Source organism: Candidatus Hydrogenedens sp. (assembly GCA_035378955.1).
Classification (GTDB): domain Bacteria; phylum Hydrogenedentota; class Hydrogenedentia; order Hydrogenedentales; family Hydrogenedentaceae; genus Hydrogenedens.
Genome location: DAOSUS010000001.1, coordinates 1 through 57,671, shown reverse-complemented (window position 1 = coordinate 57,671; position 57,671 = coordinate 1). Strand labels below are relative to the sequence as shown.

The 57,671-nt window shown below is 38.8% G+C and carries 44 protein-coding genes (1 of these 44 running past the window's edge); 27 read left to right on the top strand and 17 right to left on the bottom strand.

From position 1 onward, the window contains the following. On the top strand, positions 1–206 hold the end of the coding sequence (locus PLA12_00220) for a hypothetical protein (protein HOQ30914.1). Its footprint begins 2,713 nt before the window's first position; the window shows 206 of its 2,919 coding nt (coding positions 2,714–2,919); the start codon falls outside the window, past its left edge; the stop codon is at positions 204–206. Positions 207–430: 224 nt separating this feature from the next. Here PLA12_00220 and PLA12_00215 read toward each other — a convergent pair whose 3' ends face one another. From PLA12_00215 to PLA12_00190, 6 genes are read right to left on the bottom strand one after another with little or no spacing between them, the layout of a single operon-like run. Beyond that, positions 431–1,903, bottom strand: coding sequence for a Ni/Fe hydrogenase subunit alpha (locus PLA12_00215; GenBank protein HOQ30913.1), 1,473 nt, complete (start codon positions 1,901–1,903; stop codon positions 431–433). A 3-nt stretch (positions 1,904–1,906) separates the two neighbouring features. After that, positions 1,907–2,884 carry an oxidoreductase gene (locus PLA12_00210; protein ID HOQ30912.1) on the bottom strand — a complete coding sequence of 326 codons (978 nt, stop codon included), beginning with the start codon at positions 2,882–2,884 and terminating at the stop codon, positions 1,907–1,909. A gap of 12 nt (positions 2,885–2,896) precedes the next feature. Further along, the gene (locus tag PLA12_00205; protein ID HOQ30911.1) at positions 2,897–3,373 is read right to left on the bottom strand and encodes a hydrogenase iron-sulfur subunit; all 477 of its coding nucleotides are present in this window, start codon (positions 3,371–3,373) and stop codon (positions 2,897–2,899) included. Next, complete coding sequence (locus PLA12_00200) at positions 3,366–5,357, bottom strand: CoB--CoM heterodisulfide reductase iron-sulfur subunit A family protein (GenBank protein HOQ30910.1); 1,992 nt, start codon at positions 5,355–5,357, stop codon at positions 3,366–3,368. The genes PLA12_00205 and PLA12_00200 overlap by 8 nt, the downstream gene beginning before the upstream one ends. Then, complete coding sequence (locus PLA12_00195) at positions 5,354–6,223, bottom strand: CoB--CoM heterodisulfide reductase iron-sulfur subunit B family protein (protein ID HOQ30909.1); 870 nt, start codon at positions 6,221–6,223, stop codon at positions 5,354–5,356. Before PLA12_00195 ends, PLA12_00200 begins: the two co-directional genes overlap by 4 nt. Further along, positions 6,220–6,723 carry a 4Fe-4S dicluster domain-containing protein gene (locus PLA12_00190; GenBank protein ID HOQ30908.1) on the bottom strand — a complete coding sequence of 168 codons (504 nt, stop codon included), beginning with the start codon at positions 6,721–6,723 and terminating at the stop codon, positions 6,220–6,222. The genes PLA12_00195 and PLA12_00190 overlap by 4 nt, the downstream gene beginning before the upstream one ends. 1,234 nt (positions 6,724–7,957) lie before the next feature. Between PLA12_00190 and PLA12_00185 the strand changes: the two genes are divergently transcribed. From PLA12_00185 to PLA12_00135, 11 genes are all read left to right on the top strand, one after another. After that, positions 7,958–9,526, top strand: a complete 1,569-nt coding sequence (locus PLA12_00185; protein ID HOQ30907.1) for a sodium/solute symporter — start codon at positions 7,958–7,960, stop codon at positions 9,524–9,526. Further along, complete coding sequence (locus PLA12_00180; protein HOQ30906.1) at positions 9,526–9,969, top strand: hypothetical protein; 444 nt, start codon at positions 9,526–9,528, stop codon at positions 9,967–9,969. The genes PLA12_00185 and PLA12_00180 overlap by 1 nt, the downstream gene beginning before the upstream one ends. A 16-nt stretch (positions 9,970–9,985) precedes the next feature. After that, complete coding sequence (locus PLA12_00175; protein ID HOQ30905.1) at positions 9,986–10,279, top strand: hypothetical protein; 294 nt, start codon at positions 9,986–9,988, stop codon at positions 10,277–10,279. Beyond that, positions 10,276–10,911 (top strand): hypothetical protein, encoded by a 636-nt coding sequence (locus PLA12_00170; protein HOQ30904.1) that lies wholly within the window; start codon positions 10,276–10,278, stop codon positions 10,909–10,911. The genes PLA12_00175 and PLA12_00170 overlap by 4 nt, the downstream gene beginning before the upstream one ends. A 59-nt stretch (positions 10,912–10,970) precedes the next feature. After that, entirely contained in the window at positions 10,971–12,080 is a 1,110-nt protein-coding gene (locus PLA12_00165; protein HOQ30903.1) for a phospholipase D-like domain-containing protein, read from the top strand. 38 nt (positions 12,081–12,118) lie between these two features. Further along, complete coding sequence (lpxA, locus tag PLA12_00160) at positions 12,119–12,961, top strand: acyl-ACP--UDP-N-acetylglucosamine O-acyltransferase (GenBank protein HOQ30902.1); 843 nt, start codon at positions 12,119–12,121, stop codon at positions 12,959–12,961. A gap of 75 nt (positions 12,962–13,036) precedes the next feature. Then, a complete protein-coding gene (locus PLA12_00155; GenBank protein HOQ30901.1) occupies positions 13,037–14,002 on the top strand; it encodes a Gfo/Idh/MocA family oxidoreductase in 966 nt (321 codons plus the stop codon). After that, positions 13,999–15,117 (top strand): lipid-A-disaccharide synthase, encoded by a 1,119-nt coding sequence (gene lpxB / locus PLA12_00150; GenBank protein HOQ30900.1) that lies wholly within the window; start codon positions 13,999–14,001, stop codon positions 15,115–15,117. Before PLA12_00155 ends, lpxB begins: the two co-directional genes overlap by 4 nt. A gap of 85 nt (positions 15,118–15,202) precedes the next feature. Next, complete coding sequence (gene polA, locus PLA12_00145) at positions 15,203–17,914, top strand: DNA polymerase I (GenBank protein HOQ30899.1); 2,712 nt, start codon at positions 15,203–15,205, stop codon at positions 17,912–17,914. A gap of 295 nt (positions 17,915–18,209) precedes the next feature. After that, complete coding sequence (rho, locus tag PLA12_00140; protein ID HOQ30898.1) at positions 18,210–19,460, top strand: transcription termination factor Rho; 1,251 nt, start codon at positions 18,210–18,212, stop codon at positions 19,458–19,460. Between the two features lie 169 nt (positions 19,461–19,629). Beyond that, positions 19,630–20,742, top strand: coding sequence for a DegT/DnrJ/EryC1/StrS family aminotransferase (locus PLA12_00135; GenBank protein ID HOQ30897.1), 1,113 nt, complete (start codon positions 19,630–19,632; stop codon positions 20,740–20,742). On the opposite strand, the gene PLA12_00130 is transcribed toward PLA12_00135, so the two are convergent. Genes PLA12_00130 through PLA12_00110 form a run of 5 tightly spaced genes read right to left on the bottom strand, consistent with a single transcriptional unit; the run spans position 20,725 to position 27,840 of the window. After that, positions 20,725–22,386 carry a galactokinase family protein gene (locus PLA12_00130; protein ID HOQ30896.1) on the bottom strand — a complete coding sequence of 554 codons (1,662 nt, stop codon included), beginning with the start codon at positions 22,384–22,386 and terminating at the stop codon, positions 20,725–20,727. The two genes, PLA12_00135 and PLA12_00130, sit on opposite strands and share 18 nt — an antisense overlap. Beyond that, the gene (locus tag PLA12_00125; protein ID HOQ30895.1) at positions 22,383–24,209 is read right to left on the bottom strand and encodes a VWA domain-containing protein; all 1,827 of its coding nucleotides are present in this window, start codon (positions 24,207–24,209) and stop codon (positions 22,383–22,385) included. The genes PLA12_00130 and PLA12_00125 overlap by 4 nt, the downstream gene beginning before the upstream one ends. Positions 24,210–24,213: 4 nt before the next feature. After that, positions 24,214–26,601 carry a tetratricopeptide repeat protein gene (locus PLA12_00120; GenBank protein ID HOQ30894.1) on the bottom strand — a complete coding sequence of 796 codons (2,388 nt, stop codon included), beginning with the start codon at positions 26,599–26,601 and terminating at the stop codon, positions 24,214–24,216. Positions 26,602–26,614: 13 nt separating this feature from the next. After that, positions 26,615–27,109, bottom strand: coding sequence for a biopolymer transporter ExbD (locus tag PLA12_00115; GenBank protein HOQ30893.1), 495 nt, complete (start codon positions 27,107–27,109; stop codon positions 26,615–26,617). After that, complete coding sequence (locus tag PLA12_00110; GenBank protein HOQ30892.1) at positions 27,106–27,840, bottom strand: MotA/TolQ/ExbB proton channel family protein; 735 nt, start codon at positions 27,838–27,840, stop codon at positions 27,106–27,108. Before PLA12_00110 ends, PLA12_00115 begins: the two co-directional genes overlap by 4 nt. Before the next feature lie 394 nt (positions 27,841–28,234). Here PLA12_00110 and PLA12_00105 point away from each other — a divergent pair, with 394 nt between their 5' ends. The 4 genes from PLA12_00105 to PLA12_00090 are packed head-to-tail and all read left to right on the top strand — an operon-like array spanning position 28,235 to position 32,722. After that, on the top strand, positions 28,235–28,576 hold the full coding sequence (locus tag PLA12_00105; protein ID HOQ30891.1) for a hypothetical protein: 342 nt from the start codon (positions 28,235–28,237) through the stop codon (positions 28,574–28,576). Positions 28,577–28,605: 29 nt separating this feature from the next. After that, positions 28,606–29,757: a peptidyl-prolyl cis-trans isomerase gene (locus PLA12_00100; GenBank protein ID HOQ30890.1), complete on the top strand. Its 1,152-nt coding sequence runs from the start codon at positions 28,606–28,608 to the stop codon at positions 29,755–29,757. Continuing rightward, entirely contained in the window at positions 29,757–31,658 is a 1,902-nt protein-coding gene (locus PLA12_00095) for a M23 family metallopeptidase (protein HOQ30889.1), read from the top strand. Before PLA12_00100 ends, PLA12_00095 begins: the two co-directional genes overlap by 1 nt. Positions 31,659–31,696: 38 nt before the next feature. Continuing rightward, the gene (locus tag PLA12_00090) at positions 31,697–32,722 is read left to right on the top strand and encodes an SDR family oxidoreductase (protein HOQ30888.1); all 1,026 of its coding nucleotides are present in this window, start codon (positions 31,697–31,699) and stop codon (positions 32,720–32,722) included. Positions 32,723–32,769: 47 nt separating this feature from the next. Here the strand turns inward: PLA12_00090 and PLA12_00085 are convergent, their stop codons facing one another. Further along, entirely contained in the window at positions 32,770–33,678 is a 909-nt protein-coding gene (locus PLA12_00085) for a hypothetical protein (GenBank protein ID HOQ30887.1), read from the bottom strand. 116 nt (positions 33,679–33,794) lie between these two features. On the opposite strand from PLA12_00085, the gene PLA12_00080 reads away from it, so the two are divergent. The 5 genes from PLA12_00080 to PLA12_00060 are packed head-to-tail and all read left to right on the top strand — an operon-like array spanning position 33,795 to position 39,531. After that, on the top strand, positions 33,795–35,477 hold the full coding sequence (locus tag PLA12_00080; GenBank protein HOQ30886.1) for a peptide-binding protein: 1,683 nt from the start codon (positions 33,795–33,797) through the stop codon (positions 35,475–35,477). A gap of 6 nt (positions 35,478–35,483) precedes the next feature. Further along, positions 35,484–36,479, top strand: coding sequence for an ABC transporter permease (locus PLA12_00075; protein ID HOQ30885.1), 996 nt, complete (start codon positions 35,484–35,486; stop codon positions 36,477–36,479). A gap of 8 nt (positions 36,480–36,487) precedes the next feature. Further along, positions 36,488–37,498 carry an ABC transporter permease gene (locus PLA12_00070; protein HOQ30884.1) on the top strand — a complete coding sequence of 337 codons (1,011 nt, stop codon included), beginning with the start codon at positions 36,488–36,490 and terminating at the stop codon, positions 37,496–37,498. A gap of 5 nt (positions 37,499–37,503) precedes the next feature. Beyond that, complete coding sequence (locus PLA12_00065) at positions 37,504–38,517, top strand: ABC transporter ATP-binding protein (protein ID HOQ30883.1); 1,014 nt, start codon at positions 37,504–37,506, stop codon at positions 38,515–38,517. A gap of 6 nt (positions 38,518–38,523) precedes the next feature. After that, the gene (locus tag PLA12_00060) at positions 38,524–39,531 is read left to right on the top strand and encodes an ABC transporter ATP-binding protein (protein HOQ30882.1); all 1,008 of its coding nucleotides are present in this window, start codon (positions 38,524–38,526) and stop codon (positions 39,529–39,531) included. 26 nt (positions 39,532–39,557) lie between these two features. Here PLA12_00060 and PLA12_00055 read toward each other — a convergent pair whose 3' ends face one another. Together PLA12_00055 and PLA12_00050 are read right to left on the bottom strand one after the other, a co-directional pair. Continuing rightward, a complete protein-coding gene (locus PLA12_00055) occupies positions 39,558–39,980 on the bottom strand; it encodes a PH domain-containing protein (protein ID HOQ30881.1) in 423 nt (140 codons plus the stop codon). A gap of 77 nt (positions 39,981–40,057) precedes the next feature. Further along, the gene (locus PLA12_00050; GenBank protein ID HOQ30880.1) at positions 40,058–41,749 is read right to left on the bottom strand and encodes a DEAD/DEAH box helicase; all 1,692 of its coding nucleotides are present in this window, start codon (positions 41,747–41,749) and stop codon (positions 40,058–40,060) included. A 398-nt stretch (positions 41,750–42,147) separates the two neighbouring features. On the opposite strand from PLA12_00050, the gene PLA12_00045 reads away from it, so the two are divergent. Beyond that, on the top strand, positions 42,148–42,411 hold the full coding sequence (locus PLA12_00045; protein HOQ30879.1) for a hypothetical protein: 264 nt from the start codon (positions 42,148–42,150) through the stop codon (positions 42,409–42,411). Between the two features lie 81 nt (positions 42,412–42,492). Further along, a complete protein-coding gene (locus tag PLA12_00040; protein HOQ30878.1) occupies positions 42,493–44,574 on the top strand; it encodes a DUF2961 domain-containing protein in 2,082 nt (693 codons plus the stop codon). A gap of 62 nt (positions 44,575–44,636) precedes the next feature. Here the strand turns inward: PLA12_00040 and PLA12_00035 are convergent, their stop codons facing one another. Continuing rightward, the gene (locus tag PLA12_00035) at positions 44,637–45,605 is read right to left on the bottom strand and encodes an RluA family pseudouridine synthase (protein HOQ30877.1); all 969 of its coding nucleotides are present in this window, start codon (positions 45,603–45,605) and stop codon (positions 44,637–44,639) included. Between the two features lie 33 nt (positions 45,606–45,638). Then, on the bottom strand, positions 45,639–49,454 hold the full coding sequence (locus tag PLA12_00030) for a hypothetical protein (GenBank protein HOQ30876.1): 3,816 nt from the start codon (positions 49,452–49,454) through the stop codon (positions 45,639–45,641). 272 nt (positions 49,455–49,726) lie between these two features. Here PLA12_00030 and PLA12_00025 point away from each other — a divergent pair, with 272 nt between their 5' ends. The 4 genes from PLA12_00025 to PLA12_00010 all read left to right on the top strand — a co-directional run bounded on the left by PLA12_00025 (position 49,727) and on the right by PLA12_00010 (position 54,609). Further along, positions 49,727–50,836, top strand: a complete 1,110-nt coding sequence (locus PLA12_00025) for an exo-alpha-sialidase (GenBank protein HOQ30875.1) — start codon at positions 49,727–49,729, stop codon at positions 50,834–50,836. Between the two features lie 3 nt (positions 50,837–50,839). Beyond that, positions 50,840–53,134: a hypothetical protein gene (locus tag PLA12_00020; GenBank protein HOQ30874.1), complete on the top strand. Its 2,295-nt coding sequence runs from the start codon at positions 50,840–50,842 to the stop codon at positions 53,132–53,134. A gap of 17 nt (positions 53,135–53,151) precedes the next feature. Then, positions 53,152–53,979, top strand: coding sequence for a metallophosphoesterase (locus PLA12_00015; protein HOQ30873.1), 828 nt, complete (start codon positions 53,152–53,154; stop codon positions 53,977–53,979). A 492-nt stretch (positions 53,980–54,471) separates the two neighbouring features. Continuing rightward, positions 54,472–54,609, top strand: coding sequence for a hypothetical protein (locus PLA12_00010; protein ID HOQ30872.1), 138 nt, complete (start codon positions 54,472–54,474; stop codon positions 54,607–54,609). Positions 54,610–54,696: 87 nt separating this feature from the next. On the opposite strand, the gene PLA12_00005 is transcribed toward PLA12_00010, so the two are convergent. Further along, positions 54,697–57,441 carry a PASTA domain-containing protein gene (locus tag PLA12_00005; protein HOQ30871.1) on the bottom strand — a complete coding sequence of 915 codons (2,745 nt, stop codon included), beginning with the start codon at positions 57,439–57,441 and terminating at the stop codon, positions 54,697–54,699. Positions 57,442–57,671 lie beyond the last annotated feature (230 nt).

Sequence of the window (57,671 nt, the reverse complement as noted above, 5' to 3'; positions counted from 1 at the left end):
TAGAAAAATTATTAGGAAAAGAAGACCCGAAACCGTTTACCAATGGAGAATTGACCGTAGGATTTAAGGATAATCAAGCAACCGTTTCATTACTTTTAACAACGCCCAACATGAATTTAGCACCTATTTTCTACATCAACGCCGATTGGAAAACGCTCTGGTCTCTCATCACTACACCCTCCGATGTCCAGATAGACATCAAATAACAAGAATCTTTATAGATTATAGGTAATACCTACTTTATTCTTTATTTAAGTTTGAGTGGGAATGTAAACTGGATTCATTATCCGAGAAAATATAAACCTGTTACCTATGTTTTATTTTTTATAGAATTGGAGAGGTAAAAGCAGAGAATTGAAGGTAAAAAGCGCTGTTTTTTCTTACCGCTCCTATTTAGGTTTATAATTTTGAAACATTAAGGAATGATTTTTTAGAAAATTCTCTTTATTATTTTTCCTTGCGAATTTCGCAGGATAATTATGAAAGGAAGTTTGCTTGGAAGGTAATGGGTAGCACAGCCAAAACAGAGGTCATAGGCTCTAAAAGCCATTTCTATTTTATTGAGCAGTTCCTCAGTAATACTCCCATCCCCATTTTTCATTAACTCCTTTGCAGATTTATCTATACTAAGAGATATTCTCCCCGCGTTATTTTGTGTAGCCACGATGAGGTTGACTTTCCTAAGTAAACCTTTTGAGTCTGTTTCATAATGGTGGAATAAAGTGCCTCTAGGGGCTTCAACTGCTGCAATTCCAATTTCTCCCACTTTAGAAGGAATATTTCTCAAATCTTTTCCCGTTATCTCAGGGTCATTTACAAGTTCTATCATTCGTTCGCTTGCATATATTATTTCAATAATCCGTGCCCAATGAGTAGCAAGTGTGTAATGCACCGGTTTACCTAAAGTTTTTATATACTCTTCATAAGCCTGTTGTGCCTTAGGAGTAGCCATACTTTCACATGCGTTTAATCGCCCAAGTGGGGCTACGCAATAAATTCCACTGTCTATGCCATCTTTGAAGCCTTTCCAACCAACATTTTTAAGATAGCAAAACTTTATATATGTCCAAGGCTCTACATGTTCACCTATATGGTTTCGGTATTCCCGAGGGTCGAATTTTACATACTCTTTTCCATTTGGGTCTACAACCCTTATCATTCCGTCGTAAAAGTTTACTCTATTTCCAGAGTCTACCATCCCCATATAGTAAGTCTGATGAGTATATGCCGGAGAAGTAACTAAATTTAAATACTCGTGGTTTTCAAGTATGATTCGCTTAAATGTGTCAAGAGTAAAAAGGGCAAATTCTAAGTTATCCTGAGCCAATTGCTTAATTTTTGATAACTCATCTTCATCAATACCTTTAGCCACTCCACCTGGTAAACCTAATACGGGATGTATTACTTTACCCCCTAAATAAGAAATAAGTTCCCGATTTCTCTTTCGAATAGAAATTAGTTGTTTTGCAATATCAGTTCCTACTTTTTGAATTACACCAATTACATTTCTTAATTCTTTTGGTGCGCCGGTGCCAACAATAAAATCAGGACCTCCGAGAATGTAGAAGTGAAGAGCATGGTCTTCAAACATAAATGCATTGTAAACGAGTTCCCTTATTTTTTTCGCAGTAGGAGTAGACTCTACATTAAATAATTTATCAAGCGTCTTTGCACTTGCTATGTGATGTGCGGTTGGACACACACCACAAATTCTCGAAGTTATTTGGGGCATATCTTCCGGAAGTCTACCTTCACAAAATTTTTCAAAACCTCTTAACTCAGGAATCTGTAAATATGCTTTTTCGACATTTTTATTATCATCAAAAAATATTTCTATTCTTCCATGCCCTTCTAAACGAGTAATCGGGTCAATAGAGACTTTCCTTTTTAGTTGTTGTTCCATACTCTATATTCCCCTCTCAAGTTTTCCTTTTAATAAACTTTTTGAAAGATGATATCTATAAAAAGTGCCTACAGGGTCTATTATTTGTGCATAGTTTTTCTCTATTTCCTCTTCGTTTTTTCCACTGGACAACGATGCAAACATAGATACTGCTTTTGCGCCAAAGTCTACTATTCTCGATGTGGGACCAGTACATCCTGTACAAGGCATATTTCCATTTATACATAGAGCCTCGCAGCCACCACGAGTTACGGGACCCAAGCATAGAAACCCTTGAGCCAATAAACATTTTTCAGAGTCCACAAGATTTTCACAAATCCTTTTATATTCTGTAATCGAAAGGTCTGTGGGTTTAGAGTCTTTTCTCGGGCATTCTTCACAAAGGGCTATGTCCGGTAGTAATGTAGAACCTGCAGCTGGCAAATTACCACCGAGTAATGTATTTACAGCATTAGCTATTAATTTCGGTGTTGGAGCACAACCCGGCAGGTAATAATCTACCGAAATGACCTCATCTAAAGCCCTTACCTGGTTATAAAATTTAGGTAATTCTAACTGTTTTCCATTATTATCAGCAGATGTAGTTTGAGGGAGCAATTTAGTATCGTTATCAACAGTTGGAGACTCAATATAAACATCATTTAAAACTTCAAACTTACTGTAGAGGTTAGCAAGAGCAGGAATGCCACCAAAACAGGCACAAGAGCCAAAGGCTACAATTAAATGGGACTTTTCTCTCAATAAATGAGCAATTTCTTTTTGTTCGGAGGTTCGAATTGCCCCATTAATAAATGCAATATTAATTGATTTATCTGGTAATGCTTCCACATCTCTCTTTTTAAAGTCCATGGCAACTGGCCAAAATACAATGTCTACTAACTTTACAACTTCAAGTATATCTTCTGCCAAATCAACTACTGCTTCTTCACAACCTCCACAAGAAGCACACCAATAAAATGCTACTTTCGGCTTTGAAGACATTGTTCTATTTCCTCAATTTATATATTCAGACTCTCTGTCTAGTTTTTCTAATTCTCTATCCCAGGTAATAAATTTTTCAGGTAGATTTAGTGGTCCTAATTTTCTTATTTTGTCTGTCATTTCGTTTATAACAGTCTTTACCTTTTCACCTTCTGCACCGGATATCCATTCCAGTCGCACCCTATCATATTCAATTCCAAATTGAGTTAACATTTTCTTTAGCAAAGAGATTCTTCGGAGAGTTTTATAATTTCCCTCGCTATAGTGGCAATCTCCAGGGTGACAGCCCCCGATTAAAACGCCGTCGGCTCCATTCGCAAAGGCAGACAATACAAATTGAGGGTCTACTCTACCTGAGCACATTACTCTAATTATCCTCACATTGGGGGCATAGGATAACTTAGATACTCCTGCCAGGTCTGCAGCGGTATAAGTACACCAATTACAGAAAAACGCAATGATTTTAGGTTCCCAGTTTTGTTCACTCATACACAAGAAGTCCTTCAATTTCATTCAATATTTGTTCATCCTCGAAAAGATTTTGTTTCATAACACCACTCGGACAAGTAGCACTACAAGTACCGCATCCTTTGCATAAAGTCTCATTTACAAATACTTTTTTCTTCGATTCGTCATAAGAAATAGCAGAGTAAGGACAAATATTAATGCAGGATTTACATCCACTACAAAATTCATCCAGCACATAAGCAGTAATGGGTTCTATTTCAAAATATCCTGCATCAATCATAGCCATTGCCTCCGCAGCAGAAGCACCTGCTTGCGCTACGGTATCAGGGATGTCTTTAGGTCCTTGACAACATCCAGCAATAAAAATGCCCTCTGAAAAGGTACTGACAGGAGCCAATTTAGGGTGCCTTTCCTGGAAAAAGCCTTCAGCGGAAAGACCTATGTTTAATATATGTGCGAGTTTTTGTGTGTCTTCGGAGGGTTCCAAACCTACTGATAGAACTACCATATCTACAGGGATTCTCCTAATGACACTTGCTAAAGTATCTTCAACTCTTAATATTAGTTTTCCCTCTTCTTCCTTCACAAGGGAAATATCTGTTACTTCGGCAACCTTCCCACGGATAAAATGTACCCCCTCTGTTAAAAGCCTATCATAAAATTCTTCATACATTTTACCCGGGGTACGCATATCAATATAGAAATTGTAAATTTCTGCATGAGTATGTTTTTTTAGTAAATAGGCAAGTTTCAAAGAGTACATACAACAAACACGAGAACACCATTTATTGGCTTTTTCACTGCGTGAACCAATGCAATGAATAATACCAATTGATTTGGGTTTTGTCCCATCTCTTAATATTACCTCACCGGCAGTGGGACCCGACGCATTAATCAGTCTTTCTACTTCAAGTGAAGTATATACATTAGGATAAACTCCATAACCATATTCGGGCTCCTTTATAGGATCGTATGTTTTGAAGCCGGTGGCAACAATAATAGCACCAACCTGAATTTCTCTTAACTCTTCTTTTTGATTGAAATCAATAGCATTGCGTTCACAGGCAGATAGGCACATCTGTTTACATTTTCCCGTCTTGAAATGGATGCATGTCTTATCATCAATTATGGCGGAATTGGGTATGGCTTGTGGAAAAGGTATGTAAATAGGTTTTCGCTTGCTTAAGCCTAAATTAAACTCATCGGGAAATTTTGCCTCTTTATAGAAACAATTTTCTACACATTGCCCACATCCTATACACAAATCTTCCCTAACATATCGAGGATTTCTCTTAATCGTAACTTTGAAGTTTCCCACATATCCTTCTATCTTTATCACTTCTGAATTGGTCCAGAGTATTATATTTTTATTTTCTTTAATGGCAGACATTTTAGGAGTTAAAATGCAAGCGGCACAGTCCAGAGTAGGGAATGTTTTGTCGAACATTGCCATGTGTCCACCAATGGTAGGCTTTTTCTCAACGAGATAAACCTTCTTGCCACCAGAGGCTAATGTCAAAGCAGAATGTATGCCTGCAATACCCCCTCCTATAATTAAAACATCTTGGTGAAATGATACTCTTTTTTTCTCAAGAGGTTTATTATGCCTAACCCTATTTATTGCTGCATTGCACAAAGCCTTTGCTTTTTCAGTGGCTTTTTCATTATCTGAATGAACCCAAGCTACATGTTCTCTAACATTAACCATTTGAAGATAGAATGGATTTAAACCTGCTTTTTCTAAAGTATTTCTAAAAGTTTTTTCATGAAGTAATGGCGAGCAGGACGCCACAACAATTCTGTTTAACCTATGTTCTTGAATATCTTTTTGTATTAACTCCTGACCTGGGTCAGAACACATATATTTGTAGTTACGTGACACCACAACATTATCTTTTTTCACTATAAACTCTCTTACTTTGTCTACATCTACTACGCCTGCAATATTTGTCCCACAATGACAGATATAAAAACCGATTCGTATTTCCTTGTTATTTGTTTTCATATTAAAGCTCGCTCAAATTCTGGTGTTAGTGTTAAACAACGTCTAATTCCTAACTCTTTTAAGGAGAGACCCATTGCCAACCCCAGAACTTGTGTGTAATACAATATGGGTAACCCAATATCTTCCTCATATATTTTCATAATCTTTTCTTGCTGAAATTCTAAATTAAATTGACATAAAGGACATGTAACCACGATAAAATCCGCATTTCTTTTCTTTGCTTCCTTTAATAAAACATAAACAAGTTCAAGTCCTTTTTCGGGAATATTTGAAGTTATAATTGCTCCACAACATTTAGTCTTTAATGGATAATCTAAAACATCAACTCCTGTGAGGCCAACTAATATATCCATATTTTTAGGATTGCTCGGGTTATCAAACTCGCAATAGGGTCTGAGAAGTTGACAGCCATAATAACAAACAGCTTTAAAACGCTCCAGTCGCTTTTCTATGTTTTGAGATATTTTCTCCATCCAGCCATCATTAACTAAGATATCTAAAGGGTGCCTAACTTTGACATTTCCAGAATAGGTTAATCCTACTTCTTGTAACATCTTATTTGTTTCTGTTTTTAATTGAGGATAGTCCCTTAAATTATGATTTGTCCTATTAAAGAGATAATAACAAGCAATACAGGGTGTAATAACCTCACTACCCCCTTCTTTCTCTAACATAGCAAGGTTTCTTGAAACCAAAACTAATGATTTAATTTCATCGAACCCAAGGTAAGTTGTAGAACCACAACAATTCCAATCTTTAACTTCTTCTAATTGAAGACCTATTTTTTGGCACACTTTTAACCATGATTCTTCATATGCCTTTCCCATACCTCTTAAAGAGCAACCTGGATAGTAAAAGTATTTCATTTACTGTTTTCCTCTACTTTTTTATTTGAGAAGGCTAATATTTTCTTTAGTTCTCCACGACTTTTTATTTTTTCTGGGATTAAGGTAAATCTACCTGTTAACAGCATTTTTAATCCTAAACCCGACATGCGAAGCAACTTTAGAAAACTAACTTTAAGTAGAACAATTCCCATTAAATAACTTTCAGAAATTCTACCGTTTTTATGAATCATTTTCACCGATTCTTTTGTTAGAAGCACAATAGGTGCTTTTTGGGGATAATGGTTATCCTTTATTGCTTCTCTCTTTATTAGATACATTAAATCCGTTATTTTAATTTCCTTTGGACAGCGGACTCTACATGAAAAACAACTTGCACAAAGCCACGGTGTAAAACTGGACATGACTTCTTCTTTAAAGCCTTCCCTAATTAAATAGATAATCTTGCGAGGTGTATAATCCATAACATGGGAAAATGGGCAAGTAGCACTACAAGTCCCACATTGAATACACCTTCTCAAATTTTCGCCTCCAGGCATCGATTGTATTAGGTTGGCAAAATTTGCATCTAACTGTCTTTCGTATAATACTGATTTAGTGGTTAGTTCTTGCGCCATAATTTTTTATATAAAAAACAATTATAATTTTTTATTTTTAAATATATATCTAATAATATATTGTATTATAGTAATATTATCTATATATTGTCAAATAAATATAAAATAATTATATTTAAAATATTAAAAACAAAATATCGTAATAAATAAATTCTATAGAACATAGGTAATAGAACATAGGTAATAGATTTATAATTTCCTTTCCGTTTTAGTAGAGATATCCTATTTGATAACCTATAGGAGATAGGTAGCAGATTTATACTTTCTTTCTTTCCAATCGTAAGGGCATGGCATGCCATGCCCTGACAAGACTATAAGGACAAGAAGATTGTAGATGAAGCATCCCTGCTTCGGGATCTTTCATCTTTGTACACTTTGTGCAAGAGCTCTGTGCTCTTCGTAGTAAAAAAGAATTAATCACAGAGGACACGAAGGAAATTTCACACAAAAACCACAGAGAAGGTGCGAGCGAAACATATTTCGCTCCTACATTGTGAACTCTGTGCAAAATCTTTGTATCTTTTGTGGTTGAAAGATTTATCCAATTAAAAATACCCGAAGCGAGGACGGTTCCGTTCATTAAATGAAATAATGGATGATAGATTTTTTTCCATTTGTTTTTATTCGTGTCTATTTGTGTAATTCGTGGTGATAATTTTTTGACCAATTGAAATCCAATCTACAAAGAGAAAAAATAGTGTATGTCAAGTTGGAAGAGATTTTCTTTCCTTCTTCATTCGTGTTTTTGTATCCTTTATGGTATTATGAGGACTCTAAAATCTATGTATTCTTTATCTCCTATAGGTACTCAATTAAATAAACAACAAAGGAAAAGCCAAGCATGACCAGATAGGGCAGAATATTCTCAAAAGCGACCAATCCCATAAAAAGGGAATAAGGTAATGAAATATCAAAAGCCAAAAAATCAACATCGAATAAATTCTCTAAGCAGTGATTGGATAAAAAGAATAATCGTTATTAAAAATAGTTTCCTTTGTTATTCCATCGTATAGAATGTTTCTTTTGATATATTGCAGGTCTTTTTTCGATATTGAAGGGTTGATTATAGTATGATAATGAGCCAAATGTATTAAAATCTTTTTTAAAATATTGTAAACCTTTATGAAGGAGCCATGCCTTGGTTGAGTATGTAACACTACATTGGATAGATTTAACGATTATCGGCGTTTATATGGTAGGCTGTTTTGCTTTAGGCACCTACACAAGTCGGTATGTTGAGAATGCAGGAGACTTTTTTATTTCTGGTAAATCACTCCCTTTCTGGGCGATTGCTTTTTCTATCGTGGTGAGCGACATTGGGGCTTTAGATTTCGTTGGTGTTGCTGGAAATGCTTACAGATATGGAGTGTCTGCTGCCAATTTTGACTGGTTAGGTTCTATGCCGGCTATGGTATTTGCAGCATTTATATTCGTTCCCTATTTCTGGCGTTCGGGTGTGTTTACCATTCCCGAGTTTTTAGGGAGAAGATATAATTCAGCGGTTCAGGTAATAAATGCTCTTATCTGGACTTCTGTAATGCTGTTGTCTCTGATGATAATGTTATGGACGACGGCAGATGACCTTGTTTATACGATTTTAGGCTACAAACCGATATACACAGTTTGGGTGATGGCAGGTGTAACAGGTTTTTACACATTTGCTGGGGGCTTATCTGCCGTGGTGATGACCGATGTGGTTCAGTTAATCGTGATGTATGTTGGCGGTTTAGGTTTATTAGCGTTAAGTCTCTGGGAAGTTGGTGGATGGAGTGTTATGAGAGCCAAAATAGAGTCGCTTGGACCTGAATATGCCAATCATTTTACAATCCTTCTGCCGAATAGTACTGAAAATCCTTTCCCATGGACAGGGATTGTTTTCGGTCTGGGTATCGTCCTTGCTATTGCGTATATGAGTGGAAATCAAGCCATTGTTCACAGGACATTGGGTGCCCGTTCTGAATGGGATGCTAAAGCGGGTATGCTTATGGGAGGTTTTCTGAAATCTTTTATTCCGTTGATGGTAGCCCTGCCTGGACTTTGTGCTATTGTTTACTTACATGAAAGGAACATTATATTGCATGAACAGGATAAAGTTATCCCTACCATGATACGGATGATGTTACCACCGGGACTACGGGGGCTTATGTTTGCGGCTCTTTTTGCTGCGTTGATGTCCAGTATTTCTGGCACTCTTAGTTCTGCTTCTACTATATTTGTTACAGATATTTTCAATAAACTCTGGACCTTGGGAATGAAGAAATCATTGGATGAAAAGCAGGCTCTATATGTAGGACGCGGTTTTACTTTATTTCTTATCATAAGTAGTGCCACTTTTGCAGAACAGATTTCACGAGTAGGTGGAATTTATAATTTTATTCAAACTATATTGTCTCTATTTCAAGGTCCCTCACTGGCTGTTTTATTGCTCGGAATTATGTGGAAGCGTGCTACAGGTTGGGGCGGATTGATAGGTTTGTTATCGGGTGTTTTCTTCTGCTTTGTTTTGTGGTGTGTTCCTAATTTATTCCCTGCGGAAGACCCGTTCCTATTTGTTTCCATGTGGTCCTTTGTTTTCTCAATCATTGTTACAGTTATAGTTAGCCTTCTAACCCCGCCGGAATCCGAAGAGAAAATTCGTGGTTTGGTCTGGGGTTCTGTTGTTCAGGATATAAAAGCACAAGAAGCATTATCGGAAAGGGTTCAATAATGAATGTTTATACAAAAGTCATATTTTTTATACTTTTTGTTTCTATAATTTGCCCCCTGTTTTCTATAGGGGCATTTGCACAAACAAATGAAAATACTTTCAAAGATGTGGATATTCCCAAAGCAGATGTTTCTTTTATATTTCATTTTGCAGATAAGGTTGTAGATGGTTGGTTAGCATTTTTAGATGGACTGGGCAGGACATTTGACCCTATTATAAGACCTATTTTCAGACCCATTACAACATTTTTGGAACGTACTTATCAGCCTTGGGCAAAAATATGTGCTTTGGGATTATTTATTGGCACGATGCTCTGGGTATGGTTTGGGATGCCGAAAGAATATGTCAACTTAGGTAGAAAAAATAAAACTGTATGGACAGATTTAAGGTTCTGGACGATTATTTCCATGCTTCCTCACATAATTGTATATTTCTACTTCTAATTTAGGAGATTTTAATATGGCAGATGAAGAAAAAAACATAAATATTCAAGAACGCGGTGAAATGCACCGTATTGATGATGAAAGAAATAAAGGGGTTCAATTAGAGCATAGAGATGCGGAGTTGTATATTGTGATGGGTTTTTTTGTAGTGGCATTAGGTTTGCCGGTTATTTTAGGGACATATTACTCTATGCAAGAAGGTGATTACCGACCTGCAGTTGTCAATTTTATTTGTGGTGTTGTTATGACAGGTATCGGTATTGCATCTATTCTTTATGGCTGGGCTATGAAGAAAAGACTCTGGTCGTGAACGATATAATTCCTTCAGGATATATACCTCTTCGTTATACACAAAAAGAAGTCCCTTTACGGCTGTCTGTTCCCCTTTTTTATCGCTATCGAATTCAAATAAGTAAGATTTTTTTACCATTAACAGGCAAGGCTACAACCCTACCCATACAGGACTTGCCTAAGTATGAATTGGTTGCCTGGCCCTTGTATATTGTCCGATTTTTCCTGCAATCGGGGGCTGAAAAGACGCAGGAAATATTCATTGCTGTAGATGCATGGACGAAAACAATTGCACGATTTGAGCGAATGAAGGAAATACAACAAACCCCTACAGCAGATTTTCAATTATGGATTAAACCATCTATTCTATTGGACGAGGTAAAGAGCATTGCTCGGTATGGACTGATGCAACAGTTGCTACGCCAGCGTAGATTGCAACCGGCCCCTGAAACAGTTATACCCGAAATCATACTATTGGTTTACACCCCTATATGGGCTTGTTATTTTGCACGGACTTTACACTCTTTAGATGTTCGTCTCCTCGACGGTTATTCCGGTGAAAAAATAGGTTCCCAAACTCGAAGCGCCTTTTTAAATGCTCTGATACACCATCATTCTGAAAAATCCGACCCTCCATCGAAAACAGGATAAAGGTTTTAATAGGAATTCAGATGATGTACAATAGTTATGGTTATTAGAAGAGATGTAGAATGAAAAGAAAATCTTTTGTAATTCTGTTTTTTAGTTTTTTGTTTTGTGCTTTTGTTGCTGTTTTATTTCTTCTGGCTCTGGAGGTGCAGGACCGTAGTTTTTCTTCCATTAATAATTCTGCAGAACATAAAAAGAGGCAGGAACCGTCTTTAAATTGGAAAAGCCATCTTATTTCTGTTTACTTTACATCCCCAGGGCAAAAAGGGGGAGAAGTAGAGATTATTTCGGAACTCATGGATTTTTTGAATTCAGCGAGGAAAAGTATTTATGGTGCAATATATGACCTTGATTATGAACCTATTGTGGAATTGCTTATACATAAATTTCAGCAGGGGGTTGATGTAAAGATAGTCGTGGAACGGGATAATTGTCAGCATGAAGGCATCTTGAAATGTAAATCGGCAGGTATTCCTGTGGTTGAGGATAATAACTCCGCACTTATGCACGACAAATTTTTTGTAGTAGATGTATCTTCTGTATGGACAGGCTCAACGAATATGACTTACAACTGCCTTTTTCTTAATAACAACAATAGTGTCTTAATTCAATCTCCGCAACTTGCAGAAAATTATCTTAATGAATTTCAGGAAATGTTTTTTAATCATCTCTATGGCATGAAATCTCCGCGAAATACAAAATATGTATTACTACATATTGATAATATGACTACTGTATGGAACCTGTTTGCCCCGGAAGATGGAGTGGAAAGAAAGATTATAGAAGAGATACAAAATACACAAAAATCGCTTCAATTTATGGCTTTTTCATTTACTTCAGCCGCTATTGCAAGCTGTTTAATTCAAGCACGGGATAGGGGAGTGATTGTTAAAGGGGTATTTGAGAAACGGAATGCGGGCAATAGTGCTTCTAAGGACGAGTATTTAAGAAATGTGGGTATGGATGTCCGCTGGGATGGGAACCCTAAAACCATGCATCACAAGGTTATGATTTTTGATGGACATAGGGTTTTGACAGGAAGTTATAATTTTACCGAATCTGCGGAGAAACGGAATGATGAAAATGTTATAATTATTGACAATCCTGAAATAGCCCGTTTGTATATTGACGAATTCCATCGTGTATTTGAAATAGGTATCCCTGTGCGATAGATAATTATGGGATACTACCAAAAGAGAAAGGGAAAAGTGTGAGTATTTATCCGACAGCCATTATTCATCCATCAGTAGAATTAGGTAAAAATATTCAAATTCAACCCTATGCAATTATTGAAGCCCATGTTGTAATAGGTGATAACTCCGTAATTGGTCCCTATTGTGTGATTGGTTCTGGCACGGTAATGGGGAAAAATAATCATTGTTTTGCTGGGGCACAAATAGGAATTCCCCCGCAGGATTTAAAACATGTAAAGGGACGATATGGGAAAACCTTGATTGGCGATAACAATACTTTCCGTGAGTTTGTAACGATTAGTTCGAGCACGGTATATGCAGATGATAGAGAAGAAAAAGCGACAAGAATAGGCAATGATTGCCTTTTTATGGCTTGCACGCATGTTGCCCATGATTGCCATGTAGGAAATCGTGTAATTATGGCGAACAATTCTGCTCTTGCGGGGCATGTGACGGTAGAGGATTATGCGTCTATTGGTGGATTAAGTGGAGTGCACCAGTTCTGCACTGTGGGGCAGTATTCCTTTGTAGGTGCAATGTCCCGTGTAGGGAAAGATGTTCTGCCGTATATGATTACAGAAGGCTATCCTGCCCAATGTTTTGGACCTAATGTAATCGGTTTGCAACGAGCGGGTTTCAGTTCCGAAGCCATCAGCCGAATCCGGCAGATGTATCGGTTGCTTTATCGTTCAAATCTGAATACACAACAGGCTGTTGAAGCCATACTGGAGCAGGTTGAGGATAGTCCAGAACGGCAGATTATCCTTGATTTTATTAAAAATTCAAAGCGTGGTTTATCCAAAGGGCCTTTGTCGCCTCAGGAGGCACAGGTTAACCCTATCAGCGATGAATTGGTATAAAACCTTATTTCTATGTGATAAAATACTTTGGGGTTAAAAAGAAAAACGAAGTAAATATAATCTGGAAAAATGATAATGACTAAACAAAACGAAAAATTACGAGCAGGGATTATTGGATACGGATATTTGGGGTTTCATCATACCCGTATTTATTCTAACCTTGCGGATGTGGAATTGGTTGGCGTTGTTGATATTTCCGAAGAGCGCAGGGAAAAGGCAAAAAACGAATTTCAAGTCCCTGTTTTTTCATCTATGGAGGAGATATTGAAGGAAAAGTTAGACCTTGTTTCTGTGGTAACGCCTACATCTACGCATGCAGAGGTGGTTATACCCTTAATAGAGGCAGGTGTCCATGTATTGGTCGAAAAGCCCATTTCGGCAACAGTAGAAGAGGGAAAAAAGATGGTTGATGTAGCCCGAAAGTGTAATCGCATCTTGCAGGTAGGGCATGTGGAAAGGTTTAATGGTGCTGTCCGTGCTTTATTTAATTTAATAAACTGTTCGCGATTTATTGAGTGCCATCGTTTAAGTCCTTTTCCGGGAAGAGGCACGGATGTTAGTGTTGTTCATGATTTGATGATACATGATATAGATATTATTTTAACCCTTACCCGTAGTGCTGTTGTGTCTATGGATGCTGTAGGTGTATCTGTTTTTTCCGATTCGGAGGATATTGCTAATGTGCGATTGCGATTTCAGTCGGGTTGTGTTGCCAATTTAACGGCAAGCCGTGTTTCTATGGACCGAATGAGGAAAATACGCATATTCTCAGACCGAGAATATGTTTCGACGGATTATAGTTCCCAAAGTTTGCTTGTGTATCGCAAAAAGGAAGGAGATATTCCGCCGAATAGCAATCCGATGGAGTTTATAGAGATTACACCTATTCAAGTGTCTAATGAAGAGCCTTTGCTGGCAGAGATAAAGTCGTTTGTTTCTGCTGTTCGCAACGGAACCCCTCCTGAAGTTTCAGGAGAAGAGGGTTTAAGGGCTCTGGAACTTTCCTGTCAAATTGTTGAACAAATACGGAGTGATAAGTGAACACGATTTTCTGGGTAGTAGGAGATCCATCTGCTGATTTGCATTGTGCCAATGTTATACGAGAACTGCGTCAATTGACGCCGAAAATAAGACATGTCGGTTTAGGGGGGCAAAATATGGAAAAGGAAGGGTTCGTATTGCTCCATGATTTATGCACCAATGCGGTTATGGGTTTTGTGGAGGTTGTGAAACATTTAGGGGATATAAAGCAATTGATGAAAAACACAATAGATTGGATTAAGGAATATAAGCCCATAGGGGTTGTTTTGGTGGACTATCCCGGCTTTAATTTACATATCGCACCTATGATAAAGGAGTTGAATATCCCTATTATCTATTACATCAGTCCCCAGGTATGGGCATGGAAAAAAAATCGGGTAAAGAAAATCGCCCAATGGGTGAAAAAAGTGTTGGTTATTTTCCCGTTTGAAGTGCCGATATATGAAAAAGAAGGCGTAGAGTGTGTTTATGTGGGACATCCCCTGATAGATAAAATACCAACAATGAGAACGGAACTGGATTATACGCCACCATATGCAATCGGTTTATTGCCCGGTAGTAGACCTCAGGAAATAAAGAGGAATTTTCCTGTCATGCTGGAAACAGCGAAACAATTCTTATCTACCTATCCGCACACAAAATTCCTTGTGCCTGCTTTCAACAGGAATTGTGCGGAACTTATTAGAAATATATCGGGCGATTTTCCCATCGAAATTTATGAAGGAGGGATAGAGCAGGTATTGCAAAAATCACATGCGGGCATTGTATCTTCTGGAACGGCAACTCTGGAATCGGCACTTTATGGAATGCCTTTTGTTCTTATTTACCGCACTCACCCGCTAACTTATTACATAGCGCGGTGTCTTGTGAAAATTGAGTATATAGGTATTGTTAATATATTCATGGGGCGAGAGGTCGTTCCCGAACTTATCCAGAACAGTGCCACTCCATTGAATATATATTCCCAATTGGTTTCTCTTATCCAAAATTCGACTTTGAGGGGGAATATGATATATGATTTTAAACAGTTAAGGGAAAAATTAGGTTCCCCCGGAGCAGGGAAACAGACAGCGATTGAAATTTTAAGAACACTGGGCATAAGTCCCTCAAAATAATTCCTAATTGAAAGGAAAGACTGTATTCTATAATTTATAGGTGAGAAGTAATGTCTGAATTGCCAAATGAGAAGAAGGCTCTTTAATGACAGAGGTAGATTTATTTTCATATCAGCAACAAATCCCGAAGCAAAAAAAGTTGTATCTTTTTGATGGAATGGGCTTTCTGTTTCGTTCTTTTTTTGCTATCCAGGCACCTTTGAAAAATAAGGACGGGAAGCTTACCAATGCGGTTTATGGTTTTGCACGGGCGTTATTGAAAGTTTTGCGGGAGCATGAACCTGATTATGTAGCCATTGCTTTTGATGCACCAGGGAAGACCTTTCGTGAAGAGGAATTTCCTCAGTACAAAGCCAATAGACCGGAGCCTCCAAAGGAATTTTTAGACCAGATACCGATGGCAATCCATTTAGCAGAGTGCTTGAATATTCCCCTACTTTTTGTGCAGGGTTTTGAAGCAGATGATGTTATTGCAACGATAGCCGAGAAGGTTCAGGCAGAAGATTTTGAAGTAGTAATTGTTTCTTCGGATAAGGACCTTATGCAGTTGATAGGTCCGCATACGAGAATGTTTGACCCTACACATGGAGAAAAGGGCCAATGGTATTCAGAAGTAGAAGTTCGGGCACGGTTTGGAACAGACCCGCTCCATGTTCCGGATGCACTTGCACTTATTGGTGATACTGCAGATAATGTTCCCGGTGTTCCGGGCATTGGCGATAAAACAGCCAAGAAACTTATGGAACAATATGGTTCCCTTGAAAATCTTTATGAAAATATAGAAAAGGTATCCGGTAAAGTTAAAAATTCATTGATAGAGAAAAAAGAGCAGACTTTTTCTTGCCGAAAATTGCTGACTTTGCGAAAAGATGTGCCGTTGAATATAACTCTGGATACATTGAAACGGAAACCTATAGATAAGGAGATACTCAGAAATGAGTTGTTATATCTTTCCTTTATGTCTTTGGTGCGGGAATTAAATTTAAATGAGGCGGAGAAAAAAACGGCACAAGAAATAAAATTATGTTATACTATTGTTAAGGATATGGACTTATTAAACAGCGTATCCGAAAAAATTGAGAAAGCAGGTTGTTTTTCATTTGACCTTGCTACTGTAAATGATGGTATACTAACAGAGCAGTTAGTAGGTATTGCAATTTCCCTCAAAGAAAAAGAAAATTATTTTATTCCCTTCAAAAATATAAAAAAAGAATTTAGTGAATTCAATTTTGATGAACTGCAAAGAGCAGTCAAAGTAATAATTGAAAATAACAATTTAAGAAAACTGGGGTTTGATTTGAAAAAATCCATCCAAATATTTCATAAGAATGGTATTGACTTTCAAGGGGCCGAAATGGATATAATGGTTGCCTCCTACCTAACAGATACAGATTTTACACATCATTCGCTTGAAAAGATTGCAGAACGATTTTTAAGCGATTATGTTTTGTCCCTTGAAAAATCCGATACTTCTGTTGGGGGAGATATTTCAGAAATTGATGTTGGGAAAGTTTGCCAAAGAGCGGAAATGATACAACTTTTATATCCTATATTCAAAGAAAAATTGAGAGAGCATTCATTAGAGGCTTTATATCAAGAGATTGAACAGCCCCTCATTTCTGTTTTAGCCCGAATGGAAGAGCGGGGTATTGCTATCAATTCTAAAGTATTTCAGGAGTTGGAAAAGGAACTACAATCGCGGATTGCTTATTTAGAGCAGGAGATTTATAAACAGGCGGGAATGGAATTTAATATTAATTCTCCAAAACAGTTGCAGGCGGTTTTATTTGAAAAGTTAGGTTTAAAACCTATTCGGAAAACGAAAACCGGTTCCTCTACCGATATGGAAGTGCTGGAAGAATTAGCCATAGTCCATCCATTGCCAGCCGTTATTATCGAATATCGAACTCTTCAGAAGTTATTAAATACATATATAGAAACATTGCCAAAACTGGTAAATCCGAAAACAGGTCGTATCCACACCAATTTTAATCAAACAGTGGTGGCAACAGGTAGGCTTTCCAGTAGCGACCCCAATTTACAGAATATTCCCATCCGTACGGAATATGGGAAGCGGATACGCGAGGGTTTTGTGGCTACCGATAGCAATTGGACATTGATTTCAGCGGATTATTCTCAAATTGAATTGCGGATATTGGCACATCTTTCCGAAGACCCCATTCTTTGCGAGGCATTTTATAATGACTTAGATATTCATCGGGAAACGGCGTCGAAAGTATTTGGCATTCCTTTTGAAAAAGTAACGGACGAACAACGAAGACAAGCCAAAGCGATTAATTTCGGTGTTATCTATGGTATGACACCCTACGGTTTATCCAAAGCCGTTGGTTTTAGCACCTCCGAAGCAAGTAAATTTATTGAGTCTTATTTCAACCGTTTTGCACAGGTAAAAGAATGGTTAGATAAGACGATAGAAGAAGCCAAGAATAGAGGTTTTACAACAACATTGTTTAATCGGCGGCGGTATTTGTCGGGTCTGGACAGTTCCAATCAGGTTGTTCGCAAATCGGCGGAGCGAATGGCTGTGAATACACCGGTACAGGGGAGTGCTGCGGATATTATTAAGAAAGCAATGATAGAAGTAGACCGATATTTGAGAGAGGTAGGAGCCTATCTCTTACTTCAGGTTCACGATGAATTGCTAATAGAGGTTCCCAAAAAATCAGCAGAAGAGACTGCCTGTCAGGTAAAATCTCTTATGGAGAAAGTTGTTTCCCTGCGGGTTCCTCTAAAAGTAGATATTGGTTTGGGTGATAATTGGGCTGATGCTCATTAGTATATGTAAGATTTGGAAATAATAGCGAATGTGTCTTTCGCTATTAGAAAATAAGGAATTTTTTATGAATGATTATCGAACAACAGTAAACAACAAACAACATGAACAACGGAAGTTTGGAACTATGGGCAACAAAAAGACTTACTCACATCGTTCAAACTCTCATCAAAATTCAAACCGAAATGTCCGAAACAATCGGAACAATCGAAACAATCATCAAAATCCAACGAAAAGGCCTCCTGTGCTGGATGTGGCAGAAGAGGAATTTGATGAAATTCGGACAGACGGACCTGAAATTTCGATTGCAGATTTGAAAAAGATGTCTGTCCCTCAATTAAGTGAAATAGCGGGAAATTTGGCAATTGATGACCCAGGTTCACTAAAAAAACAAGACCTTATCTTCAAGATTTTACAAAAAAGTTTTGAGCATTCCGGTTCTGTTGTTGGTGAAGGGACACTGGAAATATTGCCTGATAATTATGGTTTTTTGCGTTCTCCGGATGCTTCATATCTTCCGGGACCGGATGATATATATGTGTCCCCGTCTCAGATACGCAAATTTGGATTGTGGACGGGGGATACTATCCGTGGGCATGTTCGCCCACCGAAAGAAGGGGAACGGTATTTTGCTCTGTTGAAGGTAGAATCTGTAAATGGGGACCCTCCCGAAATTGCTCATCAGCGATTGCTTTTTGATAGTTTAACTCCCCTTCATCCCAATGAACGGTTCTATCTTGAAACGACCTCGGATGAAATAGCCATGCGGATTATGGACCTTATTTCCCCTATCGGCAAAGGACAACGCGGGCTTATTGTTGCCGCACCATTTACCGGGAAAACCGTTTTGCTGCAGAAAATAGCTAATAGTATTACCAAAAATCATCCGGAGGTTACTATTATTGTATTGCTTATTGATGAAAGACCTGAAGAAGTTACGGATATGAGGCGTTCCGTTGCTGCGGAAGTTATTGCATCTACTTTCGATGAGCCCCCGGATAGGCATGTTCAGGTGGCAGAGATGGTTTTGAACAAAGCCAAACGACTTGTGGAGCATAAAAAAGATGTGGTAATTTTGTTGGACTCAATGACACGCCTTGCCCGTGCCTATAATGTGCTTGTGCCATCCAGCGGAAAAGTGTTATCGGGTGGTATTGAAGCCAACGCATTACAAAAACCGAAACGGTTTTTCGGTGCTGCAAGAAAGGTAGAAGAAGGTGGAAGTTTAACTATCCTTTCCACCGCATTAATTGATACAGGCAGTCGTATGGACGATGTTATCTTTGAAGAATTTAAAGGCACGGGGAATATGGAAATCCATTTAGATCGTCGTTTGATGGAAAAACGGATATTCCCAGCAATTAATGTGATGCTTTCACGGACACGAAAAGAAGAATTGCTTATTGCTAAAGAAGACCTTGAAAAAATTTGGTTATTACTGCGTGTATTAAGTCCGCTGGATACTGTTGAAGCAACAGAATTGCTGATTGAAAAGTTAAAGAAAACAAAGAACAACGCTGATTTCTTGAATAGTATGCAAAAAATGTAATCGTCTCTATTCTTTTATTTATTAAAAATGAATTGAAAATTTTAATAAATGCTTTTTAGTAATAAAAGGGGAGAAGGTAGACATGTATTTGCTCTATATATATGTTTTGTTTCATGAGATATCTCTCCTAGGAATTCTATTATTGGCAAATGGAGGATAGTTTTGTTTTATGCAAGTTCCGATGTTAAACTTAAAGGCTCAATATAGACACATGAAAGAAGAGATTTTAAAAGCCATAGAGGAGGTTCTGGAAACACAACAATTTCGGGGGGGTAATGTTCTTGCACGGTTTGAGGAAGAGGTAAAGGCGTTTATTCAATGTTCTTATGCTATAGGTGTGGGCTCGGGAACGGATGCACTGGTAATTGGATTAAAGGCTTTAGGTTTACAATCGGGTGATGAGGTAATTACTACACCGTTTTCTTTTATCGCTACTGCCAGTAGCATTGTGTTGGCGGGAGGTATCCCTGTGTTTGCAGATATTGAACCTGATACCTATCATTTAAATCCCCAAGAAGTAGAAAAGAAAATTTCCGAGCGAACGAAAATTTTACTTCCTGTTCATTTGTATGGTCAATGTGTAGACATGGGAGCTTTTGTAAGTTTAGCGAAACGATATTCCCTTTCTATTCTTGAGGATTCTGCCCAAGCCATGGGAGCCCATTTATTTGAAAAAAAGGCAGGCAATTGGGGTGATGCAGGTGCTTTTAGTTTTTACCCGACAAAAAATTTAGGAGCTATGGGAGAAGGGGGATTGATTACGACAAATGATAAACAAATAGCAGAACGAATTTTGTTATTGCGTTGTCATGGCTCTAAAAAGACTTATGAGCATGAGTGCATTGGTTATAACAGCCATTTACATACATTACAGGCAGGTATATTAAGTGTAAAACTTCGTTATTTGCAGGAATGGAATGAGAAACGAAGGGAGATAGCCCGTTATTATACGGAACATTTGAAAGAAATTTCGGAATTGCAACTTCCTGTGGAACGGGAAGGTAGTTATGCTATATATCATCAATATGTTATTCGTATTCCTGACCGTGATAAGGCACGGCAGTTTCTTCAGGAGCGAGGTATTTCTACGGCTGTGTTTTATCCCATTCCAATTCATCTGCAACCCTGCTTCCGTCCATTTGCTTCATCACAGGAAAAATATCCGCAAGCAGAAAAAGCCTCTCAGGAGGTGTTGGCGTTACCTATCTATCCCGAAATGACTCCTGAAGAGGTAGCGTATGTTGTCGAAGGGATTAAATCATTTTTAGTGAACAAGAGATAAATTCGGAGCAGGTATTACATTTGCCCCTTGAGTGGAGTTATGGACAAACATAGATTTTTCAGATTCTTCAGGTGAGAGTGGTGATGGGCGGTTTAAAAGTTGTGCATACTCATCCGAGCAAAGCCAGTTTTGTAATGCCTTTTTTATGGTAGGGGTATCTTCCTTTTTGCAAAGACTTAATACAACTCCGCCTAATCCTGCACCTGTGAGGGATGAGCCCAAAGCCCCGTTCTCGTTCGCTATATCCACTAATTTGTCGAGGACAGGGGTGCTGGCACCGAAATCACCTATGAGGGAGTAAGGTGCAATTTGAAGGTCTTCATACACGAATAACATATCGTCGGTTACTTCTCGATGGAAGGGATTGCCTGAGGTATCAAGAATACGGTCGCCATTATGTCCTAATGTCATTAAATAGCCTGCCATTAATATGTCGCCCTGTTGTATGGCTTCGAAGAAATATCGGGCTCGAATAGATTCGCAAATACCAAAAACTAAAGGTCCGCGTATAGGAACTACTTTGGGATGTTCTTCTTGGGGAAGATGTCCGTAATATCGTTCGAAAGTTTCATGAATACCGGGAATATCAAAATCTTCAAGTAATGTTTTGACGGGCAAAGCATGAGGAATGGCACGAAATAGTGTATAAAGGTTTCGAATTCCACCAAGTCGTTCTGGTGAAAAATCGGCAAGAGACTGGAAATTTTTTAATGTATCTGCGTCTACTCCTTGTGATTTCAAAATTTCCTTTAATATCGTTAATGCTACGGAATAGGCGAAGCGATTTTTAATATAGGAAACAGCATGGGTTGAACTGATGTCTCGTTGCGTTCTGGAATTGGTAATAATTACAGAAACATCGTTCGGAAAGGGATGATAATTCATTTCTAATATTTCTGCTGTTTCGGGATTAAGACGAACGCCTAATAAAGTATCCTTTTTCCCTAATAACTCCGCTGTCTGGTCACTAAGTCCACTTCTTGCTCCGGTAAACCATTCCGCATCCTGAACCATTTTCAATTGAGTTGTTATCTCAAAATTATCATGACTGTTATACATAAGAGCCTGAAGCAAAACAATACATAAAGCATGCGAGGAACTTAATGCAGAACCTTCGGGAATATCCCCACCCACGACAACTTCGATACCTGTTGTCAGAGGTCTTTTTGTTTGTTGGGCAAAACGAAGAAGTGTGCCGATAATATATTGGTGCCAATGGCTGGAAGTATCGGTGCGATTTTGAGCATGATGGCAAATATCTTTCCATGAGGATTGGAGGGGATATTCCTTTTGCAAAGAGCGGAAAGAGGAAAGAAAGGGTTTGTGTTTGGTTTCTAAATTGTATATACAAAACTTATCATCATCACGGGGGTGTCCTATTAAAACAAGTTCTTGTTCAATGGTCATCAGGTTTAAAAACCCCCCGTGTGTATCTATATGCATTCCACGAAGGTTTATTCTACCGGGACATCTTGTGATGAAAACATGTTTATCACCCAATGTATCAATAAATTTTTGCAAGGTCTGAATAATTAATTTAATTCGTTCTTGCCCTGCATTACCATAGGTGTTAGAGAGAAATCTCTTCTGTTCTGTAGAATTTGAGAGAAGAAATTCAATCCATTTACTTGCGAGTATCATCATGGCGTATAAGTTGTTTTAATGTTATATTTTTCTTTAAGTTCGTTTAATATTTGTAATAATTCAGGTTTTTCGCCCTCACGGACGATTCTACCTATTATATAAAAAGCCTTATGAAAAGCCCATTTTTGTGCAATATCAAAATCGCCCGAACTGGATTGGGATAAATCGGCGCGGAAAATAATTTCCTTTCGTTTGCCTGCCGCATTTCCTTGAAGACGGAATACGAAATTTTTCTGGGTCTCCGGATTAAACTTTCCGAAGATAGAAACAGGGACACCCTGATAAAAGTTAGGAAAGATGAAAGGATATATGTTATCGCGAGGTATTGCACCAAAGTCCATAGATACATCAATAAGTATGGGGTTTTGTATTTTTTGGAATGCTTGCGGTATCGCTGTGGAAAACTGGTCTATATTGTTCCGAATTACACAAAACCCACGATTTAAGTAAGCAAGCAATTCCAGAAGGTATCGGTCAACCGTGTTTCCTCCACCTGTTGTAAATATTTCATATTTGCCCTGATTTTCTAATGTAAGATTAGCAATAATGGCACGGGTATCGCGAAGGCCAATAGTCGGTTTTCCATCGGAGTATAACCAGAGGATATTAGGCAATCCGGGGGTTGTAGGAATTTGTATTATTTGGCGAACGGAGTTAAAAACATCGGTTTGTCCGGTTGAAGGTATTTGTTGCAAAAATTTTTGAGCCGAATTTTTATTTTCTGATGTTGCCTTTATATATCCTTCTGCAAAAAATGAAGCCCGTTCACGGAATAGAATAATATTAAAAAGGTCTTCCTTACGAAGTTGCTGCAATGCCTCACGAACGCCCTTTATTGTTTGGTCTAATTTCCGCTGTCCTATACTTGCGGAACTGTCAATAATAAAAGCAACCTGTTTTTGCAATGGAGTGATTTTAGCCTCTTTTTTAGGGGAGATAACCAATTGAAAGAACCCCTGCTTTTTATCTTGTTCGTAATATGTTTTTAACTGTAATTCAAATAGGTCATCCCAGAATTCATACGGACGGCTTTCTTTTTCTTTTTGAGTTTCTTCCATGATAGGTTGTTCAATAATTTCCTGTTCTAAAACTTGTTCTATTGGGATGGGGGGTTCTATGGGTTCTAATTCGGGTACTAATACAACGGGGGCTTGATTTGTTTCTGTAGTTTCCGAAGAGGTTTGTTCGGTAGCGGGTGAAGTCCCAATTATACGCGGTATATCCGACGAGGAAATTGGCGTTCCCTGTGAGGATAGGACTGTGTTATCCAGGGAGAAGGTAGGCGTTTCGTCGGGTTTTATTATATTTTCTTCGGGTGGCGGTAGTATTCGACGGGCAACATCTACGGTATCCTTTTCGGATTCTTTTTCAATCATAAGGATTCGCTCTTCTACTTGCTGGATAACTTCGTCCGGTGTAGAAGTTTCTGTGGGTCGGTCAATAAGTTCTGTTACGGCCTGTTTGGCTAATTCTTCCTTTTGTAAGGATGAAGCATGAGGAGGTTCGGGTATCTCTGTAGATGGAAGTATTTCATCTATAAATTTCTGGAACGAAATAGGACGGGTAGACAGGGATGTGCTGATAGGTTCCTCCATTTGTTGGGAAACAGTTATTTTTTCATCAACTAATTTGACGCGGATGTTTAGAGGAATTCGATTCGGTCCTGTTACAAATAAGGGGATATATTGAGAGGAATAAATGATTGAGAAGTATAAGATGAGGCTAATGATAACGCTAACCCAGAAGCGAACGCGTTTACTCCTCAGGAATTCGATGGTTCCTGAAGATATAGAACGATTATTTTTTATGTTCGCCCTGGACATAAATCTACCTCGGTTCTGTCGATAAAGCCGCTGTATTTTCTTTTTCGCTGGACAACATACTTTTTACCTTTTCCGCCAGAGGATGCGAAGGAAAATCGTCTAATAGTTCTTGAAACGCTCTTTGAGCGTTTTCTTTTTCATTAATCTTTAAATAACAATTTCCAGAACGCCATAATGCTTCGGGAGAAAGTTCGGGATGAAGATAAAGGATAGCCACTTTCAGATAATTTTTTCCGGCTTTTTCAATCTCACCTTTGTTTTCGTAAATTTCTGAGAGTCGAAATTGGGCACGGGCGCTCGTTTCACTTCCTCCATTATTAGCACAGCGTTCATAAAATTCCAGTGCTTGAGGAAGCTGATTTGTTTGTTCATAAATCTGGGCTATGCGATATAAAGATTCTGTCGCAGATGTGGAAGAGGGAGCCATATCTACAACCTTTTGGTATTCTTTGATGGCTTCATCTAACTTTCCTAAATTATGGATACATTCTGCATAACGGAACTGTAATCTTTGAGGAGCGGGATAATCTTTCAATACCTCTTGCATTCGTTTTAACACCTGACGAGCCAGGTCCCATTTTTTAGCATCCAGATAATACTGGGCTAACCAGGCAAACTGTTCTTCTCCAACCGTAACCTGAGGATAATCTGAAATGGTTTTAAATAATGCTTCTGCAGATTTTTCGTAGTCTTTTACTTCATAATAAGCGATGCTAATTGCCAGCCATGTTTGTCCTGCAATTATTGGGGGAGGATTTTGAGATAATAAACTTTGCAAGGAATCAATGGATTTAATAGGGTCTTTCTTTTCTTTTAGATAATAAGTTCCTAATTTTAATTTCATATCCGGGGCGTATTGGGATTGCGGAAATTTATTTATAAAATCTTGATAGGTTTGAAAGGCTTCTTCTCTTTTATGCAATTGTTCGTAACAGCTAGCCAGTCGTATAAATACCTGCTCTTGTAGGGGATTATTTTCCGAAATTTCCTTTGCTTGGAGATATGTTTTCAATGCTTCTTCCCAATTTCCATCTTTGCCCTGTAAATCGCCATAACGAAGATAAGCAGAAACAATTAATGTATGCTGGGGATAGGTCTGGATAAAACGATTGTATAATTGAATTGCAGGTTTCGTAATGCCTAACAATTCTGCACATTCTGCCGATTTATATAATGCCTCAGGGGCAAATTTAGAGGTTGGATATTTCTCGTATACCATTTGGAACTCTTCCATCGCATCTTCATAATTCCCTTCGGCTGTATATAATGAACCTAATAAAAAGTAAGCATCGGGTCGCAATGGAGACTCACGGGCTTTATCCAGAAACTCTGTTACAGTCGTTTTTGCCGTGGTAGAGTCATTCTTTAAAAAGTGTATCCATGCTATTTTGTAGAGTGCTTCAGTTGCGTAGGAGGTATCAGCGTATTGTTGTCGTAAGGAATTATAGAAAGACAGGGCTTCATCTAACAGGTTTTGTTCCAGCAATGAGTTGGCAAGGATATACATGGCAAAAGGTTTCTTTTCCGATTGAGGATAATTCTGAAGGAAAGTTTTTCCTTCATTTATCGCTTCTGCGAATTTCTTTGCCTGATAGAGTGTCCATAAGTATCCAAAATCCGATTTTTCTTTATAGGGACCTTCTTTAAATTGTGTTTTAAGTGTTTGATAAGCATTCATGGCGCTTTCATACCAGCCTAACTGGGAGTATATCTCTGCAACGCGGAAGTTGCACTCCATACGCAATTGAGGGTCTACCTTTTCGTTAGATGCCACTTCAGAAAGGACCGATACTGCATTTTCTAATTGATTAAGACGGGTATAGATAGTTCCTAAAACATATTTTGCGAAGGGTGTCAATGAATATTCTGGAAAATCTTTTATCATGTTTTGTAATACAGATATTGCGGACTCAAAGTTTTGAGTTTGTGTAAGAGAACGGGCGTAGAAATACATAGCCCGAGGACGATAGTCGGGAGGTGTTGTTTCCTCAATCAAAGGTTTTAATGTTTCACCGCATTCTGCCCAGCGTTTGAGATAATAAAAACATTCCCCTTTGCGAAGTATTGCTTCCATTCGTTGGTTGGCGTCAGAGACTTTACTAATTACCTGGTCAAAGGCACTAATAGCCGTTTCATATTGCTTCTCTATGAGAGCAGATTTCCCTAAACGGAGATAGACTTCGCCAATTTTAGGAGAATTGGGATATTGGGCAATAAACTTTTTATATTCATCGATGGCTTCTTTGAAAAACTGACGGCTATAAAGACCGTTAGCAAAATCGAGTTGTGTGTTTTCATCGGAAAGGGCATCTGGGGATTGTGTCCATGCAAAACTATATACCAATAGTAAATGAATAACAAGCAATTTATATAAATACTTCGTAAATATCATGCGTCAATCCTGTCTATTGTTTTGGGGTCTCTGGGGTAGGAGCAAGTGTATCTGTGGGAGTATCTGCTTTGACAGTGCCTTCGGAGTTAGATGTTTGTTTTTCATTAATTGCGGAAAAGGCTACATTCTGTATATGGGCTTTTCTACAGCAATCTAAAACTCGTATTGCATTGCCTAACATAGCACTCTGGTCTCCACGGATAATGACGGAACTGCCGGGGAAGAATTGGGACACTTTGTTCAATACCTCCTGCAATTCGGATAGGGATACAGAACGATTATTAACGACAATAGAACCATCGGCTTTTAAGTTAATATAAATTTCTCCCTGGCTACGTGTTGTTGGCACAGAAGTTTCTGCTGTTGGTAAAGTAATGTCAATTTCGGATTCCAGAACGCCATATACGGTAGTTGCCATAAAAAAAACAAGGGTCAAAAAGACAATATCAATCAATGGAGCCATTTGAATGGGCTCGGGTTCATTTTCATAATTCCGACGAATTCTCATACGCGTGTTCCTCTCAAAATAAGTTCTACCATTTCACTGGCGATGGCTTCTACTTCTGCAATAATTCGATTTACTCTACCCCGTAGATAGAAATAAATTGCCATAGCGGGAATAGCAACGACCAAACCTCCTGCGGTAGTTACCATCGCTGTGGCTACGCTGTATGCCATGGTAAGCCCTTTCACCTGAGCATCATTAAATGCAATAGCCCCGAAAGCCTGCATCATGCCCCATACCGTCCCTAATAGACCTAACAAAGGGGCTAAAACCGCAATATTATTTAAATAAGATATGCGTTGCCATAAAATACTTGCGCCTCGTTCCCCTTCACTTTCCATAGCATCTTGAATGACATAGCGGTCGTGTCCAACCAATTTCACACCGGCAAAAACCATTTTGGCAATTAGTTTATCCCGTCCTTCACAAAGTTCCAGTACCCCTTTGTAATCCCCTGCTTGTAGCAAATGAAACAATCGTCGAATGAGGGTTGATGGTAGTTCTCGTCGGGGTGTTAATGTCAACAGGAGATAAAACGCCCATACCAATCCAATAAAGCCCAAAACCCCAATTATCCAGAGTATTACCCCACCTGCCTTTATCATATCCCATAATGTGAGATTTTGCTGAATAGGTGGAATGGTGGATGTATCCGTGTTATTTTGTGCGTATGAGATAAGAGTGAAGCAAAAAATACAAGCGGCTAATAAAAAAAATAATTTTCCTTTGAACATGCAACGATTTCCTTTTTATTAATTTTGTGAAAATAGGTCTTCCATCAAACTATATATTATAATATAATCCTTTTGTAAAGAGATAAGTTGCAACAGTTTCGCCCATGTTCTATTTACAATAGAATATTTACCCATCTTTTATCAATAAATAATAAGTAAATACAGAAGAATATTGAATTTTTTAAGTTGTGAATAGAATGAGGAAAGTAATTTAAAATCCATTGCATGTTTTGGATATTGTTTTCGTCTTTTTTATGTAAATGATGTAGAAGAAAGTAATGATTATCCAGGTGTGTTAAAAATAAAAAAGAAAAGAGGTATATTTAAAAATGTGAATAAGGGACAAAATTTTGTATATATTATATAGATTAAATATCAAGGTATAAATTGGTAGGTGAAGAAGGATAATACAAATAACATTCATAACCTGGATTATCCAGATGTAAGACCTCTTTTGGACACGAGAAAGCAGGTTATTGTTCATCTGGAACCGAATCGTATTGCAATGATTGTCGGGTTGTTTTTTACTCTCATTGCCCTATTTGTATTTCTAATGATTCAATTGAGTGGATATTCTGTTGCTATAGGTTCGATGTTTATTGTATGTGCATTAATTTTTGTTATTACTTATGGTATATCAGGTATCCTGACTTATTATGGATTGTTGATTATAAAAACGACGCCGAAAGAAATTACCCCAGAAACAGAAAAGACAACAGATAAGACACAGGAATAAATATAATTTTAAACAGTAAGGATAGTTATATGTTTCGCAAATTGCTTTTTATTGTTATTTCCGTAATTTTAGTTTCATATCTATGGGCGCAGGCTCCCGACCTGTCCAGGATGGATATTGTGGAGAAATCAGTTCCAGATGGACCGGTAGCGTTGGTTCTCGGTAAGCCTATATCAAAGGAAGAATTTTTGATGAGGTATCATATGGAACTACTGGAATATGTGGCAGGGACAGGACAAAAAGATGTTAAGGATGAGGACCGTGTCCGTATTGCTATCCGTTGTGTTACTAATTTAGCCCAACGGGAAATTTTATATCAGGAAGCACTGAAACGGAAATATTCGGTAACAGAGGATGAGGTCAAGAAAGCGGTTGATGAGCAAATTAAGGAAATTCAGGAAGATGCCCGTAAAGCAGGAAAGAACCCTCCCAGTATGGAGGAAATCTTAAAAGCCAAAAATGAGACGGTAGAATCTTTTCGCGAAAGGACGCGTAAAAATCTAATATTAAAAAAGATGAAACAAGCCTTAGCGAGTGAGAACAAGATAACCGTTACGGATGATGAAATAAAAAAGTTTTATGACAGCAATCCTGACCTTTTCATGAAGCCCTCGCGGGTGCATCTACAACAGATATTTCGCCAACCAAAACCCAATGCAAAAACCGCCGATGAAAAGGCATGGCAGGAGACACAAAAAGAGGTAGAGAAAGCTTTAGCACGAATAAAAGCAGGGGAAAGTTTTGAAGCGGTTGCCCGTTCTGTTTCCGAAGCACCGGACCATCAAAAAGGTGGCGATATGGGATGGATACCTACAGAAGCCTTGCCTCCATTTTTGAAACAGGTTCTTCCCACCATGAAGCCGGGCGACCTCAGTCCTGTTTTAAAAAGCCCCCTGGGATGGCATTTGTTCAAATTGTTAGAACGCGAGGCAGAAGAGAAGGTTACCTTTGAGCAGGTCAAAGAAAAGATAAAAAATATTTTAACCGAACAGAAGACAGATGAAAAGATATTTGAGTTTTGTAAACCCTATTTGAACGATTCGGAGAAAGTAAAAATATTCCTTGCGTTTGACCCTATTTTAGAAAAATTATACCGTCAGGACAAAGCCTCTGCAGATAAAACTTCTACGCCGACACAACCTTCAACAAAGGCAACAACACCCAAGAAAAAAAAGAAGTAATGAAGTTTTTACCTTTATTCATTCCATTTATTTTTGTATGTATCCCTTTCCTTTCAGCAGGGGAGTCTTTTATCCTTCCTCTGAAAGGAGACTTATTTGCTACCTCTTCCTTTGGCGAATATCGGGATGGACGCTTTCATATGGGTGTAGATTATCGTGCTACCATTGGAACGCCTGTCTATGCCATAGATGATGGTTATGTGGCACGAATGCGTTGTAGTCCCTGGGGATATGGTCGTGTGTTATATATTCAATTTCATTCTGGAATTATGGGGATTTATGCACATCTCCATTCATTTGCAGAGCCGTATCAGTCTTATTTGCGAAAGGTGCAACATCAAAAAGAGTCCTTCACAGTGGACCTGACACTAAAAGAAAACGAACTGCCTGTGAAAAAAGGGGCTTTGATTGCATATACAGGTCAGTCCGGGACAAAAGCACCTCATTTGCACTTTGAACTTCGCACAAAAGATGGAATTACATGCCTGAACCCATGGGAATATGGTTTCCGATGGATTGACCGTAATAAACCTCAAATAACATCCCTCCTCGTTATTCCCGGAAGTATGGATACAACCATTAATGGACGCTGTCTGCCGCTGGAAATCCCTATCACCGAAAAGACCGCATTACCTATATTAATTAACGCAAAAGGAGCAATAGGATTTGGTGTTTCCACTATTGACAATGAATCGGATACCTGCAAGTTGGGACCTTACCGAATTTCATTGAAAACGACGGATACTGTTTTATCTACCATTCAGCAAGACCGCCTTGATTACAATACCTATAGGGATGCTATTGTATCTTTTTATCCCTACATTTCGAATCCGATTTATTGGTTATTGTGGCAGTGGCAGGGAAATCAGTCGCCCAATTACAAACAGGTGAGGAAAGAATGGCTTTCCATAGAAGATGACGAGCATATACAGATAGAAGTAGAGGATTTTAAGGGAAATAAGACACAGGTTCCGCTTTATATCACAGGGAATCCTGCGAATCGTTTGAACAAAAAAATAGAAAAAAGTGATATCTCTATTTCTTATTTGCCGGAATTCCTTGTGTTAGAGATTTTGTTAGCCTCAACATCTTCCAAAGAAGCACCGGAAATTACCTGCACTTCGGAACAGGGAACTGTTTCACTAAAACCTGTCCAGCGGACAAGTAATATATACGAACTTCCCTGGAAACCTACGGCATCAGGGAAATATACTTTTCGAGTTTCGCATCCATCTATGCCTGTATGGGAAAAAAGTGTGTATGCTGTTAAGACACAAAGTAAAATGGCACCTATCGTATTAAATGATTTTCAGATAGATGTACCTTCCCATATCTCTTACGGTATTCTCTGGCTATCTATTTCTCCGGTATCTTCACAGAAAGTTCCTAAAGGTTTGACAATTGCTTCGAATATATGGAAAATAGAACCTTACAACATGCCGATAGCAGAGGCTGTGACGATTAAAATGCGGATTCGGAATAATGTCCAAGCTCAAGAACGAATACATTTATATCGGAAATCCGGGTCTTCATGGTCAAGAATAGATTCTCAAAAGGAAAGGGATTTTGTTATTGGTAAAGTATCTGATTGGGGCACTTTTGCCTTAATAAGAGACGATGAACCGCCACAAATCACAAATATCGCTATTAACAAAGATGCGAAACAGCCAACAAAAAGGCCTTCTATATCGGCTGTAATTTCTGATATAGGAAGTGGTATAGCACGGGCAGAAATATTCTGTGACCAGAAATGGCTATTAAGTGAATACGATGGACCTCGTGGAATATTACGCTGGGAACAAGATGAAGATTTACCCTCCGGCACACATACAATTACCTTCATAGTTGCAGATTACGCAGGGTTAACCCAAAAAGAAATGCAAACTATCTCTGTGCCATAATAATAAAAAGACAAACATTAGAAGAAAGGTATTTTGATATGATATTGGTAACAGGTGGTTCTGGCTATATTGGTGCGGTTGCCGTTCGTGAATTGTTAAATCATGGATTTGCCGTTCGAGTTGTTGATAAATTCCTATTTGGGGATGAAGGTCTGGAAGAAGTAAAAAATCGTATTGAGTGTATTCAAGGGGATTTATGTCAATTGGATGCTACATGGCTGGAGGGTGTTGAAGGTGTAATTCATCTGGCAGGTTTGAGCAATGACCCGATGGCGGAATTTAATCCTGAGGCGAATAAAAAACTGAATACAGAAGCCACAGCTATTTTAGGAGAGCATTGCAAACGGAGAGGTATAAAACGATTTATCTTTGCCTCCAGTTGTTCTATTTATGACCGTGGATTATTGGCCGAGGATATTTTGCAGGATGAAGAAAGTCCTGTGGAACCGCGTGCTGCGTATGCCGTAAGCAAATATCAGGCGGAAAGAGAACTGTTAAAGCTATCCGGACCTGATTTCTGTCCGACTTTATTACGGCAGGGAACGGTATATGGATGGAGCCCCCGAATGAGGTATGACCTTGTTGTGAATACTTTTGTTAAATCTGCATTTGAAAAAGGTTGCTTGACGGTTCATTGTGGAGGCGAAATGTGGCGTCCTTTAATTGATGTAACGGATATAGCCCGTGCTTATATTGCCTGCCTGCAAGCCGACCTGAAAATTGTAGGAAATCAAGTGTTTAACCTTTCTTATAAGAATTACAGGATACTTGAATTAGCCCATTGGGTTCGTAAGGTATTTCGTGAGAATGGAATGAATATAGAGATTGAAGTGGAATATGGCTCTACACGGGGACGCAGTTATCGTGTTTCAACGAAAAAGACCGAGCAGGTTTTAGGTTTTCGTCCACAGGTTAGTGTAGAAGAAGCCGTTCAAGTTATGGTTGGTAAAATTCGCAATGGTATAAATGCAGATATTCATAATCCCCGTTACTATAATATCCAATGGGTCGAGCTCCTTTGCATGGCGGAGAATATCATTAAAAAGACGGGAAGTGTAATATAAGTTGTAAGGTTTTGAAAAGACGGTTGTGTATGACTTTGGAAAAACTTTTACGGTAAAAGATTGCGGGTATTAATTTGTATTCGGGAGACTGCGGATAACGCCCTATTTCTTGCCGTGAAAGCATCGGGTCCAATGGCAATTACATAACCTGTTTTATTGCGGGACTCTATATCTGTTACATGGGTGAGAGAATCCCCCTCATGCACTTTTACCTGCACCTGTTTAATCCCTTCGGTATTTTGCACCTTCTCGATATTCTTAATACTTTGCACAATGCCACTATGCGGAATAATCCATGCTATAGCACATCCTAATTCTCGTGTAGGGACTGAATTGGGAATTCCATGGTTTTCAATAGTCTGATGTATTTGCATTAAATCTATGCCGGTTCCTTCTTTACATATCTGGCACATTTCCTCATCTGGCTGGAAAAATAGGTCAATAAAGGATAAAAATATACCTTGTGCATTTACGATAAACTCAAATAAGATTCCGTAATAGCCGATGGGAAGATTTCGTGAAACTTCTTTGGCTTTTTCTGTTATCCCTTTTAATTCTTTCCCGGAAAATTCTACAGGCAACCAGAGCAATCGAGGAATACGATAATTCCCTGGGATAAACTCAACACCGAATATTTCTACAGGGAAAAAATGATAGGACATACGATAACCGATAAGATAGCAGGTTTTTCCTTCTATCCCTTGCTGAACAAATATAGGCGACCCTTTTTCGGATTTTCTTTGTGCGGTAGAAAGAATCAGTTTTATATCATTGCTATCATTGATTATTCCACAAAATTGATTGTCAACCGTTCGAACCCATAATGGGTTTGTTTCATTAAACATAGAATTTATAGAAGTCTCTTCTATTTCGTTACTCATAATCTTTGTTGTAGTTTCAAGCAGTGTTGTTATTGTATTTATTTTCTGAATATCTGTTTTTTCTATTTGAGACATAGGATATCCATCTTCCTTATGTAATATCTGTTATGGTTTTTAGGTGTTATCAATTCGCATGGGAATGCGATAATTATATATTATTTAGCATGAAAAATATAAAAAGCAGTAGTGCTATGACAAAACCATTTGTTCTAATTTACCTGATATTCTTTTTTGCGGGAACGGTTCTATTTCCGGGTTGTTTTTCGGAAGGGCAGTCATGGGTTTCTTCTGAAAATACTACTCGTGGGCTGACGGAATTTGGGACAAATATGTCCCCTTCTCAAGGAGATTGGCTTATTACCCGATTACCTGCGGAAATGCCCCATCTGAACCCCATAACCAGCACAGATGCGTATTCCTCTCTGGTGTTAGCATGGATATTTGATGGCTTGTTAGACCGTAATCCACAAACATTGGAGTTAATCCCACGCGTTGCTAATAAATGGGAAGTGTCGGAGGACCATCTGAGTTATACTTTTTACTTGCGGACGGATGTTTGTTTTTCCGATGGGCATCCTCTAACCGCAAAGGATGTTAAGTTTACTTTCGATAAGTTGATGGACCCTACCACGGACGCTCCACACTTGAAAAATTATTATATGGATGTGGAATCGTGTGAGGTTATAGATGATTATACGGTTCGGTATCATTGTAAAAAACCTTATTACCAGCATGCCGTAATGTTGGGCTTATTAGAAATTTTGCCGGAGCATGTTTATGGACAGGGAGACTTTAATAATCACCCTAACAATCGAAAACCTATTGGCTCAGGTCCTTATATATTATCGGAATGGCAGACGGGCTTGCAGTTAGTTCTGGAACGAAATCCGAATTATTGGCGGAAAAAAGAAGGACAACCTTATTTTGACCGTATCGTTTATCAAATTATTCTGGATGATAATGCTTCTTTTTTGAAATTGCGTCGTGGCGATTTGGACTATATGGCCATTCGTCCTGAAGATTGGGTGCGAAGAGGACAGTCAGAAACATTTCAAAAGCAATTTAATATGTTCATATACCCACGACCCGCCTATAACTATATCGGCTGGAATACCCGTAATCCAGTGCTCAAAGAAAAAACGGTTCGCCATGCTTTAACGATGTTGCTTAATCGCCAACAGATTATTGAACGGTTGTATTTCGGAATGGCAGAGCCGATAGATAGTCCGTTTATGCCCGGGACACCGGAATATCACTCCGAAATTAAGCGATGGAACTATAACCCGGAAGAAGCGAAACTATTACTGGATAGGTCTGGCTGGATAGACCATAACAGCGATGGAATTCGTGATAAAGAAGGAAAAGACCTTGCCTTTGAGATTATGACAACAAATAGTAATCCTATTGCGGAAAAGATTTTGACGGTGTATCAGGAAGACCTGAAACGGGCAGGGATAAATATGCAAATACGGCAAATGGAATGGGCTTCTTTATTAGAGCGTGTGGATGCACGCAATTTTGATGCTGTTCTAATGGGCTGGCAGATGCCACCGGACCCTGACCCTTATCAGGTATGGCACTCCAGTCAGGCAGAAAAAGGTTCCAATTATGTGGGATTTGTCAATAAGGAAGCAGACCGACTTATTGAGCAGGCACGGGTTTCTTTTGACCGTCAGGAACGGATACAGTTATATCGTAGATTTCAGGAAATTGTGAATGAAGAACAGCCTTATACCTTCTTAATGGCGCCGAAAGCGATTGTTGCTGTGGATAAACGAATACATGGTATTCGTGTGTATCCCTTTGGTATTTATGAAAAGGAATGGTTTGTTCCGACCCATTTACAACGGTATGTTCATGTAAAGGAGAACTAAAGACGGATGTATGCCTATATCTTAAAGAGGCTATTATTAATTATTCCGACCTTTATTGGAGTTAGTTTGATAACCTTTGCAATTATCCAGTTAGCTCCGGGCAGTCCTGTGGCTTTTAAGTTACGCGGAGAAGGTGGAGCCATGCGTGCAAATATTGAGACGGAAAAGATAATCGAACAAACTAAAGCATTGTATGGTCTGGACAAACCTATCCTTGTCCAGTATGCCCTGTGGTTAGGACGAATGTTTCGTCTCGATTTTGGCAAAAGTTATAAAGACCAGCGTCCTGTAATGGAGAAAATAGCAGAGACGCTACCGATAACACTTCAATTTACCATTCTTGAAACCTTACTTATCTATCTCATTGCAATCCCCTTAGGCACCTATTCGGCAACCCATCAACGGACTATTTCTGACCAGATTATTACGCTTATCCTATTCCTTTTATATAGTCTTCCGAGTTTCTGGGTTGCTATGCTTTTAATTCTTTTTTTAGGAGGTGGTGATTGGTGGAATTTGTTCCCGGTCAATGGTATTAATAGTATTGATGCTACGAATTATTCATGGTTTGGCTGGCTACTCGACCGACTTTGGCACATGGTCTTGCCTTTGTTCTGTATGACCTATGCAGGTTTGGCAGGCTTATCCCGATATATGCGGACAGGTATGTTAGATGTAATACGGCAGGACTACATTCGAACGGCAAGGGCTTACGGATTTTCGGAAAAGATGGTTGTCTTTAAGTATGCTATGCGGAATTCATTAATTCCTATTATTACTTTATTTGCAGGACTTTTACCGGGGCTAATTGGAGGAAGTGTTATTATTGAAACCATCTTTTCTATTCCGGGCATGGGACGATTGGGCTTTGAAGCGGTATTAACCCGAGATTATCCCCTGATTATGGGTGTTTTTACCATTTCTACTTTTTTGACTTTAATCGGTCTTGTTTTAAGTGATGTTTTGTATGCCGTTGTTGACCCAAGAATTCGATTGGAGTAAGAAATCAGGTGTTCAGGAAATCAGGAAATCCACATAGTTATTACAATACAGTCTGGCGGGAATTTTGCAAACATCGTCTTTCCCTTTTTGCCTTGTTGATTATTGTTTTGTTAGGTCTCATTGCGATAATGGCACCTTTTATCGCCAATGACATCCCTATTTTGTTATATAAAGGGGGAAAATTATATATATTCCCGAATATTTTTACATATACAGATTTACAAGCAGAGAATTTATATGCGAATTTTGACCGATGGAAACCATCCAGCGGGGAATGGATGTTAAAACCACCCATTCCACACGGTCCTCTAAATCAGGAGTTGGAGCAAAGTTTGCAGGGACCCAATCGCAATCATTGGTTAGGGACAGACGACCGAGGCAGGGATGTGCTTAGCCGAATGATTTGGGGTTCTCGCTTATCGTTGAGTGTAGGTTTCGTGGCTGTTGGGATAGCTGTGATTATCGGTGTAATATTAGGCTCACTTTCGGGATATTTTGGGAAATGGGTAGATACGGTGGTCTTACGATTTATTGAGCTGATGTTGGTTATCCCAACTTTTTTCCTTATCATTACCGTAATGGCTTTTCTTCCTCCCAGTATCTGGACAATTATGATTGTTATCGGGCTGACAGGTTGGCCAGGTGTAGCACGATTGGTTCGAGGTGAATTCTTGAAGCAAAAGCAGATGGAATATGTTTTAGCATCCCGTGCATTGGGTTTAAGTAATTCGCGTATTATGTTTCAGCATATCCTGCCCAATGCGATGGGACCTGTCTTTGTTAGTGCCACATTTGGACTGGCGGGTGCTATTCTCATGGAAAGCGGATTAAGTTTTTTAGGCTTCGGTGTGCCACCACCAACCCCCAGTTGGGGTGAATTGCTAAAACAATCTCAGGGTTATGTGGATTTTGCATGGTGGTTGGTTTTATTTCCCGGTTTAGCAATTTTTATTACCGTTACAGCGTTTAATCTCGTTGGCGAGGGGTTGCGAGATGCTATGGACCCCAGATTAAGGTAAAGAATATGAGCGATTTGTGTAAATCGGATAAAGCCCTTTTGAATGTAAAAAATCTGAAAGTATATTTTTCGACGCCCACAGGATTGGCGTATGCCGTAGATGACATTTCGTTTTTTATTCATCCGGGCGAAAGTATGGCTCTGGTAGGTGAAAGTGGATGTGGAAAATCGGTAACAGCCATGTCAATCCTGAGATTGCTAACTTCTCCACCTGTGGAACGCATAGAAGGGGAAGTAATCTTTCACGGGCAGGATTTGCTAAAACTGCCAGAAGAAGAATTGATGAAAATTCGGGGAAGATACATATCTATGGTTTTTCAAGAACCGACCAGTTCAATGAATCCCGTGTTTCGTGTTGGTGAACAAATTGCAGATGTTCTGAAATATCATTACGGGATGGGCCGTGAAGAAAGTTATATGCGGATTGAAAAATTGTTTGAATGGGTCGGCATACCAGAGCCTAAGATGCGAATACATCAATATCCCCATGAATTTTCAGGGGGACTTATCCAACGTTCCATGATTGCTATGGCATTAGCATGCGAGCCAGAATTGCTTATTGCTGACGAACCAACCACGGCTCTGGATGTTACTATACAGGCGGAGATATTGGCATTACTTCGGCGTGTTCAACAGGAACGAAAAATGAGTTTGTTGCTTATCTCTCATGATTTAAGTGTCGTTGCTCAAATTGCACGCTGGATTGTAGTTTTGTATGCGGGTAAGAAGGTGGAAGAAGGGAGTGCTACGACTATATATTCCAAACCCTCTCATCCCTATACCCAAGCCCTTTTTGATTCCCTTCCTATTCGTTCCCGTGGTAAAAAAAGATTAAATACAATTCCGGGCACCGTTCCTTCAGCAACAGATTTGCCTACGGGATGTCGTTTCCATCCACGATGTCCCAAAGCCATGAAGATATGCCAGCAAAAAGAACCCCCATGGACCTGGCTCAATAAGGAACAGGGAACGGCTTGCTGGTTGTTTGCCCAATCGGAAAAAATGGAAAAGGAGACCTGATGAAAAATGAATAACCGTATACCTTACTTGAAAGTGGATAATCTAACAAAATATTATCCGGTCGGTGGTGGATTGTTTGCCAAAGCACGGAATTATGTCCGTGCCGTAGACCATGTTTCTTTCAATGTTTATCCAGGGGAAACGGTTAGTCTCGTTGGTGAAAGTGGAAGCGGAAAAACTACAGTAGCGCGGCTTATACTGCGACTGATTGAGCCTACCGATGGCTCTATCTATTTCGATGGGGTTGACCTGACAAAATTAAAGTCAAAAGAATTAAGGAATATCCGACGGAAAATACAAATCATTTTCCAGGACCCATACAGTTCGCTAAATCCGCGCATGACAGTTTATTCTATGCTGTCCGAAGTGTTGTATGTCCACCGAATTGTTCCTAAAGAAGAAATTCCCAGTCATATCGAACAATTACTCCAATTAGTGGGACTGAATACAGATGCCATGTATCGCTATCCCCATGAATTTAGTGGAGGACAACGGCAACGGATTGGTATTGCACGCGCTTTAGCCGTTAATCCTTCATTTCTCGTTGCAGACGAACCTGTATCCGCTCTGGATGTATCGGTGCAGGCACAAATACTCAATCTATTGATGGAATTACAGGAAAAATTACATCTGACCTATTTAATTATCTCTCATGATTTAGGGGTTGTTCGTCATATTTCCGATAGAGTATTGGTAATGTATTTAGGAAAAATTGTTGAAGAAGCCCCAACGGAAACTTTATTTGAAAACCCCAATCACCCTTATACGAAGGCATTGCTAAGTGCTATTCCCAAACCTGACCCTTCTGCTTCTTTGCCAAAATTGTTGGCACGAGGCGAACCGCCAAGCCCTGTAAATCCACCGCCCGGATGTTCATTCCATCCGCGTTGCCCTTATGCAACAGAGCAATGTAAAAACGAGCCTCCTCCATTACAAAATATATCTGATACCCATCGTTCTGCATGCTGGATTTTCGCAAAAAGTCCCGAAGACCAAGTTCCTCAACCTGTATAATAATTCAAAAGAAATCTACACAATTTTTAGGTGAAATCAATAACACGGGCTCGTTTCTTATCTCTTTGTGTTTCGATATGTTTGCGGATTTCATTTTGTAGTTCTTCAGATGCAGGTATTGCTTGTAGGGTAAGTTCGGGGGTCGAGGTATCTGATGTGATTAGTTTCAAGTTGCCTAATGAAAAAATTCTTAGCAGGAAGGGCTGTTCGAATGTTAAATCATTGATACGGTATAACTCCAGATAGTCTGTTTGGGTAGAAAATACACTTGTTGTTATTTTAATCCGTTCTGTGGTGATTACATATTTTGTGCATTTAACCACGATGTATTTCCAGAGAGCATAGAAAATCGGGACTATCAAAAAACAAGTGAGCAGACAAAGAATGAATACCCCGATATTCACAATCTGCGAGGGTGTTCCTGACCAGACAATTTTTTCTTCAGACATGTTAAATCTCCTTTGTTATATATTCACTTATGCATTGTAAAATTATTTTATATTATCCGACAGTTTATTATCTCAATTTACTCAGTAAAATTTAATTGTTCCATAGGAATGATTTTGTATTGATAACCCTGTTCGGTGAGAAATAGTTGACGATTAAGGGCGTAATCCTGGTCCAAGGTATCGCGTGTGACGATAGTATAGAAATGGGCTTGTTTCCCGAATTGTTTGGGTCGGAGAATTCTGCCCAATCGCTGTGCTTCTTCCTGTCGTGAGCCGAATGTGCCAGATACTTGAATGGCGACATTGGCATCAGGTAGGTCAATGGCAAAATTGGCAACTTTGGAGACAATCAAAAGTTTTATTTCTCCTTTGCGAAATTTTTGATATAGTTCTTCTCGTTTTTTATTGGGTGTCTGTCCTGTGATGATGGGCGCACCGAAGTTTTTTTGTATAACTTTAAGTTGGTCTAAATATTGACCGATGATAAGGATATTATCCTCTTTGTGGTAGTCTAAAATCTGTTTGCAGATACTTATCTTTATAGGATTTTTTGATGCAATCTGGAATTTAGCGGATTTTGATGCTACAACATACCTGTAACGGTCCTCTTCCAGCATTGGTACACGCACTTCGGTGCAAAGGGCTTCGGCTATCCAACCTTGCTTTTCTAATACTTTCCATGGGATATCGCATTTTTTGGGTCCGATAAGACTGAACACCTCATCTTCCCGCCCATCCTCACGGACTAATGTTGCGGTAAGTCCTAATCTACGGCGGGCTTGCAAATCTGCAGTGGCACGGAATACGGGCGCCGGTAATAGATGGACTTCATCGTAGATAATCAAACCCCAGGCTCCGTCCTCAAACAAACGAAAATGAAGAAACGGGCTATCTTTGGTTTTGCGATGGGTTAAAATCTGGTAGGTAGCCAGTGTGACGGGTTTGATTTCTTTCAACTCACCACTATATTCGCCGATTTGGTCCTCCGTGAGGGTTGTTTTTTCTAATAGTTCTGTTTTCCATTGTCGTAGTGCCACAGTATTCGTTGTTAACACAAGAGTATGTGTTTGCAATTTATGCATAACACCGATACCGACAATCGTTTTACCGGCACCGCAGGGAAGTACAATAACACCACTTCCACCGCGGTTCGTTCCACCGGCATAAAAAGCAGAGATAGCATCCGTCTGATAATTTCGCAAAACAAAGGGCTTGCCCGAAGGGAGTTTTTTGCGAAGGTCAAACTTTAAAGGAGCCCCTTCTACATACCCAGCAAGGTCTTCTGCAGGAAAACCTAATTTTACCAGTACACTTTTTAAATGTCCACGAAATTGGGTATTTACGCGAACCCGACGAGAATCTAATTTGGTTAGCCCGAACTCCTGCAAGGCTTTGTTATAGAGTAACTCTGAAAGGAGCATGGTATCATCGGATTCGAGAATTAATTCCTGTTGTGGGCTTTTGTATAATTTCAATCTGCCATAACGACGAACTGTATCTGTAATTTCATAAATTAGATTGGATGGGACATCATATCGGCTATATTTGTGAAGCAGGTCAATGATTTGTGTTGCTGTATAACCTGCAGACGCAGAATTCCATAGCGAGATGGGTGTAATCCGATATGTATGAAAATGCTCAGGTGATTTCACCAATTCTGCAAATGCAGATAGAGCATCCCGTGCCTCCTCATATAACGGATTTTCAACCTCTAACAAAATCGTTCGGTCAGACTGAACTATTAATGGCTTCTCTACTTTCTTTCGCATAATAAAAATACTGTTTCCTGTTATAAAATTTTATAGGTAAATAGAATATATCAGTTTAGAATCAATATACAATTGAGTTCTTTGATAAAAACCATTTCTTATTAACAATACCCTTTTGATTATTTTTTTGAACACTATACAAGTCAAACATCCCCTTAAAATTTCTCGTAAATTATATAATCATCAATAAAAATAGATAACAGAGACTAAATAGTAGATACATTTTTATAAAGTGAAATTTTCCACCCATACCCCTTCTTTTGTTCTTCATTCGTAGTATATAAATCCCTTATGAATCTTGTTAAAATATGTTTTCACAGAAGTAGAGGCGAAAGATTTTTCGCCTCTATAGGTTTGTGATAAAAAGAAGTTAACAGAAATTCCAGGATTTATATGCCGTGAATGGAGGAATACAGAAGGAAAACACAGACAAGTATGTCTGTGCTACATTAATACCTACGATGTCCCATAAGTCCCATTCGTACCATCTGTCCCATGTGTCCCATCAGTCCCACAAAAAACCCGAATCGGGGACGCTTCAGCTATGGGTAAGAACAAGGACAGAAGGAAAACACAGACAAGAATGTCTGTGCTACATTAGGGGCGTTGTAATTATCTCCCATTCCTATTACGCTCATGAATGGATACGAATAAATCGGTAGCATAAGTTATTTGTTCTATTTTGATTTAAATGCTGATTTTGTTAATATATTTTTAATAGTTATTAAGAAAGGAAAAAAGTTATGAAAAGAACAATGGGGATATTTATTTTGGTAGTTTTGGTATGTCCTATTTTGGCGTTTGCGAACTCTGTGATTACGACGGGACATCTTATTGAGGAACTTACAGATATGTATCAATTAACAGAGTTTCCCGAAGTGAATTACAAACTTGTGCAGTTTTCATCGTTTGACCGACGGAGTGTTCAGCGACTACATGCGGATTGGTTTAGCAATTCTGATGGTTTTGGGAGCGAACCTATTCCCGGTTTCCTTTCGGTATTAAAAGAGGAGAAGGATGGGAATGATGGGGAGTATCTGCTTGCAGATGTGAAGGGTCCCGGTGCTATTGTTCGTTTCTGGACTGCGGCTATAAAAGGTAATGTTCGGATGTATCTGGATGATGAAGAAAAGCCGATATATGAAGGACCTGCAGAAAGTTTTTTCAGATTCCCGTATAATTCTTTTATTAATGGAACAGGGATTACAGAGGAATTGTTGAAAGGCAGTTTGTATCAACGAGATTCGGCTTATTGTCCGATGCCTTTTGCAAAATCTTGTAAAATTGTATGGATAGGGAAGAAAAGGGATATTCATTTTTATCATCTCATGGTTCGTATTTACGAGAGTGGAACTGTTGTCCAGACTTTTTCTCCGGATGATTTGAAAAAATCAGAAAAGGAGATTATCCGTGTTTGCAATACCTTAAAAAACCCGGATGATATGCTTGCAGATGAGAAATTAGAAAGAACACCCATACAAAGTGAATTATCTTACCGTGAAGAAAGTTCTATCTGGAGCAATAAAGCGGGTCCGGGAGCCGTGGTCTATATGAAATTGCGAGTAAAGGATTTTGTCCCATCCCAGACATTTCGTGAAATAATACTTCGAATATATGCCGATGGTATTAAAGAGCCGTTAGTGGATAGTCCTCTGGCGGACTTTTTCTCTGCGGCACCGGGGATAAATCCTTATCGTTCTCTGCCCATGGAAATAACTGCGGATGGATGGTTCATTTCGCGTTTTATAATGCCCTATCAGAAGGAAATGAACATTACATTAAGAAATCTAACGCAGAATCCATTGTCGGTAGAGGGCGAAATATCGTCGCAACCGTATGAATGGAATCCACAACTTTCTATGTATTTTTGTGCACGATGGAAAGGGAGTGATGCACTCTGGGTGCGTGTAAGCCGTCCTCATGATTTACCTTTCCTGTATGCAAAGGGGAAAGGGTGTCTTGTGGGTGCTGTCAGTCATGTTTTTAATCCATCTCCAATACCGACCTCTGGTGGAAATTGGTGGGGCGAGGGAGATGAGAAAATCTTTGTTGACCGAGATGTGGTTCCTTCTATCTTTGGTACAGGTTCTGAGGATTTTTATAATTACTCCTGGTCTGCAACGGATATTTTTTACTATCCGTATTGTGGGCAACCCCGCAATGATGGACCGGGAAATCGCGGTTTTGTATCTAATTTTCGCTGGCTTTTCTTAGATAAAATTCCTTTTAATGAATATATGGCATTTTCAATGGAATTGCTAATTCATGAAGAGGTTTTTAATTTAGGATATGCACGCATTGCTTATTATTATGCCCGACCTGAAACGACAGATGACCACGCTCCTATTCCGGACCGCATTTACAATCCTTTAACGGCACAAGAGGATTGGAGTTGGTTACCTGCACCTAAAGGAGCGGCTCATAAAGCACTTTACTATCAAGCGGAGGATTGCCTTGTATCTGCAGATGGGACAGAACTAATGTCGTCTTATATGTGGGCAGGTAGAGGTTTATGTTTATGGAAGCCGAAGCAAGCAGGGGATATTTTGAGTTTTAAAATCCATGTTCCTGAAGAAGGGGATTATGATGTTCGGCTGGTATGTGCCTTATCCCCGCAATCTGGTAGTGTCCAGGTTTTATGGGATGATAAATTAATCACACCACAACCTGTAAATCTGTATGATGAACATCATTTATTATCGCGTGAATTTAATTTCGGTAAGCAGCAAATATCTGTTGGTGAGCATACTTTGACTTTGAAATATTCCGATAATAAACCGAAACACATCGGGATTGATTTTATCTGGCTTCAGCCCGTAAAGTAAAAAATCTATGAGTTTAGAAGGTCAAACAATCGGTACAGGTGAGGTGTATTTGATAAGTGTCATCAGGGTGAATTGATTTTTCTCAATTCATTCAGGATATTTTGGAAATATTCGGGTAAAGGTGCCGTAAATTCTATATACTTATTGGTTGTAGGGTGAATAAATCCAAGCAGTCCTGCATGCAATGCCTGACCAGGTAGTTTTTGAAGGGCAAGAATAATATTCTTGGGGAAACCTAATGTAGAATAATCCGTGAAACCATAAACAGGGTCCCCAAGGATGGGGTTCCCGATAAATCGTAGGTGAACGCGTATTTGATGAGTTCTACCTGTGTTGAGTTTTAGTTCCAGGAAACTTACAGATGAAAATTTTTCTCGTAGATAAAAATGGGTAACTGCTTCTCGTGCATTAATTCCTGTGATAGACATCCGTTTCGGGTCTGCAAAACTGCGTCCAATTCCGGCATCTATTATCCCCTGTTCTGTTTTGGGAATACCCTTCACCAGAGCAAAATATTTTCGTGAGAACGCCCTGTCTTCAACCTGTTTCCGCAAGTGATGATAACTTTCTGGATTTTTCGCTACTACAAGGACACCGGAGGTGTTCATATCAAGACGATGAACAATACCCGGTCGTTTAGGGTCACCTGATATTACATAATCTTTACAATTATATAACAAGGCATTTACCAGAGTGCCATGAGTATGCCCGGGTGCCGAATGAACCACGAGACCCGCTGGTTTATTCACAACAATTACATCTTTATCTTCATAAAGGATTTCTATCGGTATGTTTTCAGGAATCAGTTCTGTATTTTCTTCTACCTCTGCAAGTGTTATTTCAATAGTATCACCTGCGGTTATCAAGGTAGAGGGCTTTTTTATCTGTTTGCCATTAATAAGAACGCCGCCCTCTTTTATCAGGGTTTGTATTCGAGTTCGCGAGATACCTTCTAACTGGTCTGATAAAAAAAGGTCTAATCGAAGGGAAGGAATTTCCTCTGAAACAGTAAATTGGCGTATATCTTTCATTCTACCTTCGTTTTTATAACGAAAAGATGGTTATTAGGTTCTTTGTTTTTTCTTTCTGTAATAAAGAATGGCACCTGTTCCTGAAATGAAAAATAGCAGGTGAAATACCATCGGGTAATAAATTGCCAGTTTACTCATCCAGACAATCGGCGTGAGAAGGCAACGGGTAAGAAAGGCGAATAATGGATGATGAGCAATCCAATTTGCTAATGGTGGACTCATGTTATAGTATAGGTCAACAAAAGCAGTTCCTATGGCATTTGTTAATAGATATTGGTCGCGGAATTGCCTGAGAATATCAATTTCTTCTGCCATAGGTGTGCCATAAGCAGCCGTAGCGATAAAACAGGGTCCTCCACCCCCGCTATTTCCTCCGGCAACAAAGCCTAAAGTCGTGAGTAGCATCCCTACAGGAATTAGGACCCAGTTGTCCAGAACTACAGGGTTTCTATAATACATCAGGGTATTATCTAATATAACTGCGGGCACCGTAGGTTGACTACTCAAATATATGAGAATATCTACAGTCCCTGTCTTTTCAACCTTGGGTGTCTTGAAACTCAGGAGACCTTCGGTCTGTCCAGCAATACTTTTAGGTCTTACTACTTCATCAATTCCTGCATCTAAATTGAGTAATTCGATACGGTCAACATACGCGAGACCTCCTCGGGGAGATGTAATAACGACATCTTCATTGCCTGCCGTTTTTACAAGCATAACACCATTGTCCGTTGGTATTCTGACAAGGCTTGACACATCGAAGGGGAGCAATGATTGTGTTCGTATCCCAAATCCATTAAGCGAATAAGCACGAATTGTTATTTTTTTAGTAGAGCCTATACTGTTTTCTGTCATAGCAGGGTCTATATCTGTGGCTAATATTTGTGATTGATAAGCCGTTCGCTGTTTAGGGACAACCTGATTGCTTATGTAGTTATACTCTGAAGATTGTCCGAAAACAGTTATTCCTCCACGGAAATAATTGTAATCGAGACCATTTGTAGGCAGGGTAATTTTTATAGTCGGTACATTATTCGCTGTCCCATCGAGGTTATAGGGAGAAACAGGCTGGGTGAATAGAGGTTTTTTCTGTGCATCTTTTGCTGAAGAATAAACGACAGTTCCCACTTCCTGCGGGTCTGTGTCTGTAGATGTATCCTCCTGATAAAGGTAGTATGCCACTTCATAAGTGCCTTCTATAGGTGAGCCGTAGTTTCCGCCATGAATGAGTGTGTTCCCTAAAAGGCTTGCTGCTGCGGAAGGAGTTGGATTGTTCAAAATTTGTATAACACGCACCAGACCATAGGTTTTATTCCCGCTTTCGCCTGTTATAGGGAATTGAATGGAACCTTGGGCTGCACCATCAATAAAAATAGAAATACTTTCTGCTTTGGATAAGTCCGTTACAAATGCTGTGGTATAAATATTAAAATTGTCTTTTAAGTAATGATAATAGCGAAACGCAGGAACTGTATATGTTCCCGTTTTAATATCAACATCGACATAAGAAGGCATGGTGTCTGAATAAAGGGGATAAGGTGGAATAATAAAATCGAGATAGGTTCCATCTTCTGCTATGTTAATACCTGTAAAGGGAGAGCCAATGTCGTTCCCTGTTTTAGCATCTACGAGTTGTAAAGTTGTGTCTTTTTCTAAATTGTATCCATTTATCCGCCATACCAAACCACCGAAAGCCCAAACGACCAATCGTTCTTTACCGATATCGTCCGTCTCAAAATTACCATTGGCGAGGCGGGCGATGCCTGAAAATTCTGGCGGTCCCGTTTCAAATACTGCGGTTATGGAGGAATTCTCATCCAGGGTAAATTTCAGTGGGTTAACCGTAGATGTTTTATTCTTTGGAAGAAGCCAATTTTTAAATTGAAATCCCGGTGCTGGCTCTGCAGTGAGTTCTACCTCTGTTCCCGGTGCAAAGGTTTCTCCCGGAGGATTTAATATGACGGTTCCTGTATCGGGTGGGTCTATGGTAATACTTAAAGTATATTGTCGCCGAAGGATTCGTGCTTTTAAGTTTAAATTTTCTTTAACACGGATAATAAGTTCGGTTAAACGGGAGAATAGGGTTCCATCCTCAGAATACCATCCATCGAACTGGTCTTGCTCATCAATATTTTGAACAGATAAAGTTACCATATCCCCATCGAAAAACATTCCATCTTCGGGAAGGGAAGGATTTTTAACAGGGTTTATGACAATCGCTGCTTCTTGCGATTGTGCATTGGGTCCCCGTTCAATTTCCGCAGTTATATGAAATACACCTAACACAGAAATTGCGTCGGGGAAAAGGAAGGACAGTCCATTAACGGTCTTATCTATAATTTCAAGGTCTACATTGCCCGTTGTGGAGATTGCTGGAGCCGTTACGAACATTCGGTTTTCATGGGAACCATTGTAAGCAGTAATAGCCATGTTGGAATTGTTTGAGGAGCCATCACGAAAAGAAGCAACTTTCCCATCTATTCGAATTTCATATAACTCAGATGCCTGGGTTATACTTTTCGCGGTATTAACAGGGATTATTCCCTGCAATGTTAAAGGTGTTTCTATACCTTGTGGGATTTGATTTGGAGTAACGCTGGTTATATTAAGTCCTAAATTGTAAAGTGCAATAATTCCACTTTCCTGAATATTAAAGGTTATTCCTTGTGTATTTGTCGTAGATAGGATTTCTGTCCATTTACTCTCTTTTTCTGGGTCGTTAGTTAAATCATTTTCTGTTACTGTTGATGGGAATGAAAATGGCTTTATTTTCACCCAATCGGGTTTTGACAGTCCCTGTATATTCACTTTTATAGAAGAAGATTCTGGCAGGGATAAAATGTGATTATGACCCTGTTCATCTTTATAAAGCAGGTAAATGCCTATAAAACCTATTTCCTGATTGGCATTTCCCGGTGCTTTGCTCATTGCCTCTTCCATCCATGAAGACAGGTCTTTCTCAACGGGGTTCTGTGTAACTGTATCTATCTGTGCGGAAATATCATCGGAGAGAATTGTCATTAGACAGGCAAATTCTGTTTGTGCGGGTAAAATTCCTGTCTCTTTTAATTTTCCAAGTGTGGGAACTTCTATTTCGACGGAGCTTAATGGGACAACTTTTGTTGTATCCCCCGTAACATCTATGTTTTGAATGTATACATTCCGCAATGCACTATTTACCCATTGGTTTGCTGCCCAAAATTCACCCGATAATAGAACGCTATTCATATTATCGGGCAATCCATTGCTGTCTGTATCCACAGAGGAAGATACTTCTTCGAGTTGAACCTGTATAGTTTCAGATGGATTATTAGTATAGGTATAAGAAAAAACAATATAAGGTTCTGTCTGTTTATTCTTGGCGTTTATAAGTCCGTAAATGGATAGGTTTTGAGAAGAAACGGAACCGCTTATATATGGTCGAAGATTAATGTGGGTTTGACCTGGAATAAGGATTGTGTCGGAAAATACATTACCTATCCACTGTTCGTTGTTAAAACAAATGTCGCTTTCATTACAGGCAACAAAGGTAATTGTGTCCGTTGTAGTTTCGGGATAATTGGCAAGAACAGGTATGTAGATATTTAAGCGAGACAGGTTGTAACTATTTGCTAAGACTTTCACCGTTTTCCCATTCATAGGTGATGATATGTGCAGATTGTTTATATCAAAGCTCTGCTGCGTCTGGATGGTGTAATCGAGTAATTTAATCATATTAATAGGGGATTGTCCGATATTTCCTGCATAAACTTTTTCGGACATAAACCCTGATAATAGGATTGCCGTGATTACTGCAATAGGTAATAGTAGAAGGATATTGTTGTATGGAACAAATTTTTTAACAAACATATCGTTATTTCCCTGAGTTTTTCCTTTAAATAGTTATATTTATTAAATGTAAAAAATACTCCTTTTGGTTCACTGAATTTCTGTTGTTTACATTATACAAAAGATAAGTGCTATAGGTATTATTATTTATCGGTTCTATTAAAAAATTCTAACAAGTCCAATGGATGTAGGATTTGTCCAATAAAAAACGAGGGACTTCTCTTTTTGACTTTTATCCTATATCCGTATAGAATTATTAAAAAAATATTTCTACATAGTTAAGGAGCTATATAATGAGATATTGCAGTTTTGTTTTGCTTCCAATGTTACTTATGGGGCAGTTTGCTTATTCTTTTCCGAAAGTGGTGTGTGTAAATCCTGAAATATCTATTCAAAAGGTATTTGGGACAGAGACACCGGGAGGAAAGTATAAACATCCGGCATCTATCACAGAATTGGATAATGGTGATTTATATTTAGCGTATTATTGCGGTAGTGGTGAGTATGAAGATGATACAAAAGTGTTTGGGTCAAGGAAGCCGAAAGATTCTGACCAATGGCAACCGCCAGTAGTTATTGCAGATATTCCCTGGCTTGGTGAAGGGAATCCTGTGGTCTGGCAGGGACCGAATGGCATTGTCTGGTTGTTTTATGTAGTTCGATATGGAGAAACATGGTGCACTTCGCGGATACATTATAAAATTTCAAGAGATGGCGCTAATACATGGTCTGATTCTGCTGTGCTTGCATTTGACCCTGGTATGATGGTGCGTTCTCAACCCTTATTATTAAGCGACAATAAGTTTATTCTGCCTGCCTATCATGAGAAAGGGGAAAACCCGGAATTTACCGCACCCGAAACCAGTTCTGTATTTTTTATTCATGATTTAAAAACACGCACATGGACGCAGAGCAATCATGTCCGCTCGCGTATAGGGAATTTGCAGCCCTCTGTTGTTGCGTTGAGTGATACACATCTTTTAGCGTATTGTCGTCGTGGGGGAGGGTATGACCCTATTCCGGATGGTTTTATTGTGAAGACAGAGTCGTTTGATGGTGGAAAAACATGGACAGACGGAGTAGATACGGAGTTTGTTAATCCGAACGCCGCTGTTGACCTTATTAAATTAAAAAATGGGCATCTTTTATTGTTTTTTAATGACAATCCTGGGGACAGAAATCCTTTATCCGTAGCCATTTCAATGGATGAAGGGAAAACATGGAAGATTAAGAGAGACCTTGTTCGGGGAAAAGATTCGTATGCTTACCCGTATGCCATACAATTGAAAGATGGTAGAATTGCCTTGATATTTACCTCGCATGAACGGACACAGATTAATCTGGCTATTTTTGCAGAAGAGCAACTTATTAACTGGAATGAAAAAGGTAAAGACAAGGAATAATTTATGCTTACTACAACTTTGTTTTCTATACATTTTATCCTATTCCATGCAATTCTATGGGTCAATGCCTATGAATGGGGCGAAATAAAAGTTCCAGAGGATGGAAATTATACGGTTTGGGTCTGGGTAGAAAAAGGTAAATCGGGAGAAATTAGTATAGATAGACAAAAGTTACCCTATTCTGCACCTGAGAAGGAAAAGGACAAAAAAGACGCCACAGACCATATCTGGTTAAACTTAAAATCAATAGCCTTAAAAAGTGGACGAAATATACAGGTTGAGGGGGATATAAATATTTTTTCTATAGTTCTATCCAATCAGACAGATTATAATCCGGAGGCGTGGTGTAAATATGCACGGGTTTTACAGGAGCCAGAACGAGTATTGGATGCTCGTGTGGAGATGATACGCAACACAAACACAGTCTTTACCATGCCCCATTTTGAAAGTTTGCAGAACTGGGAATCGTTTGCAGAACAGCTTCGTAGGACCATATCTATTGCATGTGGTATTTTTCCTGAGCGTGAAAAGTGTGCGTTGAACGCAAATGTATTGGATAAGTTTCAGGGAGAGGGATTTACTGTGGAAAAGGTATATTTCGAGTCGTTGCCCGGGTTCTATGTTACAGGTAACTTATATCGTCCTGTAAAAGCGGGTAAACATCCGGGTGTTTTGTGTCCTCATGGACATTGGAAAGAAGGACGATTGGAAAATAGTGATATCGGTTCTGTGCCGGGGCGATGTATTACTTTGGCTCGTATGGGCTTTGTTGTTTTTAGTTATGATATGGTGGGTTATAACGATTCCCAACAACTTCCTCATAATTGGGGTACTAATTTGCTGAAATTATGGGGTATTCATCCATGTGCGGTGCAGTTATGGAATAGTATTCGGTCGTTGGATTTTCTGCAAACACTGCCGGATGTTGACCCTGAACAAATTGCATGCACAGGCGCATCTGGTGGAGGAACACAAACATTCTTGCTGTTTTCTGTAGACCCACGAGTTAAGGTTGCAGCACCCGTTAACATGATTTCCTGTTCCATGCAGGGAGGTTGTATTTGTGAAAATGCCCCATTAATTCGTAGGAATGCGTCAAATATGGAAATTGGGTCATTGATGGCGCCGAGACCCATGATACTTGTATGTGCTACAGGTGATTGGACTTGGGCAACTCCACGGGTTGAATACCCTGCTATACGCAGTATCTATGAATTGTATGGTAAAGAAATGAATTTGGAGTACCAGCAGTTCAACGCAGCACATAACTATAATAAGAATAGTCGTGAAGCGGTGTATCGGTTTTTTGGGAAACAATTCTTCCCACAGCAAAACTGGGAACAATTCTCGGAAGCCGATTTTGAGGTGCCCCCAAAACAATCGCTTCGTGTTTTTACGGATGAAAAAATTGAAGAATGGAAGCAAACAGGCTATGAGAATATATTAAATAAATTTGTTTCAGAGAAAAAATTGTTGCGGGATAAGTATGTTTCAATAAAAGCGGAACAGGTAAAAGAGTTTCGAGAAAAAGATAAACATTCCCTTGCTATTGTAACCGGGGCAGAAGTGCCTGCGGTAAACGATACTTTTGGGAACTGTGCCTCTGTAAGCAGGGAATCAACATTTGTATTAGAGCGATGGATAATATCGCGGGCAAAAATTCATGACCAGATACCTTTGTTACTTTACAGGTCTAATAAAGCGGAGACACAGAAGGTTGTGCTATTCGTGCATCATGAAGGAAAAGGATATTTTATAAACCCGGATGGTTCGCTTCAGACGGCACTTCAAAATCTTATGCAAAAGGGGTATGCAATTGCCTTGATAGACCTATTTCTAACAGGGGAACATCAATCGCCACGGGAAAAAGTTAAGCGAAAAGAAACCTCGAATTATCTGGACACTTTCTTAAATACTCGTTCTTCGGAACAGGTGCAGGATATTATTACATCGCTGGTTTGGTTGAGTTCCCGCAGAGATTTGCAAACACCGATTGCATTGATTGGTATGGGCAATGCCGGTGTTTTGTCATTATTTGCTGGGGCTATTTGCGATAAAGCAGACCCTATCTTTGCGGATATGAACGAGCTTGACCTGAATGATGACAGTATTTGGGAACAATATTTTTATATTCCATGTATTCGAAGCATTGGCGATATTCAAAATGCTCTATGGTGGATTAGCCCTGAACGAAACTGCTCTGTTTTTCATGTAAATCCCAATGTTTCTTTCCTTGCTCCTATAACCATTCAAAAACAAGTCAAAGATTTAAATGACCTTGTAGCACTACTAAATTAGGTTGAGATTTTACACCAATGGATGATAATAATTTGAAAATAATTCATATTACAGACTTGCATTTTTTTCAATTTCCTGGGAATATTTTGAAGTTATTTAATAAGCGGATATTGGGGTGTTTGAATTGGGAACTGAATCGTAAAAAAAGATTTGATTTTAGTGGGGCAGAACGATTCCTAAACTTCTTGAGCCAATACAAAAATGTTGTGGTTATTGTGACCGGAGATTTAACGGTAACTGCTCTTGAAGAAGAGTTTCTTCTCGCTAAAAACTTCATAGATAGTATTCGTAAAAAAAACTTATCGGTTTATATTATCCCCGGGAACCATGATTACTATACCTTTGAAGCCGTCCGAAATAAAAGATACGAAACTTTATTTTCAGAATATTCCCCACCTAAAACCTATCCTGCTGTTGTACATTTGCCCGATGGGACACCGTTAATCCTTATTCATACGGTTCGACCCAATATCCTTTCTGCGCGTGGAATAATAGACAGAGAGCAATTACAACGACTAGAAAAAATTATTGTATCCCTTGAAAGACCAGCCATTGTTTGTGCCCATTACCCTGTTTTACACCATACGCCAGAGTATTATTCTTCCTATTCCCATAGATTAAAAAATTCCGACCTGCTTCGTGAAATACTTGTTAAAACGAAAGTGCCCATACTCTACATCGCAGGACATGTTCATCATTACAGTTTGAATAAAGATGACGCTCAGCCACTTGTTACCTATTTATCTTCCCCACCGCTATTTTATTCGCAACAAAGAAACGGGGGTTTTTCTGAAATAACCATAAAGAATAACCAGTTCGATATACAAATAAAAACCCTTTACTAACCCCTCCCTTTCTACATAAAGAAAATATTTATAACAAACAGACAAACATAAATCGGTTATAAATAAGAAAATGTGTATAACAAAATGAGATAAATGCTACATTGTGAACTTTGTGTAAAGTCTCTGTACTCTATGTGTTAAAGAATATCACAGGATTTATATGCCAAGAATGCGTGAATGATAAAGAAATATTTTATATTTGTTTTCGTTCGTGGTTGTAAAAATGCCAGAAGTGGGAACACTTCAGCTACAGAAGGGGTATATAAAACTCGTAGTAGAAACTTCCTAGCTTCTGTGAAAACATATTTTAACAAGTTCACAAAAGATTTATTGGCTACGAATGAAGGTATAAGAGAGGAATTTTTTTATTCGGTTTCCTATATGTTGAAAGAATGAACCACAGAGGACATAAAGAAAATTAACACAAGGGCCACGGAGGAAAAAAGGCGCTTGATAATAGCCAATACCTAAAAATAATTAAACAGGATTTGCATGACACAAATGAACGAATTGTATGATGGATTAAATACCGGAAGTGGAGGTGTTTTAGAATCTTTTTTGAATAAAATAATACATGATGATTTTTTATTCATGTGTATTTGGGGTGTTTGTGATTATAATTTTAATTAATTTAAATCCAGTCTAAAATCCTATTTATTGGTATTTATATTTCGTTTTTTATTTGTATTAAAACAATTTTAATGTATTTAATATTTACTACTTTAATTTTCCTGGGCAGTAGTTGTCTTCGGTTTGACCTGGGCATGGGTAATAGCCTCCCATATTGAAGAATTGGATTATCCGGAGCAGTTCGGAAAGACTGATTTCCCAATCTCCATTCGGGTCGGCATCATGTGGAGGATAATATTCGCCTTCTACTTCCCCTTCACTTATTCCTTCGCCTTCGAGAGTTCCTTCCCCTTCAATTGTACCTTCTACCATTCCTTCTAAGTTCCCCTCTAAAGTGCCTTCTCCTTCGAAACTTCCTTCGGTTGCCCCTTCTATAAATCCTTCTCCCTCCCAAATACCTTCCCGTATGCCTTCTCCATCTGAACAGGGTCCAGTTGATACTATTAGGTTTACAGAACTACCTAACGAAAGTTGTGTTCCACCTTCAGGTGTTTGGCCGATTACCTTTCCTGCTTCTATCTCACTGCATTGCTCACTTACGGTTCCTAAGGATAGACCTGCTGCTGTTATTATATTCTCCGCTTCACTTTGAGTGAGCCCTATAATATTTGGTACCTCTACAAAACAGGGTCCACTTGATACAACAAAGTCAATAACACTACATGGTAAACTTTGTGTATTTTCCTCCGGTAACTGACGGATTACTGTGCCTTGAGGGATACTATCGTTACATTCTTCACTCACTATACCAATTATTAGACCAAAATCTTTGATTAATGATTCTGCTTCGGATTGAGACATTCCTATAATGTTTGGTGTTATAGTTAAATATGGATTCAATATATTGTTTAACCATGGATAACTGCATTCATTAACAATACTCCATGTATCCAAGAAATCCCAACCTATATAAGTATTTTGCTGGTTCATCTCGGTGGTTGATTTACCAACTCCTCCATCAGACCAGTTTTGTCCTGATACATCAACATCCCAAAAACAATTTGCTACGATTCCTGAATCATTGTATCCAATAATTCCTCCTACATTTGAGGAGCCCGTTATATGAGCAATGGAATAACTATTATTTACGGTACCATAATAATTTTTTCCTGCAATTCCCCCGACCTTTTCCAGTCCTTCTATATAGCCCATAGCAAAACAGTTAGCAGTCTCTCCATAGGAAAGATACCCCACAATTCCACCGCAATACCAGTTAGTAGCTGAAATAGAACCGTTGAAATAACTTTTATGAATTAACCCTTCTTCGTTGTATCCAATTAGACCGCCTATATAATTTTCCCCCGATATGGAACAATAGGAATAATTATTGATTAAAACACCCCCCTTTTTATAGCCTATAGACCCACCTATATAGTTTATTCCCTCGATGGAACCCGTAACATAACAATTGTTTACTTCACCCCAACCTTTACCCAACATTTCACCGACTAAAGCCCCCACTTTATATGCTCCAAAAACTGAGATATTCTCTAACCCAATGTCCTTAAAAACAGCCGTAGGTCCCGCTAAACCGAATAACCCCACATGTTTTTCTTCCGAACGATTGATATATAGATTTTGAATGGAATGACCATGTCCATGAAATTCACCAAAGAATACTTTTATCGGAGTAAAACCTTTTCCACCATCCCAATAAGCAGTGTCAGAAGCGTCTATATCTTTTGTTAAGTGATAAATACCGTTCCACGGATATTCTGTATCTCTACCAATTTTATTTAATTCATCTAATGAGGTAATATTTATCTCTGGGGGTAAAGTTATGTCTGGGGGTCCCAGTGCTATTAAATAGGGATATTCTATTTCCTCTACGATTGCCCATATGGAATTAAAGTTCCAATCTGTATAAGTTAGTTTTCGTTTCATTTCCAATGTTGTTCTTCCTTCACCACCGTCAGAAGTATTTATACCGGAAAACTCCTTGTCCCAGTAACTGTTGGTGACTGGAGTAGTACCGTTAAAATTAGACCCTATCAACCCTCCAACAAAATTTAACCCCGATACGGCACCTGTTGAATAGCAATTCGTTATAGAAGAAGTAGGACCGCCGGTACCGCCAATTAAACCTCCAATATGATATCTTAAACCTACGACTATACTTCTGGAATAACAGTTATCAACAAGTCCATAATTTTCTCCTATAAGGCCACCTGTATTATATAATCCTGAAACTTTCCCTACTGCATAGCAATAACTTATAGAACCACTGTTATATCCTGACAAATTTCCAACGGAATTTTCTCCTACTACAGAATTTATAGAGTAACAGAGCGTTAAAGTCCTATTATTCATACCTACAATTCCACCAACATTGTATCTCCCGTATACCACTCCCCACTTTCCACCACTGTTTCTAATTGTGCCATCTAAATTTCTACCAACAAGGGCACCCACATAATCCAGACCTACTGTCCAAGAACTATCGATTATTACATTGGAAACTTCACTCCCCGTTCCAGTATAGCCAAATAATCCCACATTGCTACAATCTGGAAAATTCATGTAAAGATAACTTATTTTATGACCATTTCCATTAAATTTTCCTATAAAAGGATTTAACCCATTACCTATCGGTTGAAAACCTGCTCCATCATTCCAATTTACTGTATCAGAAGCATCAATGTCCTGAGATAATTCGTATTCACCATCTAAAGGATAATCTGTCCCGATTTTTTGTAACTCTTCAATACTTGCTATTGGAATTACAGTGGCATAACCTGCATTGCATAAGGTCAAGAAGGAAAATAAAATCGAGTAAATAATAAAAAATATCACTGGCTTGATTTGTAATTTGTTCCATAGAACTAATTTCATTTTTTACTCTCCTTGTCTTACTTTGCTTTATAAAATAAATTTACCCATAGTTTTCCAATAAATTCAACTTATTAATCTATTGGAATTTCATTCTTATTTATTATATATCATACTATCTTTTTCTTATTGTTAAATAACATATATTTATTAATCTATGATTTATTATAATAATATGCTTTTTTTATAATTTATTTTTTCATTAATAATATAAAAGCTATTACACGGATAAG

Excerpts from the sequence above, each read along its gene's own strand:
- PLA12_00215 (HOQ30913.1), bottom strand. The coding sequence starts at position 1,903 with ATGGAACAACAACTAAAAAGGAAAGTCTCTATTGACCCGATTACTCGT.
- PLA12_00210 (HOQ30912.1), bottom strand. The coding sequence starts at position 2,884 with ATGTCTTCAAAGCCGAAAGTAGCATTTTATTGGTGTGCTTCTTGTGGA.
- PLA12_00205 (HOQ30911.1), bottom strand. The coding sequence starts at position 3,373 with ATGAGTGAACAAAACTGGGAACCTAAAATCATTGCGTTTTTCTGTAAT.
- PLA12_00200 (HOQ30910.1), bottom strand. The coding sequence starts at position 5,357 with ATGAAAACAAATAACAAGGAAATACGAATCGGTTTTTATATCTGTCAT.
- PLA12_00195 (HOQ30909.1), bottom strand. The coding sequence starts at position 6,223 with ATGAAATACTTTTACTATCCAGGTTGCTCTTTAAGAGGTATGGGAAAG.
- PLA12_00180 (HOQ30906.1), top strand. The coding sequence starts at position 9,526 with ATGAATGTTTATACAAAAGTCATATTTTTTATACTTTTTGTTTCTATA.
- PLA12_00175 (HOQ30905.1), top strand. The coding sequence starts at position 9,986 with ATGGCAGATGAAGAAAAAAACATAAATATTCAAGAACGCGGTGAAATG.
- PLA12_00165 (HOQ30903.1), top strand. The coding sequence starts at position 10,971 with ATGAAAAGAAAATCTTTTGTAATTCTGTTTTTTAGTTTTTTGTTTTGT.
- PLA12_00155 (HOQ30901.1), top strand. The coding sequence starts at position 13,037 with ATGACTAAACAAAACGAAAAATTACGAGCAGGGATTATTGGATACGGA.
- polA (HOQ30899.1), top strand. The coding sequence starts at position 15,203 with ATGACAGAGGTAGATTTATTTTCATATCAGCAACAAATCCCGAAGCAA.
- PLA12_00135 (HOQ30897.1), top strand. The coding sequence starts at position 19,630 with ATGCAAGTTCCGATGTTAAACTTAAAGGCTCAATATAGACACATGAAA.
- PLA12_00130 (HOQ30896.1), bottom strand. The coding sequence starts at position 22,386 with ATGATGATACTCGCAAGTAAATGGATTGAATTTCTTCTCTCAAATTCT.
- PLA12_00125 (HOQ30895.1), bottom strand. The coding sequence starts at position 24,209 with ATGTCCAGGGCGAACATAAAAAATAATCGTTCTATATCTTCAGGAACC.
- PLA12_00120 (HOQ30894.1), bottom strand. The coding sequence starts at position 26,601 with ATGATATTTACGAAGTATTTATATAAATTGCTTGTTATTCATTTACTA.
- PLA12_00115 (HOQ30893.1), bottom strand. The coding sequence starts at position 27,109 with ATGAGAATTCGTCGGAATTATGAAAATGAACCCGAGCCCATTCAAATG.
- PLA12_00110 (HOQ30892.1), bottom strand. The coding sequence starts at position 27,840 with ATGTTCAAAGGAAAATTATTTTTTTTATTAGCCGCTTGTATTTTTTGC.
- PLA12_00100 (HOQ30890.1), top strand. The coding sequence starts at position 28,606 with ATGTTTCGCAAATTGCTTTTTATTGTTATTTCCGTAATTTTAGTTTCA.
- PLA12_00095 (HOQ30889.1), top strand. The coding sequence starts at position 29,757 with ATGAAGTTTTTACCTTTATTCATTCCATTTATTTTTGTATGTATCCCT.
- PLA12_00090 (HOQ30888.1), top strand. The coding sequence starts at position 31,697 with ATGATATTGGTAACAGGTGGTTCTGGCTATATTGGTGCGGTTGCCGTT.
- PLA12_00085 (HOQ30887.1), bottom strand. The coding sequence starts at position 33,678 with ATGTCTCAAATAGAAAAAACAGATATTCAGAAAATAAATACAATAACA.
- PLA12_00080 (HOQ30886.1), top strand. The coding sequence starts at position 33,795 with ATGACAAAACCATTTGTTCTAATTTACCTGATATTCTTTTTTGCGGGA.
- PLA12_00075 (HOQ30885.1), top strand. The coding sequence starts at position 35,484 with ATGTATGCCTATATCTTAAAGAGGCTATTATTAATTATTCCGACCTTT.
- PLA12_00065 (HOQ30883.1), top strand. The coding sequence starts at position 37,504 with ATGAGCGATTTGTGTAAATCGGATAAAGCCCTTTTGAATGTAAAAAAT.
- PLA12_00060 (HOQ30882.1), top strand. The coding sequence starts at position 38,524 with ATGAATAACCGTATACCTTACTTGAAAGTGGATAATCTAACAAAATAT.
- PLA12_00055 (HOQ30881.1), bottom strand. The coding sequence starts at position 39,980 with ATGTCTGAAGAAAAAATTGTCTGGTCAGGAACACCCTCGCAGATTGTG.
- PLA12_00050 (HOQ30880.1), bottom strand. The coding sequence starts at position 41,749 with ATGCGAAAGAAAGTAGAGAAGCCATTAATAGTTCAGTCTGACCGAACG.
- PLA12_00040 (HOQ30878.1), top strand. The coding sequence starts at position 42,493 with ATGAAAAGAACAATGGGGATATTTATTTTGGTAGTTTTGGTATGTCCT.
- PLA12_00035 (HOQ30877.1), bottom strand. The coding sequence starts at position 45,605 with ATGAAAGATATACGCCAATTTACTGTTTCAGAGGAAATTCCTTCCCTT.
- PLA12_00030 (HOQ30876.1), bottom strand. The coding sequence starts at position 49,454 with ATGTTTGTTAAAAAATTTGTTCCATACAACAATATCCTTCTACTATTA.
- PLA12_00025 (HOQ30875.1), top strand. The coding sequence starts at position 49,727 with ATGAGATATTGCAGTTTTGTTTTGCTTCCAATGTTACTTATGGGGCAG.
- PLA12_00020 (HOQ30874.1), top strand. The coding sequence starts at position 50,840 with ATGCTTACTACAACTTTGTTTTCTATACATTTTATCCTATTCCATGCA.
- PLA12_00015 (HOQ30873.1), top strand. The coding sequence starts at position 53,152 with ATGGATGATAATAATTTGAAAATAATTCATATTACAGACTTGCATTTT.
- PLA12_00010 (HOQ30872.1), top strand. The coding sequence starts at position 54,472 with ATGACACAAATGAACGAATTGTATGATGGATTAAATACCGGAAGTGGA.
- PLA12_00005 (HOQ30871.1), bottom strand. The coding sequence starts at position 57,441 with ATGAAATTAGTTCTATGGAACAAATTACAAATCAAGCCAGTGATATTT.